Here is a 57,671-nt window from a genome sequence, read left to right as displayed (position 1 = left end):
GACACCGACGCCCTCCTCGTTTCCCAGCCGGATACGGGTGAGCAGGCCCTGGAAATCATGGACATGCTGGTGGGCTCCGGTTCGCTGGACATCATCGTCATCGACTCCGTCGCCGCGTTGGTACCCCGTGCCGAAATCGAAGGCGAAATGGGTGACTCCCACGTTGGCCTCCAGGCGCGCCTTATGAGCCAGGCGCTGCGTAAGATCACTGGTCGTTTGAGCCAGACCAAGACCACTGCCATCTTCATCAACCAGCTGCGTGAGAAGATCGGCGTCTTCTTTGGCTCGCCGGAAACCACCACCGGTGGCAAGGCGCTTAAGTTCTACGCTTCGGTACGCATCGATGTTCGTCGCATCCAGACGCTGAAGGAGGGCGCGGATTCCGTAGGTAACCGCACCAAGGCCAAGATCGTCAAGAACAAGATGGCTCCGCCGTTCAAGATCGCCGAGTTCGACATCATCTATGGTCAGGGCATCTCCCGCGAGGGTGGCATCATCGACATGGGCGTTGAGCACGGCATCATCAAGAAGTCCGGTTCGTGGTTTACCTACGACGGCGACCAGCTCGGCCAGGGCATGGAAAACTCGCGGCGGTTCCTGCGGGACAACCCCGAGTTGGCGCAGGAACTGGAGCGCCTGATCAAGGAAAAGCTTGGCGTTGGCGTCAAGCCGGAGGAAGACTCCCCAAAGCTGAAGGCCGTTGACGGCTAGCACCGGGCCGGACCCGGAGTCTGCCCTGGCTGCAGACTCCGAGCCCGACCCTGAGTCCGTGGCGCGTGCCATCGTCCTGCGACAGTTGACGATGGCGCCACGGAGCCGCCTGCAGTTGTCCCGCAAACTGGCGGAACGCAATGTTCCCAAGGACGTTGCCGAGGCCGTACTGGACCGCTTCGAGGAAGTTCAGCTGATTGATGACGCTGAATTCGCCCGGATGTGGGTGCGGAGCCGTTCACAAAGCAAGAAACTGGCCAAAGGTGCACTTCGTCGCGAACTGGCTGATAAGGGCATCGTCCTCGAGGCCGCCGAGGAAGCACTGTCGCAACTCAGTGACCAGGATGAAGAGTCAGCCGCGAGGGATCTGGTGCAGCGTAAGCTTCGGCCGGGCATGAACCTCTCGGACCGTGCCGAGCGGGACAAGTACACGCGTAGGTTGGCCTCCATGTTGGCGCGCAAGGGCTACGCTCCATCATTGGCCTTCAGGATCGTCGGTGAGGTGCTGGCAGAAGCCGGTACCCTTGAGTAGTGAGTTTGACCATTCCCTCCCCAACACCTGCCACCGCTGCTTCGACTGAGCCCCGGACCTATCAGGTCCGTACTTTCGGTTGCCAGATGAACGTCCATGATTCCGAGCGCATGGCGGGCCTGCTAGAGGACGCCGGCTACGTTCCTGCAGAGGGCGACGTTGCCGATGTCGTTGTCTTCAACACGTGCGCTGTGCGGGAGAATGCGGACAACAAGCTCTACGGAAACCTTGGGCAATTGCGGCAGGTCAAGGAATCCCATCCCGGCATGCAGATTGCCGTTGGCGGGTGCCTGGCGCAGAAGGACCGCGAGACCATTGTCCGGAAAGCGCCGTGGGTGGATGCTGTCTTCGGCACCCACAATGTGGGCGCCCTGCCGGCCCTCCTCAAGCGGGCCCGGCACAACAACGAGGCCCAACTCGAAATCCTCGAATCCCTGGACGTCTTCCCGTCCACGCTTCCTACCAAGCGTGAGTCTGTGTACTCGGGGTGGGTTTCCATTTCAGTCGGTTGCAACAACACCTGCACGTTCTGCATCGTTCCCTCGCTGCGCGGCAAGGAAAAGGACCGCCGTCCAGGCGAGATCCTCGCGGAAATCCAGGCCCTCGTCGATGACGGCGTTGTCGAAGTGACGTTGCTGGGCCAGAACGTGAACTCGTACGGGGTGGAATTCGGCGATCGCCAGGCCTTCTCCAAACTCCTCCGTGCCTGCGGTGACATCGAGGGTCTCGAACGCGTGCGGTTTACCAGCCCCCACCCCGCGGCCTTCACCGACGACGTCATCGATGCCATGGCTGAAACCCCCAATGTGATGCCGCAGCTTCATATGCCGCTGCAGTCGGGATCGGACAAAGTCCTCAAGGACATGCGTCGTTCCTACCGCTCCAGCCGCTTCCTGGGCATCCTGGACAAAGTGCGTGAGCGGATTCCGCACGCTGCCATCACCACTGACATCATTGTTGGATTCCCGGGTGAAACCGAAGAGGATTTCCAGGCGACCTTGGACGTCGTGGAGAAGTCGCGGTTCTCCTCGGCCTTCACGTTCCAGTACTCCAAGCGTCCGGGAACACCGGCAGCGGACTTGCCTGATCAGCTGCCTAAAGCGGTGGTCCAGGAGCGCTTCGAACGGCTCACGGCCCTGCAGGACCGTATCGCCGCCGAGGAAAACGCCGCGCAGCTTGGCCGGCAGGTCGAGGTCCTGGTGACAGCCCAGGCAGGCAGGAAGGCCGAGGAGACCCATCGGCTTTCCGGGCGGTCCAAGGACCAGCGGCTTGTGCACTTTTCCGTACCTGACGGTGCGGAAACCCCCCGTCCCGGGGACTTCGTGACGGTGACCATTACGGAAGCAGCCGCTTTCCACTTGGTAGCCGACCCCGCGACAACCAGTGACTACGTCCTGCGGCGTTCCAGGGCCGGAGATGCCTGGGACCGTTCGCAGGCCGACTCCTGCGGTGTTCCCGCACCAGGCACATCCGGCGGCAAGACCGGGGTGTCCTTGGGCATGCCCGCATTGCCGATCCGCCGCGCGTAGCCGCGTCGTCCATTCCATGTCGGATTCCCAGCAGGCCCGGCCTGTCATCGCCGTGGTCGGGCCCACAGGTTCGGGCAAGTCGGATCTGGGCGTCAACATCGCCCTGGCGCTCGGTGGAGAAGTCATCAATGCTGACGCGCTGCAGTTCTACCGGGGCATGGACATCGGCACAGCCAAGATCAGCATGGAAGAGCGGAAAGGCGTTCCGCATCATCTCCTGGACATCATGGATGTCACGCAAGAGGCAAGCGTGGCGGACTTCCAAAGCGAATGCCGCGCAGTCATCGCGGACATCCACTCCAGGGGGAAGCACGCCATTCTGGTGGGCGGATCCGGACTGTACGTGCGCGCGGCCCTGGACATCCTGGAGTTTCCGGGAACGGATCCCGCTCTGCGCCGAAGCCTCGAGGACGAATACGAAGCCAAAGGACTGGCTCCGCTCAGGGCCCGCCTGGAGGAAGTGGACCCGGTCTCGGCAGCCCGTCTTGGCGACGCCCGAAGGGTAATTCGTGCTTTGGAGGTCCACGGACTGACAGGTCGGGCCTTCAGTTCCTTCATGCCCCAGAGGGAGTACTATCAACCCGCTGTTCAGATCGGCCTTTCCGTTGACCGCGAAGAACTCAGGGAGCGGCTTGCCCGCCGAGTGCACCGCATGGTCGAGACCGGCCTGGAGAACGAGGTCGCGCGACTCGACACCTTGGGATTGCGCCAGGGCAAAACAGCATCAAGGGCTCTGGGGTACGCCCAGTTCCTCAAAGTCCTGGACGGTGAGATGGACGTGCCGGCCGCGGCCGAGGAGACCATCGTCGCCACAAGGCAGTTCGCGCGCCGCCAGCTCACCTGGTTCCGGGCAGACCCACGGATCTCATGGTTGGACTGGAAGGACCCCGGGCTGACATCCCGGGCCGTGTCGGCAATCCTCGCCCAGGAATAACCTTGGGTAATTTCTGGCCGAACACACGTGGAAGGTAGCCTTGGTTCCATGGATGAAACCGCCTCAGTTCCCACCCGCCAGCCCTCGGCTGCCGGGGCTGCCGAACCCACATCGAGCCTTGCCGGATTGGCGTTCTCAAAAGGGCACGGGACAGGCAACGATTTCGTCCTGATCGCCGATCCCGGCGACGCCCACGAGATCACTCCCGAACAGGTGGCACACTTGTGCGATCGCCACACGGGCATCGGTGGCGACGGACTTATCCGTGCAGTTCCCTCGCGGTTCCTCCCGGAAGGGCGGGCACTCCTGGAAGTGGATCCTGCTGCGGAGTGGTTCATGGACTACCGCAACGGCGACGGTTCGCTGTCCGAAATGTGCGGCAACGGCGTGCGCGTCTTCGTTCACTTCCTCAATGAGCAGGGATTGGTGGACTTTGGTCCCGGCGAAACCCTCACCATCGGCACGCGTGGCGGAGTCAAGAAAGTAGTCCGTACCGTGAACGGCTACGCGGTGGACATGGGCCCTTGGGAGTTCATTTTCCCGGACGAGGCAACCAGCAAGGCCATGGATGCCCTGGTCAGCGCGGACGGCCTGGAAGTGGCACGCCCCGGCCTTTCGGTCAGTATGGGCAACCCGCACACAGTCGTTGCCTTGGCCGAACTCAGCGAGCTTTCAGCCACCCAGCTGTTCAAGGCTCCGGTTGTTGATCCCAAGCCGGTCAACGGCACCAATGTTGAATTCGTTGTTCCGGCCGAACCGTTGGTCGAAGACGGCGTCGGAACTATCACCATGCGCGTGCACGAGCGGGGAGTGGGGGAGACCCAGTCCTGCGGTACGGGAGCCTGCGCAGCAGCGGTTGCAATCCGTCACTGGGCCGGCAGTACGGCGCCCAACGACTGGCACGTCAAGGTTCCCGGCGGCGTCGTCGGTGTGAAGTTCTTCCCCGGCGCCGGTGGCCGTGAGCACGTTGAACTCAGCGGCCCCGCCGTCATAGTGGCTAGCGGGACGCTTTCCTGACCCGAATGATCCTGAAGGACTTCGACGTGCTTTCGCGGGAAACGCTGAAGGACGCGTCCAGTTCAGAAGCCAGCCACCGCTGCAAGGAGTCTGAACCCAGGTTCTTCTGAACCACCAGCCATGCGTTTCCTCCCGGCGCCAGCCGCGGCAACCAGGTCAGCAACAACGAGTGGAGTTCATCCTTGCCGATCCGGATGGGCGGATTGGACCAGATGGTGTCGAACTCGACGGCGGGGTCCACCTCATGCGGGAGGCTGGCGGTCACGTTGTCCAGGCCCAGGGCCGCTGCGTTCTCGTTGGTCAGGGTCACGCAGCGTTCGTTGACGTCGACGGCGTACACGCGGGCGTGCGGGGCCATCAAAGCAAGGGTGAGGGCTATCGGACCCCAGCCGCAGCCGATGTCCAGCAGATTGCCTTGGGGAGCGGGCGGTGGAACGTCTGACAGGAGTATTGCCGTTCCCTTGTCCACGCCGTCGGGGCTGAAGATGCCGGATGACGTCTGCAGGTGGCGCGTAGCTCCAGCGAGTTCAACTGTGAGTGGCTTGCGGGTGAACGGCCCAGCGGGCTGGGCGGTGAAATAGTGTGCAGACTCCATAATTTGCCAGATTAGTTGGCTATTGGCGCCTTGGGAAACCGCCACGGTCCCAGGTTCGTTTGACACGGCTGATAGTGTTGAGGTCATGTTCTTGATCTTTGAGTAATCGGCCGAACCACGCCTGCTTTCCAGGCGTTCCCCGGCACCGCCCGCGACGCAGGTCCGGCCTGGCACCATGCCCGGCCCATGGCCTTTCCGCCCGGCAGGTCCCACGGCACATGTCGGCGCCACTTCCTTGTGGCGCCGGACGCTCAGAAGATCAAAGCCCCACCCATGCCTTCACATGACGGTATTCCCGGAACCGGGCCATCGTGCGAACCCTGGTGGGCAGCATAACGACTTCAAGCAGGCCAGGACCTCCCTGCGGATCCACCCGTCAGATCACCGACGCCACGTCCCCGACAGGCCAGTGGCGTTCAGCACACAGGAGGCCACTTTGGCCCAAGCCCGTCAGCCCAGCGCGAAGAGCGCCCCATCGAGCGACAAACAGCACTATTCTGGAATTGCCGAACAGTCTAAGGAGACCATGACCACCCAGAAGCACTCCGGATCCGATTCCGACGCCCAGGATATGAGTCCTGAACAAATCCAGGCCGTCATCGACCGGATTCTTTCCAAGGATGCCCCCGCACAGGCATCCGAAGACAACGACACCAGTGGTGTGTTCGGCAAGGCGCAGGCCATCTCGACCCTGGACCAAGAGCACAGTATCTACGACGGCGACCAGGAAGACCTGGCCGAGCGTCGCGCCTTGCGCCGCACCGCGGGGTTGTCGACTGAACTCGAAGACGTCACAGAGGTCGAATACCGGCAGCTGCGCCTCGAACGCGTTGTGCTGGCTGGCCTATGGACAGAAGGTACCCTGGCCGACGCCGAGAACTCGCTGCGCGAACTGGCGGCCCTTGCCGAGACCGCAGGTTCTGAAGTACTTGATGGCCTGGTCCAACGCCGCTCCAAGCCGGACCCGGGAACGTTCCTTGGATCCGGCAAGGCACAGGAACTCAAGGACATTGTCGCTGCCACAGGCGCGGACACTGTCGTGGTGGACACTGAACTGGCACCGTCACAGCGACGCGGTCTTGAGGACATCGTGAAGGTCAAGGTCGTTGACCGGACCACGCTGATCCTGGATATCTTCGCCCAGCACGCCAAGAGCCGCGAAGGCAAGGCCCAGGTGGAGCTCGCGCAGCTGGAATACCTGCTTCCACGCCTGCGTGGTTGGGGTGACTCCATGTCCCGGCAGGCCGGCGGCCAGGTGGGCGGGGCCGGGGCAGGCATGGGCTCGCGCGGTCCCGGTGAAACCAAGATCGAACTCGACCGCCGCCGAATCCGCACACGCATGGCCAAACTGCGCCGGGAAATCGCCGCGATGAAGCCGGCCCGTGAGACCAAACGTGCCAACCGCCGTCGTAATGCTGTTCCGTCCGTCGCGATTGCCGGGTACACCAACGCCGGTAAGTCGTCGTTGTTGAACCGCCTCACCGACGCAGGTGTCCTTGTGGAGAACGCACTGTTCGCCACTCTGGATCCCACGGTCCGCAAAGCGCAGACTCCTGACGGCATCGGCTACACACTGGCCGACACCGTGGGATTCGTGCGCTCACTGCCGACCCAGCTCGTTGAGGCCTTCCGCTCAACGCTCGAGGAAGTGGCCGATGCGGACCTCATCCTCCATGTCGTGGATGCATCCCACCCGGACCCCGAAGGTCAGATCGCAGCAGTGCGCACTGTCTTCACCGAGGTCGACGCCCGCAAGGTTCCCGAGATCATCGTCCTGAACAAGGTTGATGTGGCCGATCCTTTCGTGGTGGAGCGCCTCAAGCAGAAGGAACCCCGGCACGCAGTGGTTTCCACCCGCACAGGACAGGGAATCGCCGAACTGCTGGAGGACATCAGCCGGTCCATACCGCGCCCGGGGGTGCGGCTTGAAGTGCTCATCCCGTACGACCGCGGCGACATGATCAACAAGCTGCACAATTCCGATTCCGAGATCCTCAGCCTGGAACACGAGGAAAGCGGGACGCGCGTGGTGGCGATGGTCCGTGAAGGTCTGGCAGCTGAGCTGGAGTCATTCGTCAGTAATGGTTGAGAAGGTGGCGGCGGACGCCGTCGAGTCGGTGGGAGAGAAGACCACCCTGGAATTGTTGGACCGGGCTGTCGCCGGAATGGGCGGCCAAAGCCGTGCCGGCCAGCACGAAATGGCCAAGCACGTCACCCGGGCCATTGAGACCGGGGAACATCTGCTGGTCCAAGCGGGAACCGGTACGGGTAAGTCATTGGCGTACCTGATTCCGTTGATCGCCCATTCCATGGACAGCGATAAACCGACGCTCGTGTCCACCGCCACCTTGGCTTTGCAGACCCAGATCGTAGGCAGGGATCTTCCGCGTTTGCTGGAGACCATCAATCCTGCCCTGGACCGTCCGGTCAATGTCGCGCTCGTGAAGGGCAGGGCAAACTACGTCTGCCTGCAAAAGCTCGAGGGCGGCTTCCCGAGTGAGGAGCCCTCCGAAGGACAACTTTTCTCCCTCGGCGAGGACACGAGCGTGCCGCACTTCGCGGCGTCGGTCGGTGGCCCGTCGTCCCAGCTGGGCAAGGAGGTTGTCCGGCTCCGGGAGTGGGCCGAAACGACGGCCACCGGCGACCGGGACGAGCTCATGCCAGGGGTCACGGACCGTGCCTGGCGGCAGGTCTCCGTGACGTCCATGGAGTGCCTTGGGGCCCAGAAATGTCCGGTTGCCGAGGAGTGCTTCAGCGAGCTGGCACGCGCCCGGGCAGCTGAAGCCGATGTCGTGGTCACCAACCACGCCATGTTGGCCGTCAGCGCGTTCGAAGGCCTCGCGGTGCTGCCCGAGTACGACGTCGTGGTGGTGGACGAGGCCCACGAGCTACAGGACCGGGTCACAGGGGCAGTGTCAGGGCAACTCTCTGTAGCCATGGTGCACGCCGCGGCATCAAGCGCCCGCAAGCACACAGCCATCACCGTTGACGCCCTGAATGCGGCCGCGGATAGGCTGGACATGGCTATTGCGGGAGTACCCAACGGGCTCCTTCCCAGCGGACTCAACGACGAACAACTCGATTGCCTGGACCAGCTGCGCGACGCCACACGGGCGGCCCTGTCCGATTCGAAGACTGATTCCTCCAGTGCCGCGGACGGCGGACGGCAGCTGGCACGTTCGCGGCTGATGCTCATCCTTGAGCTGTGCGAACGGATGCTCGCTGCCAAGGAGAACCGCGAAGTAGTGTGGTTCTCCCGTAACAGCACTTTTGATCCCCAGCAGGGATACTCCCAACCTGACGAGACCGCGCCTGCGCTCATCAACATCGCGCCGCTGAGCGTGGCAGGCAGGTTGCGCGAGGGATTGTTCGCCGGACACACGGTGGTGCTGACCTCGGCCACGCTGGCCATCGGCTCGGCTTTTGAACCCGCGGCCGGAGGCCTCGGCCTGATTGGCGACGGCGCGCCCAGCTGGACAGGAATCGACGTCGGATCTCCTTTTGATTACCCCAAACAGGGGGTGCTGTACGTGGCGAAGCACCTTCCGAAACCCGGTCGGGGCACGTCACCGGAGGCCTTGGACGAATTGGAAGACCTCATCCGGGCATCCGGCGGGGGAGCACTGTGTCTTTTCTCCTCACGGCGGGCCGCCGAGGAAGCTGCGGACGCCATGCGGCTGCGCCTGGACGTGGATATCCTCTGTCAAGGCGAATCGACCATGGCTGCGTTGGTGAAGCAATTTGCCGACGAGCCGGATACTTGCCTCTTCGGAACCATGTCGCTGTGGCAAGGGGTGGACGTACCCGGCGGCTCATGCCGCCTGGTGGTTATTGACCGGATTCCCTTCCCGCGTCCTGACGATCCCCTGATGACCGCCCGTTCCCGTGCCGTGGCACAGTCCGGGGGGAACGGGTTCATGGCTGTTTCCGCCACCCACGCAGCCATCCGGCTCGCGCAGGGTGCAGGGCGCCTGATCCGGTCCACCGGTGACAAGGGCGTAGTGGCAGTCCTTGATTCACGCCTGTCGACAGAACGTTACGGCGGGTTCCTGCGGGCCGCCCTGCCGCCGTTCTGGCCGACCACTGACCGCACCGTGGTTCGTGGTGTCCTGGAGCGCTTGGGATCCGCCAGGAAGGCGTAGAGGACAGTCAGCTCCGGGCCCCTTACGGGTCGGAAAAAGCTAGAGGGACCTCAGTACCGAAACGACCTTGCCCATGATGGTTGCCTGGTCGCCGAGAATGGGTTCGTACTGGGTGTTTTGGGGCAGCAGCCAGGTATGGCCATCGCGCTGTCGGAACGTCTTTACAGTGGCTTCGTCGTCCAGCAAAGCGGCCACGATGTCGCCGTTGATGGCGTCGTTCTGGCGGCGGACAACGACCCAGTCGCCGTCGCAGATCGCGGCATCAATCATGGAGTCGCCAGCGACTTTCAACATGAAGAGCTCACCGTGTCCCACCAGTTGCCGGGGCAGGGGGAGCACGTCCTCAACTGTCTGATCGGCCAGGATGGGTCCGCCTGCCGCGATGCGGCCAACCAGCGGAACCATGGCGGTGTCGCTTGCGCTGGTGAGTTCTGTCACAGCCAGGCCGCCGGTGCTCCGAAGCGTTGCCGGTGCCTCCACGCCCGGGATGGGGCCGCCGTCCAGGGTCAAGGGCATCAGCACTTCCATTGCGCGGGGACGCTTGGGGTCCCGGCGAAGGTAGCCGAGTTTTTCCAGCTGGGACAACTGGTGGGTAACGCTGGAAAGGCTGGCCAGTCCAACGGTGTCCCCGATTTCGCGCATGCTGGGCGGATAGCCGTTGTCGTTGACTGACCGCTGGATGGTTTCCAGGATCTTTTTCTGGCGCACGGTCAGGCTCTTGGGAGTCTTGGGAGGCTGTTGGCTCCGCAGGGGTACCCCGCCGCCTGTGGCTTTCGCTGCCATGTTCGCCAATGCCTTTCGTTCCGCCCCGAAACGAACCGGGGATGCAGGGACTGAAAAAATGTCAGACCCTCCTGTTCCAATGAAACAGTGCTGTTCCTTCACTCAAACGTAGGGCAGGCACAGGCGTTTATCAAACATTTGTTCTAGCGAGTCTCGACACCGTTCGTTGATAAGTGCTAAAAATGTCATAGCAAGGTTCGAACATGTGTTCTATAAACCTCGCGCTGAAACTGGATGTTCGAACGAACTGTTCGAATACCGGCCGCAGTCGGGAGGAGCACACAAAGAATTGGCAGCCTTGCTCCGGAAGCTCCGGAGCAAGGCAATAGCTCAGAAGGGCTCAGCTCATGTCCGCAATAACTTCGTTCGCTGATTTCCGCACCACGCAGGCACCCGCCCGCCTGCGCCTGACCCGCCGTGGCCGGGTGGTGTTCTTCTTCATCCCGGCCATGCTGCTGGCGGCTGTTTTGCTCAGCCTTGCCGGGTTCATCACTTCCCCTGCCAAGGCTTCCGATTCCCAGGCCGAGCTGCAGCCGCCGGTTGCAGTCTCTGTGACAGTCCAGCCCGGTCAGTCCCTGTGGGGCATTGCCGGCGCGGCGGCTCCGGAGCGGGACCCGCGTGATGTCATTGCTGAAATCATCCAGTTGAACGACCTCCGCGGCGGGCGCATCCTTCCGGGGCAGCAGCTGTTCGTCCCGGCCCACTAAGGCTGTTAGCCGGTAGCCGGATCCCGCGCCGCGACGTCATAGTTACTCCGCAGTCCCGCCAGCCCCTTAAACTGTTCCAGTGAGTGAGCAGCTTGAGCGACTTGACCGACTACCCCTCCGGACCAACCTGCGTGGACTGAGCCCCTACGGCGCACCGCAGCTTGATGTCCCCGTTTTGCTCAACGTTAACGAAAACACCCATGGCGTCCCCGCCGATGTTCAGGCGGCGATTACTGAGGCCGTGGCAGCAGCCGCCACAGGACTGAACCGCTATCCTGACCGCGAGTTCACCGATCTTCGTGAGGCCCTCGCCGAGTATCTTGGCCACGGCCTTTCAGCGGACAACATCTGGGCCGCCAACGGGTCCAACGAGGTCCTGCAACAGATCCTGCAGGCGTTTGGCGGCCCGGGACGCAAGGCCCTTGGCTTCCCGCCCACGTATTCCATGTACCCGTTGCTGGCCAGCGGAACGGATACCGAATACATCCGGGGAGTCCGCGCCGATGACTACGGGCTGGATGCCCGGTCGGCGGCTGCGCAGGTGCGCGAAACCGGAGCCAACATCGTTTTCCTGTGCTCACCGAACAACCCCACAGGGACGGGCCTGGGCCTGGATGTGGTGGAGGCCGTGTATGAAGCCGGTGAAGCAAGCCAGGCCATCGTGATCGTGGACGAGGCCTACCACGAGTTCGCCCACGACAACACGCCGAGCGCGTTGACGCTCCTGCCCGGCCGTGAGCGCCTGATCGTTTCACGCACCATGAGCAAGGCATTTGCCCTGGCAGGTGCCCGGCTCGGCTACATGGCGGCGGCCCCTGAAGTTACGGACGCCATCAGGTTGGTCCGCCTGCCGTACCACTTGTCTGCCATCACGCAGGCCACCGCCCTCGCAGCGTTGACTCACCGCGAGGCCCTGATGGCCGACGTTGAGGACATCAAGGTCCAGCGCGATCGGATCGTCACCGAACTTCTCCGCATGGGGCTCAAGCCCGCGGCGTCGGACTCGAACTACGTCTTCTTCGGTGGACTCGAGAACCCGCACGAGATCTGGCAAGGGCTGCTCGACGCAGGCGTGCTCATACGTGATGTCGGCATTCCGGGTCACTTGCGGGTTACCGCCGGGACCGAACCGGAAACCACCGCATTCCTTGATGCCCTGGAAGCACTCCTGGAACGCGCAGCGTCACAGCGCGCCTAAACTTGTCAATAGACCCAACCTCCCTCCCTGCATAAGGACGTCCCAATGAGCGAAACCGGCGCCACGCCGTCCGCTGCCCGCACTGCGCGCATGGAGCGCACCACCAGCGAATCTTCCGTATTGGTGGAGATCAACCTGGACGGTTCCGGAATTTCGGACATCAGCACCTCGGTACCGTTCTACGACCACATGCTGACCGCACTGTGCAAGCACTCCCTGATTGACATGACGGTCAAAGCCACAGGTGACACGCACATCGATGCCCACCACACGGTGGAAGACGTTGCCATCACGTTCGGTGAGGTGCTCCGGACGGCCTTGGGCGACAAAGCTGGTATTCGTCGTTTTGGCGAAGCCACGGTGCCTCTGGACGAAGCCCTCGCCCATGCAGTCGTTGATGTTTCCGGACGTCCGTACCTTGTGCACGGTGGTGAACCTGCGGGACAGGAGTACCACCTGATCGGTGGCCACTTCACCGGCTCGTTGACCCGCCACGTTTTCGAGGCAATCACGTTGCACGCCGGAATTTGCCTGCACATGAACGTTCTTGCTGGCCGGGATCCGCACCACATTGTGGAGGCCCAGTTCAAGGCTTTCGCGCGCGCACTGCGTGCCGCCGTAGAGTCCGATCCGCGTGTCGAGGGCATTCCCTCCACCAAGGGGGCACTGTGAGTAGCCAGGTCCTGAAGAACGGCGCAGTGGCTGACGCCACGGCATCCGTTAGGCCTGAGTCGCCGGAGGGCAAGCCGACCGTTACGGTTCTGGACTACGGATCCGGCAACGTCCGGTCCGCCGTCCGCGCGCTTGAGCGGGCGGGTGCCCACGTGGTGCTCAGCGCCAAGCCTGAGGACGTCCTCAACGCCGACGGCCTGGTTGTCCCCGGTGTTGGCGCCTATGAGACCGTGATGAAGGAACTCAAATCCGTAGACGCCATCCGCATGATTGGGCGCCGGGTTGCCGGTGGACGTCCGGTGCTGGCTATCTGCGTGGGCCTGCAGGTTCTTTTCGAGGCCGGCGTCGAGCACGGTACCGAGTCCGAAGGCATGGCCGAATGGCCCGGCAAAGTCGAACTCCTTCCTGCTCCGGTGGTACCGCACATGGGATGGAACACAGTGGACGTACCTGAGGGTTCCAAGCTGTTCGCCGGTGTGGAGCAGGAGCGTTTCTACTTCGTTCACTCCTACGGTGTGCAGGAGTGGAACTTCGACGTCGTGCAGCCCCGCATGGCGCCCCCCATGGTCACGTGGTCCGAGCACGGCGCACGTTTCATCGCTGCCGTGGAAAACGGCCCGCTGTGCGCCACCCAGTTCCACCCCGAGAAGTCGGGCGACGCCGGGGCCCGCCTCCTGCGTAACTGGGTGGATGGCCTTCGGAAGCCCGCACCGGAAGCTTCCGGAAACGGTGCTGCCTAGATGTGGTCTGTGATCCTCATGGGCCTGGCCGGCCTCCTGGTGGGCGGTGGGATTTCCTTCCACCAGCAAAAGAAGCCCCGCTGGGTCTCCATTTCTTTCTTCGTGTTGGCCGGGATGTCCCTGCTGGCTGCGTACCTCCTGACACTTCCCGGTAACTGAACCGCTGGTCCCAAGCCGGCGCTCCCTCAACTCCAAGGACACTCATGACCACCTCCTCCCAGTCCGTACTGGAACTCCTGCCGGCCGTCGATATCGTCGATGGCCAGGCGGTGCGCCTCCTGCAAGGAGAGGCGGGATCTGAAACCAGCTATGGGACGCCCTTGGAGGCAGCCTTGAACTGGCAGAACGACGGTGCGGAATGGGTCCATATGGTTGACCTCGACGCCGCCTTTGGCCGTGGCGACAACGCCGCTCTCATCAGCGAGGTCGTGTCTCAGCTCGACGTCAAGGTGGAGCTTTCGGGCGGCCTGCGGGACGACGAATCACTCGAACGGGCCCTCGGTTTGGGCGTTGCCCGGGTAAACCTTGGGACGGCAGCGCTGGAAAACCCGGAGTGGACGCGCCGGGCGATCGAACGCTTCGGTGACAAGATCGCCGTCGGGCTTGATGTCCGCGGTACTACGCTGGCCGGACGCGGATGGACCAAGGAAGGCGGGGACCTTTGGGAGGTTCTGGCCCGCCTCGAGGACGCCGGGTGCGCCCGCTACGTAGTCACGGACGTTACCAAGGACGGAACGCTGCAGGGCCCCAACGTGGATCTGCTGCGTCAGATGGTGGAGAAGACCGGCAAGCCCGTAGTGGCTTCCGGCGGTATCTCCAGCTTGGAAGATCTTCGCGTGCTGCGTGAACTCGTGCCGCTGGGTGTCGAGGGTGCGATTGTGGGCAAGGCTCTGTATGCCGGTGCCTTCACCCTGCCCGAAGCCCTGGACGTGGCCGGCCGCCGCTGATGGGCCGCCACTCAGCCCACGAGCCGGAGCTTAACCAGCGGGAGAAGCGCGATCTGCCCGGTCACATCGCGGCGGCCTTGGCAGGCGCCGGGGGAGCCACGGACTCGGCGGGCCAACCCTGGGCAGGTAGAAGCCTCACTGGCGACGACGCCAAAATCCACAACTTCGAAGACGATGATGGAACCGCAGACGCCGGTTACCTTGCGGCTATTGCGGCGCTGATCGACGGAACCGGTGGCGAGGCGGAGGTCGTGGCCTCCCTGGCCACGGCACGTGTCTTTGTCCCGGTGGTTGCCCAATTGGCCGAGGAAGCCGAAGGCGTCGACGGCCTGCATGCAGATAAGCAGGCCGATATGGCATTGGTCACACTGAAGGCACCCGACGGCCGCACGGCAATGCCGGTGTTCACCTCGGCGGCAGCCTTGGAAGCGTGGCACCCCCAGGCGCGGCCGGTCGCTGTTTACGCAGCACGCGCAGCACTCTCGGCGGTGTCGGAAGGTGCCCAAATCCTGGTTTTGGACCCTGGCTCCCAGTTCGCCTTCGTCGTGCGGCGACCCGCCATGTGGGCGCTCGCGCAGCAGAAGGACTGGACGCCGTCATACCTTGATGATCAACTGGAGACTGCTCTCGTTTCGACGATTTCAGCCTTCACTGCGGTCCGCCGCCTTGAGACGCACCCCGGCGGTGGCGTTGCGTCCCTCACGGCGGACGGCCGCCAGGTCCTCGGAGGCGGTCCGGGCCCGGAACTGCGTGTGGTGCTTTTCCTCGAGGACGGTTTGGACGCCGGGGCCGTGCAGGCGCTTGTCGCGCAACTGAACGATGYGTGGGCACGGATGGATTCCTTTGCCGAGGGTGTTGATTCCATGGAAGTAAAACTGCAGCGTGCAGCACAGGAGCGCGCGCCGCACTAATGGCAGGTCCGGTTCCCCGGGGCTGCCCGGGGAAATGAGGATTGAGCCAGTGAACTTCGCTCTCTACAAGGAGATGCTGTCCATACGCCCTGTCCGGCGGCTGCTGGTTGTCGGGATGGTTGCGCGTATCCCGCATTCGGCCGCGGGAGTGCTCCTTACCTTGCACATTGTCCTGACGCTTGGCCAGGGATATGCCGCTGCGGGTGCTGCTGCGGCGGTCATGACCATCGGCATTGCCCTGGGCGCACCGTGGCGTGGCCGCAGGGTTGACATGGTGGGGCTGCGTAAAGCGCTGATCCCGTCAGTTGTCTCCGAAACCGTCATCTGGTCGATCGTCCCGCACGTGTCGTACCAATGGCTGCTACCTCTGGTGTTCATCGGAGGCCTGTTCACCCTTCCGATCTTCAGTGTCGTCCGCCAATCGTTGGGCGTCATGGTGGACGGTGAGCAGCGGCGTTCGGCCTTTGCCTTGGATTCCATAGCCACCGAGCTTGTTTTCATGATCGGTCCGGCCGTCGGAGCTGTGGTGGCGACCAGCGGCTACTCGGCTCTTGGCCTGACCGCCGTTGGTATCTCGGTATCTGTGGCTGGACTTTTCCTGATGTGGTTCAACCCGCCCACCAGAAGCGAAGCAGCCTGCACACCGGAGGAATCCGCCGATCGGGAGTCGGCCGATCTTGCGGCAGCGGAGGCGGCCATGGTGGCTTCGGCTCCTGCGCATGTCCAGGAAGCGGCCTCGGAAATGGCGTCCGCAACCTCGCGCACGGCCGGGCTCCGGAGCCGAGTGGCCAGGAATTTCACCTGGTTCACCGTTTCTGTTGCTGCGCTCTTCGCAGTAGCCGCTGGTTCGGGCATGGTGCTCAGCGGCTCGGATGTCAGCATCGTGGGGCTGCTGGAACGTGGCGGCCACCAAAACGAGATCGGTATTGTCTTCTTCTTCTGGTGCGCCGCGTCGGTAGTCGGCGGTCTCATCTACGGTTCGATGAAGCGGTCCATCTCACCCATTCTCCTTCTGCTGGGCATGGCCGCACTGACCATTCCGATGGGATTTGCCCAGGACACCTGGACCCTGGCGTTCCTCTCACTCCTGCCGGGCTTGTTGTGCGCACCGGTGCTGTCGGCTTCCTCCGAGAAGGTTGCGGACCTTGTGGAGGAGGATCGCCGGGGCGAAGCAATGGGTTGGTACGGCTCTGCGCTGACCGCCGGTGTTGCTCTGGGGGCGCCCCTGGCAGGGGTCTTCATCGACACCGTGGGTCCGTCGGGCGGCTTCGCTGCTGTTGGTATCGCCGGCGTCGTGCTGTGCGCCACCGGCCTGGTGCTCATGTCCATCCGTCGGCGGGCTGCCCGGGTCTGAGTCAACCGGCACCAGACGACGACGGCGGGTCGACCACTGATGGTCGGCCCGCCGTCGATGATTATTCAGGCAGTTGGCGTCAGTTCACCGGTCCGGTGAACTTTTCGCCCGGGCCCTTGCCGGGGGCATCCGGAATGATGGATGCCTCGCGGAACGCGAGTTGCAGGGAGCGCAGGCCGTCGCGCAACGGGCCTGCGTGCTGGGAGCCGATTTCGGGTGCGGCTGCGGAGACCAAGCCGGCGAGTGCGGTGATCAGCTTGCGGGCTTCGTCCAGGTCTTTGAGATCCTCGGCGTTGGGGTCGTCGGCAAGCCCAACCTTGACCGCTGCCGCACTCATGAGGTGCACGGCGCCGGTGGTGATGACTTCCACTGCCGGTACCTCTGCGATGTCACGGATCTGCTGGGAGACTCCGGCGTCGGCGGCGGGGGCGTCTCCGCCGAAGGAATTGCGGGAATTGCTGTCTTCAGTGCTCATACTGGTAAGCTTGTCACAGACCGACTGGAAGTCGTTATTCACTATGGACATCTACAGTACTGTGGGCATCGACAGTGAACCATCGCAGTCAACGTCCCGCCGTTCGCAATGTGCGCTTGGCGGGTTGTTTCTGTAGAATTGACTTTCAGTTTGCAAGCGGAGTTCTCTCCCACCCGCGTCAGCCGTTTCCCTTCGGGGACAGGATCCCCTTGATGGGACAAGAGGTTGCCGGGTACCTGGTCGGACATTTCAGGGTTGATCCCGGAAGTGCACGCTTTCCATAGGGGAAGTGGATCCGATCTTCGAGGCCTTCGATTGCGCCAGCAATTGGGGGCCTTCTCTATTTGCCGGTGACACCAACACAACCACAGGAGCTTTAACATTAGCGAGCCAAGAATCAATGAGCGTATCCGCGTCCCCGAGGTGCGGCTGGTCGGCCCTGCCGGCGAACAGGTAGGAATTGTCCGCATCGAGGACGCATTGCGTCTTGCTGCCGAATCCGATCTCGATCTCGTTGAAGTTGCGCCGCAGGCTAAGCCTCCTGTTTGCAAGTTGATGGACTTCGGCAAGTACAAGTACGAAGCCGCCGTCAAGGCCCGCGAAGCCCGCAAGAACCAAACCAATACGGTTCTGAAGGAAATCCGCTTCCGCCTCAAGATCGACAAGCACGACTACGAAACCAAGCGCGGGCACGCTCTGCGCTTCCTCGGAGCCGGTGACAAGGTCAAGGCCATGATCCAGTTCCGTGGTCGTGAGCAGCAGCGGCCTGAAATGGGCATCCGCTTGCTTCAGCGTTTCGCGGAGGATGTAGCCGAGGTTGGCGTCATCGAGTCCAGCCCCCGCATCGATGGCCGCAATATGGTCATGGTGATCGGACCGCTGAAGAACAAGGCCGAAGCGAAGGCTGAAGCCCGTCGTGCCAGCCAGCGTGCAGAAGCCAAGGCCCAGAATGAGGCCAAGGCCGCAGGACGCGTTGACACCACGGGGGAGCAGGCGCCGCTGACGCAGAGCCTCGCCGATCTTCTGCCCGAAGGCTTCAAGGTTTCCGAAGAGGAAAGCACGCAGGAAGCTCCCGCAGCAACCGAGGCGCCCGCAGCTGAAGAAGCACCGGTTGTCGAGGAAGCTGCAGCTGAAGCTCCGGTTGCCGAAGAGGCACCTGAAGCAGCAGAGGAAGCACCCGTTGCTGAGGAAGCTCCGGCTCCCAAGGCGGCTCCGGCACCTAAGGAAGCTCCGGCTCCCAAGGCGGCTCCGGCACCTAAGGCGGCTCCGGCTCCCAAAGCAGCCCCGGTGGAGGCAGCTCCGAAGCCTGTTGTTCCGGCTGCGGCGCCCAAGCCAGCGGTTCCTTCGGCCCCGAAGCCTGTCGCCAAGCCGGCAGCTCCAAAGCCGGCTGCCCGGCCCGCGGCCCCCAAAGCCACGCCGAAGCCAGCAACACGTAAGACCAATTAGTTCAACGCCGCGGAGGCCCTGGCCTCCACCGGCAAGCAACCAGCACGTCGGCCCTGGTGGCCGGCTGCGCGATAGAATCGCGGACTTGTCCGTGGATACGTAAGGAGATCGGTTCCCATGCCGAAGATGAAGACCCACAGCGGTGCTAAGAAGCGCTTCAAGCTGACCGGTACCGGCAAGCTGAAGCGTCAGCAGGCCAACCGCCGTCACTACCTGGAGCACAAGTCCTCCAGGCTGACCCGTCGCCTCGCCGGCGACAAGCTCGTCTTCAAGGGCGATGCCAAGGTCATCAAGAAGATGCTCGGCGTCTAAGTTCCAAGTTCTTTGGTTACTGCCATCCGGCAGGGACCGACTACACCAAAAGCCTTCTCAGGCCGGCCGGGTTTCCGGCAGTAGCAGCTTGGGATAAAGATTTCTGAAGGAGTACGCACGTGGCACGTGTGAAGCGGGCGGTAAACGCCCACAAGAAGCGCCGGGTTGTCCTCGAACGCGCCAAGGGTTACCGCGGTCAGCGTTCGCGCCTGTACCGTAAGGCCAAAGAGCAGCTGCTGCACTCGTTTGTGTACAGCTACGGTGACCGCCGTAAGAAGAAGGGCGACTTCCGTCGCCTCTGGATCCAGCGCATCAACGCTGCATCCCGCGCCAACGGCCTCACCTACAACCGTCTGATCCAGGGCCTCAAGGCCGCTGAGGTCGAGGTTGACCGCCGCATGCTCGCCGAGCTGGCTGTTTCCGACGCCAACGCTTTCGCCGCTCTGGTGAACGTTGCCAAGGCTGCCCTGCCGGCTGACACCTCTGCTCCGGCTGCCAAGGCTGCTCCGAAGGCCAAGGTTGCTCCGGCTGTCGCTACGGCTCCTGCCGTAAAGGCTGTCGTTTCCGAGAAGCCGGCCATCGATGGCGCAGTTGCCGCCGACGGTGACGAGGCTCCGGAAGGCTACGCCATCAAGGGCAACGCCGAGTCCAAGAAGTACCACGTTCCGGGTTCCACCTGGTACAACACCACCGCTGCTGAATACTGGTTCTCCACCGTTGAAGCTGCGAAGGCAGCCGGTTTCGAGCCGGCCGGCGGCGAAGCCCGCCAGCAGATCAAGAACTAGTCGCAACTGCCACTAAAGTTCTTTATATGAACGAAACCGGGCGCCTGCAAGACTTTCCGATGACCAACCCCCGAGCAGATCGGGTGAGGGATGTCGCCAAGCTTGCCGGGCGCCCGGCGCGTTTAAAGCGCGGGCGGTTCCTTGCTGAGGGGCCGCAGGCGGTGCGCGAGGCATTGACCCTGCACCGCGACCGGACAACGGCGGGCGGATCCGCCGTCGTACATGAAGTTTTCGCCAGCGAAGCGTGCCTTGATCGCCTCCCCGAGCTTGCCGACCTGGCGCGGGGGACGCTGCTGCGGCTGGCGAGCGATGAAGTACTTGCCGCAATGGCTGACACCGTTAACCCGCAAGGGATCGTAGCGGTCTGCAGTTTCGTGGACGTCAGCCTGGACTCGGTGCTCGACGCCGGTCCGCAGCTTCTTGCTGTCATGTGCCAGGTGCGTGACCCCGGCAACGCCGGAACCGTGCTCCGCGCCGCCGATGCCGCTGGAGCAGACGCCGTGGTTCTCACCGGCTCCAGCGTAGACATCTATAACCCTAAAGCGGTGCGGTCCACCGCAGGCTCCCTGTTCCACCTCCCGGTTGTCCTGGGGGCGGACGTCGAGGAACTGGTTGCGCGGTGCCGGGAGCGGGGAATAGGCATCCTGGCCGCTGATGGCTATGGAACCCTCAATCTGGACAAGCTCCAGGATGAGAACGCTGCACGGAGGCTCGGCAACGGTTCCGTGGCCTCGGACTATGCCCTGGAGTCGCCTACAGCGTGGCTCTTCGGCAACGAAGCCCAAGGCTTGTCGGAGGACGAACTTGCACTGGCCGATCACCGTGTTGCCGTGCCCGTGTACGGGGCGGCCGAGAGCCTGAACCTGGGTACCGCCGCCACTGTGTGTCTTTACGCCAGCGCACGTTCGCAGCAGGGCGCCCGAGTGGGGAATGCGTAAACAACGCGCCGCCGGGTACGGTATTGCTTGCAAGATCAGACGATGACGACTCTTCTTGGCCCTTTCCATTCTTTCCCAAACCCGAAGAGGTGAAGCTTTCGTGGCTGCTGGTGGCGGTACCAAAGCGATTGTTGCGGCTCTCGCCGCAAATCTAACGATTGCTGTTCTGAAGTTCATTGCATTTTTCCTGACAGCGTCATCGTCCATGCTCGCCGAGGCAATCCACTCAGTTGCCGACTCCGGCAACCAGATCCTGCTGCTGGTGGGCGGGAAGCGGTCCAAACGCGCCGCCAGTCCGGAACATCCGTTCGGCTATGGCCGCGAACGCTACATCTACGCCTTCATCGTGTCCATTGTCCTGTTCAGCGTCGGTGGCCTGTTTGCCCTTTACGAAGCCTGGGAGAAGTTCCAGCACCCGCACGGCATCGAAGGCGGCTTCTGGTGGGTTCCCTTGGCGGTGCTGGTGGGAGCGATCATTGCCGAAAGCTTCTCCTTCCGCACGGCGATCATCGAATCGAACCACATCCGCGGCAAGCAGAGCTGGGTCAAGTTTGTCCGCAATGCCAAGCAGCCCGAGTTGCCGGTCATTCTCTTGGAAGACTTCGGTGCCCTGCTTGGCCTGGTCTTCGCGCTCTTTGGTGTCAGCATGACGCTGGTCACCGGTGATGGCGTCTGGGATGCCCTCGGAACCGCGATGATCGGCCTGCTCCTGGTCGCAATTGCCGTGGTCCTGGCGATGGAAACCAAGTCCCTGCTGCTGGGCGAGTCTGCCACCAAGGAGGACGTCCAGCGTATTGCCGACGCCCTGCAGGCTGACGGGACCCGCATCATCCACCTCAAGACCATGCACCTCGGACCTGAAGAACTGCTGGTCGCCGCCAAGATTTCCATGGGAGCGTCCGAGACGGGCGAGCAGATCGCCCAGGGAATTGACGACGCCGAGCAGCGGATCCGTGCGGCGGTTCCCATCGCCCGGGTCATTTACCTTGAACCCGACATCGAACGGGTCCAGGCCCAGGCTTAGTCCCGACCGTCAGTCCCGTAGAGGCGACTAAAAGGAATGGCTCCGCATTTGCGGAGCCATTCTTTTTTGGGACAGATCGTTTCCCACCAGCCATTCTTCCCTTGGGTCAGGCAGCCAGCGCTTTCCTGCGTTCAAGTGCACCGCTGATGACGGCTACGACCAGTCCGAGGATGGCCAGGACTGCTCCCACCAGGGCCGGGGCTACGTAGCCCCAACCCCACGCGATGACTGTGCCGCCGAGGAAAGCACCCAAGGCGTTGGCAATGTTCAGGGCTGAGTGGTTCAGCGAGGATGCCAGCGAGGCCGCCCCCGGTGCTGCGTCGAGAAGCCTGGTCTGCAAAGCAGGAGTCAGCATGGAACCGATGCCGCCGACGACGAAAGCCATGACGAACGCGGACCACGCCCAATGGGCGGCAATGGCGTAGACCACCAAGGCGGCGGCAATCCCCGGCATGACCCAATAAATGGTGCCCATGACGGACTTGTCCGCCAGCCGCCCACCGATGATGTTGCCAACCACCATGCCGAGCCCATAGAGGGCAACAACGGCCGGAATGAGGTTCTCCGGGATGCCGGCCACAGACGTCATCGTGTGGGCGATGTAGGTGTAAACGGCGAAGAATCCTCCGAAGCCGATAATCCCGATGAGCAACGCCAGCCATACTTGGAGCCTTTTGAGCGCCCCAAGTTCCCGACGGATGCTGGCATCCGGATGCGCGGCTTCGAAGGGGACGAACTTCCACACCATGGCAACAGTAAGCAGGCCGATGGCGCCCACTATGACAAACAGGAGCCGCCACCCGAAGGTTTGTCCCACCCAGGTGGCCAGCGGAACACCAATGACATTGGAGACCGTGAGTCCGGCCATCACCATTGAAATGGCCCAGCCGCGTTTGGTTGGTGCAACGAGGCCGGCTGCGATGACAGCCGCCACCCCGAAGAAGGCCCCGTGGGGGAGCCCGGAGGCAAACCGCGACAACAGCATCAAGCCGTAGTCAGGGGCGATGAAAGACGTGAGATTCGCCAGTGCCAGGAACAGCATGAGGCCCAAGGCCAGGTTCTTCCTGGGTAGTTTGGCCCCCAAGGCGGCAAAGACGGGTGCGCCGATCACGACACCCAGGGCATACGCCGAGATGAGGTTTCCCGCTTCGGGGGTGCTGATGCCGAGTCCCTCTTCGACTTCCTTCAGCAGGCCCATCATGGCGAACTCGGTGGTTCCGATGGCAAATCCGCCCATGGCCAGAGCCAGGATGGCCAGGCCAAGGTGGCGTCGGGATTTTTTGGCGACGACGGGCTGGGACGTGGTGATAGACATAGACCTGCTTCTGGGGGCGTCTTGCGAGCTGGGAAGAATGGAAGAAAATCCGATAACAAGTCTAGGTCGCCGCCGGGGTAGGGCTTTACTTATGTGACTACGCCCATGTGCGCGGTCCGTGGACCTGCCGGCTCCTGAATCGTGCGGCCTCTTGTACGGTCGGGCCCTAGACTGTTGCGGTGACTGCATTGATAAACGTCGTGGGTGCCGCCGTCGTCGACTCTTTGGAGGCCCCCGGCCGTTTGCTGGTTGCCCGTCGCACCGCCCCGCCTCAATTTGCCGGCATGTGGGAGTTCCCGGGTGGCAAGGTTGAATCCGGTGAAGCCCCGGAAGCGGCCCTCCACCGCGAACTCACTGAAGAGTTGGGGATCCAGGTCAAGCTTGGCCGGGAGCTGGAATCGGGCAAGCCGGACGGGTGGACCCTCAACGAACGGGCGTCCATGCGAGTGTGGTTTGCCGAAGTGACCGCTGGGGATCCGCTACCACTTGAAGACCATGACGAGCTTCAGTGGGTTTCGCTTGCCGACCCTGACGAAGCGCTCGGCCTGGCGTGGATACCTGCGGATCTTCCGATTGTCCGTGCGCTCCTGCAACGGGTCTCGATGCCCGCCGAAGGCGTCCGGCCGGTCTAGAACAGAGTCTGTTGGCCCGGAAGGGGAACGGCAATGCCCGCCGTTTGGGCGTCAGTGGCGGCAGATGAATGCCGGGCGTTCCGATGGCTGAATCCGGAGCTTCCCGTGAAGCCGTATTTCGCCTTGAAGTGAGTGATTCTGCCGGTCAACCATGTGCGGTATTCCTTGGAGGCGTACCAGCCGTTGCCGTAGAGGCGCCGGTACTTGCCCACTAATCCGGGGTGCTGGGCGGCAATCCAGTCCATGTACCACTCGCGTGTGCCGGGTTTGAGGTAGAGGGCTCCTGCCGATACTCCTGTGGCGCCGGCCTGGGCCAGTCCGGCGAACAGGGAGTCCAAGGCTTCGTCGGAATCCGTGAGCCACGGCAGGATGGGCATCGCCATGACACCGCATCCCAAGCCGGCGTCGCGGAGCCGGGCAATAAGCTTCAAGCGGGCCCTGGGGGAGGGAGTGCCGGGCTCGATGAGTGCGGCGAGGTCCTCGTTGGTCATGGCCAGGGAAATGCCCAGATCCACGGGAACCTGGGTGGCAGCATGCTTGAGCAAGGGGATGTCCCGCGCCAAGAGTGTGCCTTTGGTCAAGATGGAGAACGGCGTGCCCGAATCCGCAAGGGCCCGGATGATCCCGGGCATCAGGGCGTAGCGGCCCTCCGCCCTCTGATACGGGTCCGTGTTGGTGCCCAGGGCAACCTGATGGTGTCCCCAGGACGGCTTGGCGAGTTCTTTGCGGAGCACCTCGGCAGCATTGATCTTGACGACAACCTGGGAGTCGAAGTCCCGGCCCGCATCGAATTCCAGATACGTGTGGCTTTTGCGTGCGAAGCAATAGACACAGGCATGGCTGCACCCGCGGTAGGGGTTGACCGTCCATTCGAACGGCATGTTCGAACCGGTGGGCACCTTGTTGAGCACTGACTTTGCGGTGACCTCATGAAAGGTGACCCCGGAGAATTCGGGTGTAGAGACGGAACGCACAAGCCCGGCCAAGGGCAGCAAGGCATCCATCGCCGGGGCAGGGCGTGGAACGATGCTGCCATCCGCATCCGGTGCCGGTTCACGCGTCGGTGAAAGTGCTTGTGCGTCCCATCTCATGAACTCCATTCGAATGTATGTTCGAACCAATGTCAAGGCCTCCGAATATTCGTATCCCACGGCCGGGCCCCTCGTTGCTAAGGTAGGCCCATGATTCTGCTCACGGGTTTCGAACCGTTCGGCCGGGATACGGTCAATCCCTCCTGGCTTGCCGTCCAGCTCGCCAGGGAGAGCCTCCAGGCAGAGGGGTTCGCCGTGGAGGCCATCGAATTGCCCTGCGTTTTCGGAGAGTCACTGGAGGTCCTCCACCAGGCCATTTCGCGTCTCACTCCGGAGGTGGTGGTCTGCGTGGGCTTGGCCGGTGGCCGGGACCGGGTATCGCTGGAACGCGTCGCCATCAACTGCGATGATGCCCGGATCCCGGACAACAAGGGCCAGCGCCCCATTGATGAAGAAGTGATCCCCGGAGGACCTGCAGCATACTTCTCCAGCCTGCCGATCAAGGCCGCGCTCAGGAACCTGCAGATCGCGGGGATCAAAGGTGAAATCTCCCAGACAGCCGGTACCTACGTGTGCAACCACGTGTTTTACGGCTTGATGAATGCACTGGCGTCCCGGCCGGGCGTTCGGGGCGGTTTCGTTCACGTTCCCTATCTTCCGGAACAGGTCACGCCGGAAGGGGCAGCTCCATCAATGCCGCTGGAGCTGACGGCCGAGGGGATCGCCGTAGTTGTCCGCACTGCGCTCAACACCCCGGTGGATACCAAACTGCCCGCCGGGGCAATCCACTAGCGAGGGCCATCCACTAGATAAGCTCCCATTCCACCGTGACGCTGGCGGAGATGACAGATTCACCGGCCTCAACCGGCAGGGTCTCTGCGACGTAGGACGCCCGGACCATTCCACCCATGGGAACCGGGCCGCTGTGTACCGGTTGCTGGGAGATGGACACCACGGATCCCAGCCGGGCGGAGGCCAGCGCCGCGTACTGTTCGGCCCGGGCCAAGGCATCCTGCCAGGCGGCTTCCTGGGCTTGTGCCGTGGCGCGGGAGGGGTCGGCCAGTCCTTGCTCCAGGCCGTTGATGCGGATGTCATCGCCGCCGGCCGCGACGGCTGCAGCAATTGCTGCCGGTGCGTCCCCATGCGACCGGATACCGACGTGCAGTGTCGTGGACGCTACGTAAGCCGACACCTTCTGGCCTTGACCTTCAACCCACATCACATCGGCCCGCAGGTTCAGCCCGCTCGTCCGCAGGTCCCCGTCCCCGATACCCGCTGCGCGCAAGCTTGCCGCGACGGCGGCCGCTGACGTGCCGGCGTCGTCGTATGCTTTCGCCGCGGTTTCCCGTCGCGTCTCCACGCCCAAAGTCAGCGTCACCAGGTCCGGAGCAGCCGTTGCGCTCCCTGAACCCGTCACGGTGATGGTTCGCTCCATGGCTAAGCCTCGATTCGATCATGGGCAGGATGGTCCTGCCGGCGGTTGGTGGGTTCGATGTAGCCGCCTGCTTCCAGCCCGGCCTGGCGCTCGAACCAGTTACCCAGTCCCRGATTACCGGTCCGGACCATCGACCAGCAGGCCGCAGCCCCGTAAAGGACCAGGAACGGAAGCCCGAGGCAATACGCATACTGCGTGCTGTGCCGTTCCTCGTGGCCCAGCAGCACAGGGTTGGTTCCGGCAACACCGTACGGAGCCCGGTACACAACCACGTTGCCGACCGTAAAGGCCCCGGCAAGGGGGAGCCTCCACTGGTAACCGGACGCAATCAGCAGGCCGCGCGGCCCGCGCGACAACTTCGACCGTGACGTGACGGCCACCGCCAGTCCGAGCGGAGTGGACAGGTTCAGGACGTTGGCGATCTGCCGGAGGCGTTGCGCGGGAGTCATGAAGCCATGCTAGACCCGCGGCGTGTGGCAGGGCACGGACGGCAGGGATACGCTGTTCGAGCACTCACTCGTGCAGGGGATGAATGGGGAAAGAAACATGAACGTAAAACGCGCCATAGGCGTGCTCGGTGTACTGATTGCCGTCATGGTGGCCTTGACCGGATGCGTCAAGCTCAACATGTCAGTCAAGGTCAATAACGAGAAAAGCGTCGACTACGAGGTTGTATACGCGATCCAAAAGTCGGTTCTGGGGGAGAAGTCCTTCGACGACTTCATGAAGTCCAATGGCGGCGGCAGCCAGGAGATGGACATACCTGAGGGTGCCACCGTGGTGGACTACGAAGACGACAAGTACAAGGGCAAACGGATCACGGCGGTGAACCTTGACCCGGCCAAGCTGGCCGAATCGTCCAGCTCCGAGAACCCTTTTGATCTGAAAAGGGATGGAGACTTCTACGTCATGTCCATGGGAAGTGTTACGGGAGCTGACAGCAGCGATCCCCAGGCATCCGCCATGGCAAAGTCGATGTTCGACGAAGCGTCCGTCAAGTTCACCTTCCCCGGGAAGATCGTTGAAGCCAACGGTGCAGTCGTTGATGGCAACACGGCAACATTCGACATGCTGTCCATCAAGGGGACGGCTGTTCAGGTAAAGGCCGAGGCCAATGCCGGCATCCCGGGGTGGATCATCTGGACCCTCGTGGCCCTGCTGGTGGTTGCTGCGGCGCTGGTGCTGCTGTTCGTGCTGTTGCGCAGGAAGTCAGCCCGGCAGTCGCCGGCGCTCGCAGGCGCCCCAGTGTACGGCCAGGACGTGAACGGCCCGGGACAGCCCGGTTACCCCGCACCGCAGTCACCATCGGGACAGCCCGGGTACCCTGCGCCGCGGCCTGGCCAGCCTGGCCAGCCGGCCCAGTCGCCACAGCAGGACTGGGCCGGTCAGGGCTACACGCCCGGCGCGCAGTCCACGCCGCAGCACGGGAATGGTCACGACGACGGCCAGGTACCTCCGCCGCCGGCCGCACCACCGGCTTCGGGCGCCTAAGCGCCCGGCTGCGTACCGCCGTCGTGATGAAAAGGGGCGGCTGTTTCACATAGCGGGATGCGCGCGGGCGGGTTAAATCCCGCATGGGCGCTTCAACTAGACTGAGGGGTAGTGCCCGCCGTCCGCGGCGAGCACTACCCCTTTGTTTTGCAGGCCTGCATTGCCGGCCGCTCCCAACTCGTAGCTAAGAACAGTAGATGACTGACACTTTGCCAGGCGCCGCCATCCCGAATCCGCTGGATGAAGCCGCCGTCCACGCCGCCGTCGAGGACGCCATCGCCGCAATTGCGGCTGCGTCTTCCCTTGATGAACTCAAGGCTGTCCGCCTCGCCCACACCGGCGAGAAGTCGCCCCTGAGTCTTGCCAACCGCGAAATCGGTGGCTTGGCCAAGGAACACAAGGCAGCTGCGGGCAAGCTCATGGGCTCCTCGCGGGGCCGGGTCAATCAAGCGCTCGCGGCAAGGACCCAGGTTCTTGAGGCTGAGAATGATGCCCGCATCCTGATCGAGGAAACGGTCGATGTTACGGCGGCCCCGCGCCGTCGCCGCGCCGGTGCCCGCCACCCGCTGTCCACCTTGCAGGACAGGGTGTCGGACATCTTCGTTGGCATGGGTTGGGAGATCGCCGAAGGACCCGAGGTGGAGTCCGAGTGGTTCAACTTCGATGCCCTGAACTTCAAGCCGGACCACCCGGCACGCGAAATGCAGGACACGTTCTTCGTGGAGCCTCCCGAGGCGCACCTGCTCATGCGTACGCACACTTCACCGGTACAGGTTCGTTCCATGCTGGAGCGCGAAGTGCCTATCTATGTCCTGTGCCCGGGCAAAGTGTTCCGGACCGACGAGCTCGACGCGACGCACACACCGGTGTTCCACCAGTTCGAGGGTCTCGCAATCGACAAGAACCTCAGCATGGCTGACCTGCGCGGCACGCTGGAGCATTTCGCACGCCAGATGTTCGGCGACGAAGCCTCCATCCGTCTGCGCCCAAACTACTTCCCGTTCACCGAGCCGTCGGCAGAACTCGACATCTGGCACCCGGGCGCCAAGGGCGGCCCGCGCTGGATCGAGTGGGGCGGCTGCGGCATGGTCAACGCCAATGTCCTGCGGGCTGCCGGGATCGATCCGGACATCTATTCAGGTTTTGCTTTCGGTATGGGCATTGAGCGCACGCTCATGTTCCGCAACGAGGTCGGCGACATGCGCGACATGATCGAAGGCGATGTACGTTTCAGCGAGCACTTCGGGATGGAGATCTAACAGTGCGTATCCCACTTTCCTGGTTGCGTGAGTTCGCGCAGGTTCCGGCCGAAGCTACGGCCGAAGATGTCATGGCTGACCTGGTCAAGGTCGGCTTTGAAGAAGAAGATGTCCACCGTCCCACCGATGAGCTGAAGGGCCCTGTGGTTGTCGGGCAGGTGCTGAGCCTGGTCAAGGAACCGCAGACCAACGGCAAGACCATCAACTGGTGCCAGGTCCGGGTTGTCCCAGAGGGCCAGAAGCAGACCCTCACCGGCAAGGGCATCGATCCCTCCGGCGTGCAGGGCATCATCTGCGGCGCCCACAACTTTGTTGAGGGCGACAAGGTTGTTGTTACCTTGCCCGGAGCCGTACTGCCCGGAAACTTCCAGATCTCGGCCCGCAAGACCTATGGCCACCTGTCTGCCGGCATGATCGCATCCGTGCGAGAGCTGGGCATCGGCGATGACCACGATGGCATTTTGGTCCTCTCCCGCATCGGCCTCGACCCCGAGATCGGCACTGACGCCATGGAGCTGCTGGGTCTGTACGACCAGGCAGCCGAAATCAATGTCACTCCGGACCGCGGCTACGCATTCTCCATCCGTGGGGTTGCCCGCGAGTACGCCCACGCCACGGGAACTTCGTTCGTGGATCCGGCGTCCAAGGTCAACGCGCCTGCTTCCCTGCAGGGTGGCTACGGAGTCAAGCTCAACGACGATGCTCCCATTTACGGCAAGCCGGGCTGCGATCGTTTTGTTGCGCGTACGGTCCGGGGCGTGGATGCCTCCCGCCCCACCCCGCCGTGGATGTCCTCACGCCTCCGCCTGGCCGGCGTACGTTCCATCTCGTTGCCCGTGGATATTTCCAACTACGTCATGTTGGAGCTCGGCCAGCCGAACCACTGCTACGACCTCGACAAGCTTTCGGGCGATATCGTTGTCCGCCGCGCGGTCGCGGGGGAGAAGATCACCACGCTCGATGACAAGGAGCGCACACTCGACGCCGAGGACCTGCTGATCACGGATGATTCGGGTGCGATCGGCATCGCAGGCGTGATGGGTGGCGCCTACACCGAGGTTTCCGATTCCACCACGAATATCCTTGTGGAAGCCGCGCACTTCGACGAAGTATCCATTGCCCGCTCACGCCGCCGCCACAAGCTGCCGTCCGAGGCGTCCAAGCGCTTCGAACGCGGTGTGGACTGGCATGTCGCCAACGTCGCCGCCCAGCGCGTGGTGGACCTCCTGGTGGAACTCGCCGGAGGTACCGCGGACGAGACCGGTACCGACGTCGGAACGGCGCCTGACGCCGTCGTGATTGAGCTGCCTGCCGGTTATGCTTCCGCGCGCATCGGCATCGACTTCACCGAAGATCAGATCACCACCTCCCTTGAGGACCTGGGGGCCGTGGTGGAGAAGACCTCCTCCGGTTACCGCGTGACTGCACCAAGCTGGCGCAACGACCTCGAAACCAAGGACGACCTCTCCGAGGAAATCGCCCGTCTTGTGGGCTACGACAACATCCCGGCTACCTTGCCGGTGGCTCCTCCGGGACGCGGATTGAGCCGCACGCAGCAGCAGAAGCGCCGCGTCGTGCAGGCCCTGGCCGATGCCGGGCTGACAGAGGTGCTGTCCTACCCCTTCGTCACGAAGGCAGCCAACGACACCTTCGGAGTGGCGGAGGAAGGCGCTGCCCGTCCGGCGTTGAAGCTCGCCAACCCGATCAGCGAGGAACAGGGGTATCTCCGCACGTCCATCCTGCCGGGCCTGATTGAGGTGGCACGCCGCAACCACTCGCGCGGTTTCCGCGATCTTGCACTCTACGAGGCCGGCTCGGTCTTCCTGCCGGGTGACAAGCTCGGAACGGAGTCCATCCCGCCGTTGGGTGTCAAGCCTTCCGATGAGGTGCTGGATGCACTGTACGACGGCGTCCCTGACCAGCCGCTGCACATCGCCGCGGTCCTGACCGGTCATGATTCTCCGGCTGCCGCCACGCACAAGCCGCGTGCCTGGGACTGGGCCGACGCCCTGGACGTGGCCCGGCTGATCGCTGACGTTTTGGGCGTTGAACTGGTTGTCAGCCAAGGCAGCCACCAGGCATTCCACCCCGGGCGCGCGGCGCAGCTCGCACTGCGCAATGGCGACGTGGTTGGATACGCAGGGGAACTCCACCCCAAGCTCCTTGCTGCGCACGACATGCCTGCGCGTTCAGTAGCGGTTGAGGTGGATGTCGATGCCTTGTTCGAAGCTGCCGCCGACGTGATTGTCGCCAAGCACATCTCCGGGTTCCCGGTGGCGACGCAGGACGTTGCCCTGGTAGTTCCCCTGGACGTGCCGGCCGATCAGGTCCTGTCCGCACTCCGCGAGGGTGCAGGTGAGCTCCTTGAGGACATCTCGTTGTTCGACGTCTACGTGGGCCCGGGCATCGATGACGGTAAGAAGTCGCTCGCCTTCGGCCTGCGGTTCCGCGCAAACGACCGCACCCTGACGGCGGATGAGGCTTCGGAGGCCCGCGCTGCTGCCGTGGCCGTAGCCGCCGACCGCTTTGGAGCTGTCCAGCGCTAGCTCGACTCAAGAAAACCCCGGGACTGCTGTCCCGGGGTTTTCTTTTTAACGAGATTCAACTCCCAACATCTTGACAGGCTGTTCACATCTGTATGACAGTTTTGTCATACACATGTGAAGCATGTGTATCACATCCCTCGAACGGTTCCACGGGAGCCGTCCTTTGAAAGGTACCCATGAAGAAGCAGAACATTGCTGTGCTTGTCGGGGCTGCAGTTGTGGCTTTGACGTCCTCGCTTGGTGGAGCTGCGGTAGCGTCAGAGCCGACGCCCCAGGCCGCCATTTCCGGGGTGCAGCCTGTGTCGCACACGGTGGACAAGACGCAGACGTCAGGGTCCGCGGCATCTCCGCTGGCCGACAAGTACACGCTGGCGATGCCCTCCAAGGGTGGCGGCGCTTCCACGGACTCAGTCATCGGCGCTGATGGCAGGGTACGGATCACGAACACCACGGCCGCGCCCAACCGCTCGATCGTGCAGATCGAATTCAACGGAGGCTACATCTGCTCCGGCGCCCTCATTTCGGATGACACCGTGCTGACCGCGGGCCACTGCGTGCACGAAGGTGGCACGGGTTCCACGGCGGATTACTCCTGGGGTGTGAAAGTGGCTCCCGGCCGGAACGGATCAACTGATCCTTACGGTACCTGTGGAGCTACCCAGCTCCTGACGGATCAGCGCTGGATTGATTCAGCCAACACCAATGCCGACTGGGGAGTCATCAAGCTCGACTGCACCATCGGCAACACCACCGGCTGGCTGAACTACACCGGAACGACCACCAGCCTGAACGGAACCACCGCGACGGTCCGGGGCTATCCCGGTGACAAGGCCTTCGGCACCATGTGGTCCATGACCGGTTCCATTGACAGCACCCAGGCCGAGAAGGTCTTTTACAAGATGGACACCTACGGCGGCCAGAGTGGCGCACCCGTCTACAACAGCTCCAACACCATCGTGGCCATCCACACCAACGGAGGCAGCTCGAACTCAGGCACGCGCATCACGCCCACCCTGGCGAGCTACCTGAACTCGGTGAAGTAGCGCCGGTGGGTTAACTCAGCAACAGTGTTCCCCGCAGCAATCCTGGCTGCGGGGAACACTGTTGTTTGCCCGGTAAACATCACCACCACGCTACAGTTTGCTGGGGACAAAGCCGCGAAAGGGGGGAGTGATGGACGAGCCTGTACTTGAGTTGCGCAGGCTGGACGAAGTTCCAGCTGCCGAGCGCTTCACACGACTCGGCAAACCCGCCCAGCAACGTGCGCTCCATTTAGCCAACCCCAAGGACCGTGAAGAATTCGTCGCTGGCCGGCTGGCCCTGCTGAATTTTGCCGCCTCGCTTCTCGACGTCGATCCCGTACACCTCGGGCCTGATTATCATTGCCCGCAGTGCGGTCCCGGCCAGGATCACGGCCGCCCCGGCTTCCTTCTCGACGGCGGTCCGGCGCCTCTGCTGCTGAGCGCATCCCGGGCGTCGGGCTGGGTGCTGCTGGCCGGCGTCGTGCATCCAACAGATGGCTCCCGGCTGGGAGTTGATCTGGAAGCGATAGAGGGGGTTGGCTTCGACGGATTCGATGACGTGGCCCTGACTGAAAGCGAGAAGCGTTTCCTGGTGTCCTTCCCGGAACAGGACCAAGCCACGCAGCGGGCCCGGCTCTGGGCACGCAAGGAAGCCTGGCTGAAGATGACAGGCGAGGGCCTGAGGCATAACCCTGCGGAGCTGGATGTGCTGGGCCTGCCCGGTCTGCACGACATCACCCACATGCAACTACCTGACGGACTGGTGGCCGCCCTGGCCCTGGGCTAACGTGCTGCAGGCAGCGGCGGAAGCGCGGCTTCGTACAGCCAGGGCCGGAGAATTCCAGCAGCACCGATCCCCGGAATGAAGGCGTCTGCAGCTGCAATGAACGATTCCGTGGATACTGACCCGTGCCGGTTCGAGGCGGTCCACTCCTGCAGGAAGCCAAAGAACGCTTCATCCCCGGCAGCCATCCGCAGAGCGTGGACGGCCAGCGCCCCGCGCTTGTAGACACGGTCATCGAACATCAGCTCCGGGCCGGGGTCGCCCACCAGCAGGTCCTGCGGCCCGGCATCGAGCCTCTTCCATGCAGCCGATGCCCGCGCCGCAACAGTCATGGTGCCGGATTCCTCGGACCACAACCATTCGGCGTAGCAGGCAAATCCCTCATGAAGCCAAATGTCCTTCCAGTTGCTGACCGTCAGCGAATTCCCAAACCATTGGTGGGAGAGCTCGTGGGCGATCAGCCGCTGGGAATCCCAGGCATCCTTCATGTGGTTTCGGCCGAAAATGGAGACCGTCTGGGCTTCCAACGGAATTTCCAGCTCGTCTTCAGTGACCACCGAGGTGTAGTCCGCGAACGGGTACGGGCCGAAGCAGTCCTCGAATGTCCGCATCATGTCCGGTTGGCGACGCAGGCCCTGAAGGGCGTCCCCGGTCATTTCAGGAGTCACGGCAACGTACTGGGGGACCCGGTGGTGTGCGCCGTCCAACTGCAGCGGCACTTTGGCGTAACGGCCTATTTGAACGGTGGCCAGGTAGGTCGCCATCGGCTCAACCTGCTCGTAGACCCACGTTTCCCGGCTGGATTTGCGGGAATGGGACACGAGCCTGCCGTTGCACACCGGGCGGTAGTTCTCGTCAGTGGTCACGGAAATCAGGAAGCTGGACTTGTATCGGGGGTGGTCATTGCAGGGGAACCATGAGGCCGCGCCGTTGGGCTGGCCGGCCACCAGTACGCCGTCGTTCAGTTCTTCCCAACCCACGTCGCCCCACAACCCGCGCCGTGGTTGCGGATTGCCGTCATAGCGGATCTCCAGGGAAAACTGCTGCCCGGTTTTGAGGGCCGAGGCCGGATTGAGGACCAGGTGCTCGGCACGGTGGCTGAATTTCTGCACCTTCTTGCCGTCCATATGCACCTTCGACGCCCGCAAGCCCACCAGGTCCAGGACAATCTGTGTGCTTGCTTCCAAAGCTGTGCACTTCAGGACCGCTCTGCCCATCAGCTTGTTGCTGCCCAGCCTGACATCGAGCTCCAGCTCGTATCGGTCCACCCGGTAGCGCGTGCTTCCGTGGTCCAGGGTGTAGGGGTCGGGACTGGGGGTGCTGATGGGTGCGGTCATTAGCTCCCAATCTACTTGAGACGGGGAGCTTGTGCTGACGGACCCACCCACGGGCTCACCGGGTTACCCATCCAGTACGTCCCCGCGGGGACGGTTTCGCCGCGCATGACCAACGACGCCGGACCAACAGTCCCGCCGTCACCGATACTGGCCGCGGGGAGGATGACGCCGTGCGGCCCCATCGTGGCCCCATTGCCCAGTGTCACGGTGTCCAGGCTCATGACGCGATCATGGAACAGGTGCGTTTGGACGACGCAACCCCGGTTGACGGTGGAGTTCTCGCCCAAGGTTACGAGGTCGGCTTCGGGCAGCCAATAGCTTTCGCACCACGTGCCGCGGCCAATCTTCGCGCCGAGGCCGCGGAGCCACCACACCAGGGCCGGAGTGCCCGCCGCCGACCTGGCAAACCACGGCGCGCTGACCATTTCGATGAAGGTGTCCACCACCTCGTTGCGCCAAATGAACGAACTCCACAGGGGGTGTTCGCCGGCCCGGATGGTTCCCACCAGAACCCACTTGGCAACAATGGAGCTGAGTGCTGCCACCGCTCCAGCGGCCAGCATCACGATGCCGCACAGCAGGGCGGCAATCCAGTAGCCCCATCCGCGCGCAATCCAGTCCAGGAACACCATGACGGCCACGGCGATGGAAACAGTGAGGATGACGGGCACCAGCCGGCACAGTTCCCACAACGCCCGTGCCAGCTTGAGTTTGAACGGCGGCTTGAAGGTTCGGCTCTGGTCAGCGTCGACGGCGGTGCGGCGCAACCTCACAGGCGGGCTGCCCAGCCACGATGTTCCGGACTTCGCTTTGGCCGGGGTGGCTGACAATACCGCGACGAGGGAATTCTTGGGCACATTGCGTCCGGCAGCGGTCATGCCCGAGTTGCCGAGGAAGGAACGTTTCCCGATCTTGGCCGGGGCAATCTTCATCCAGCCGCCACCGAGTTCGTAGGAAGCCACCATGGTGTCGTCGGCGAGGAACGCGCCGTCGCCGATGGTGGTCATCCTGGGGACCAGCAGCACCGTCGAGGCTTCCACGTTCTTGCCCACTTTGGCTCCCAGCAAGCGCAACCAGACAGGTGTGAACAGGCTGGCGTAGATGGGGAAGAGAAGGTCCCGTGCCATGTCCAGGAGGCGTTCAGTTGCCCACACCTGCCAGCCGATGCGGCTGCGGACGCGGTAATGCGCCTCTTTGAGTCCCACACCCAGGAGCCTGGCCATCAAAAGAATCAGAAGGAGGTTGCCGAGGAACCACACCAGCGCTGCCAACGGTGCGGAGAGGGCGATCCCGGGGAGCGCGGTTTCCAAGGAATCGTGTCCTTGGATGAAGGCGAGGATGACCATGGCACCGGCGAAGGCAGAGATGTAGGGGATCAGGGCGAGCAGGGCCGACGCGCCAGCAAAAGCAAGGAGCCACAGCCGGTCGACCGCCGAACGACGGATCATCGCTTCGGGCCAATCGTGTTTGGCCTTGCCGCGCCGTTCCGCCGGTGAGCCCGCCACCAGGTGGCCGGCCTTGACCTTGCCGAAAACTGCGGAGCCAGGCTCTACGTGGGCCCCGGCGCCGATGCTGGCTCCAGGCATGAGCGTGCTGCGGGAACCCACAACGGCGCCCGCTCCAACATGGACCTGGCCAATGTGGACCGAATCGCCATCCACCCACCAGCCGGACAGGTCCACCTCGGGCTCAATATTGACTCCGCTGCCCAGTGACAGGAGGCCAGTGACGGGCGGAAGCGAGTGAAGGTGCACGTCCCGGCCGATTTTGGCCCCGAGGGCACGCGCATAGTAGGGAACGAATGGGGCGCTGGCCAGCCCGATGGCGCCGGACAGGTCCTGGATCTGTTCGGCCAGCCACAGCCGCAAGTGGGTCTTGCCGGACCTGGGGTAGGTACCGGGCTCGACCCTTCCCAGCAGCAATCGTGCCGCCACCACGGAGATGGCCATGCGTCCCAGTGGGCTGACGAAGATCAGCCAGGACAAGCCGATCCACCACCAGGAAACGACCGGAGCGGCAGAAAAACCGGCGAAGTCAGCCAGCAACTTGTTGGCAGCCATGAGATAGGTCAGCCAACGCATTCCCACCAGGATGTGCAACGGAACGCCCATCAGGACTTGGAAGATCTGCGACTTCAAGGCGGTGGGGCGGACGGTTCGCTCGGCAGCGGGACCCGGGGCGCCGCCGTCGGGAAGTGACTGGCGGGCGGCGTCGATCAGTGCGCCGACGCGCGGTGTCGCGTAAATATCGGCGACGGTAATGGTGGGGTACCTGACGCGAAGGGCTGAGACGAGCTGGGCCGCTGCCAGGGACCCGCCACCATAGGCGAAGAAATCGGCGTCGAGCGAACTCACGGGACTGCCGAGGACCGCTTCCCATTGCTCCACCACCCAGCGGGCGTCATCGGGCAGGTTCAACGGGGCGTTGCTCGCCTCCGTAGCGCCGGCGCCGGCCAGCGGCCAGGGGAGCGCGTGGCGATCCACCTTGCCGCTGGTCTTGGTGGGCAACGAATCCACCACGGTCAGCAAGGGGATCAACGCAGCCGGAAGGCTTTCGCCAAGCAACCTGCGGGCTTCGTCCATGCTCAGCTCGTAACCGTCAACGGGGGCCAGATAGCCCACCAGGATCTGGTTGCCGGCGGCGGTCGTCTGCACGGCAGCAGCCGCACCGGCGACGCCGGGCAAGGACTGCAGCGCTGCATCGACCTCGCCCAGTTCAATCCTGCGGCCGCCGAGTTTGACCTGTTCATCGGCCCGGCCCATGAAGATCAGGCCCTCGGCTTCGAACCGCACCAAGTCACCCGAGCGGTAGGCCCGGTCCCAGCCCAGCGTGGGCATGGGTGCGTACTTCTCGGCGTCCTTGGCGGGATCGAGGTAGCGCGCAAGGCCGACGCCGCCGATGATGAGTTCGCCGATGTCACCTTCGGCGACCGGAACGCCACTGGAATCGACGACGGCGAGGTCCCACCCGTCCAGCGGAAGCCCGATCCGCACGGGGCCGGGTCCGCCCAAGGGAGCGGCGCACGCAACGACGGTGGCTTCCGTGGGGCCGTAGGTGTTCCAGACTTCGCGACCGTCCACAGCGAGCCGCTCGGCGAGCTCCGGAGGGCAGGCTTCGCCACCGAAAATGAGAAGACGTACGTTTTCCAGTGCCTCGGCCKGCCACAGGGCGGCGAGCGTCGGCACTGTGGACACCACGGTGATGCCGTGGTTGATCAGCCAGGGACCGAGGTCCATTCCGGTGCGAACCAGAGCGCGGGGCGCAGGCACCAGACACGCTCCATGGCGCCAGGCCAGCCACATCTCTTCGCACGAGGCGTCGAAGGCCACCGAGAGGCCGGCAAGCACCCGGTCCTGGGGGCCGATGGGTTCGGCCTGGAGGAAGAGCCTGGCTTCGGCGTCCACGAAGGCGGCGGACGAACGGTGCTTGACGGCCACACCCTTGGGAGTGCCGGTGGAGCCCGAAGTGAAAATGATCCACGAATCATCGTCCAGCCCAGGTCTTGCCGGACTGGAGAGAGGTTCGCGCGAAGCATCGGAAAGCCGGACGTCCAGCCCCGCACCGATGACTGCCGCCACTTTGGCCTCCCCGAACACCAAGCGTGCCCGTTCCTCGGGATCGTCGGCGTCGACGGGCACGTAGGCGGCCCCGGCCATCAGGATGCCGAGGATAGCCACGTAGAGCTCATTGGTTCCGGAAGGGATGCGGACACCGATTTTCGCACCAGGGCCCAGACCCGCTGCGTTCAGGGTCCGGGCAAAAGAGCTGACGGCGGCGAGAAGTTCGGTGTAGCTAAGTGACTTGTGGCCGTCGTCCAGCGCTGAGGACTCCGGAAAGGAAGCCGCGGTGGCCTCCAGGATGTCAACGAGGGTACGTTCGGCAGGTGCTGCGGTGCCGCCCGGCAGCTGGGGGCGGTACGTGGTCAGGGCAGGCATCTGCCCGGCCCCCACGGAATGTTCTGTGCTCACGGGGTCAGCTTTTCGCAGGAAGGTGAACAAAAGATGTCGGTGGCTTCTTGCCCGTCACAGTCCGTTGCTGCGATGTTCGCCGGAACGTCACCGGGAGTTTGGGGCCGGGCGCTGCCCCTACGGGACAAGCCGGTCGTCATGGGACAAGCCGGCCGTCACGGGACCAGAAGGACCTTGCCGGTGGTCCGGCGTCCCTCCAGGTCCCTGTGGGCCTGGGCCGCTTCGGCCAGGGGGTACGTGGCGCCGACCCTGACAGCAAGAGTGCCGTTGGCTGCGGCGTCGAAAATTTCGGCCGAGCGCCACCGGCGTTCCTGGGCATTCTGTACAAAGTGCGCCATGGTGGGCCTGGTGAGTGTCAACGAGCCTGCCGCGTTCAACCGCTGTGGATCAAACGGCGGCACCGGTCCCGAGGCTGCGCCGAACAGCACCATGGCCCCACGGATCCGCAGGCTTCTCAGAGAGTCATCGAAGGTGTCCTTGCCAACGCCGTCGTAGACGACGTTGACGCCCTCGCCGTCGGTGAGTTCACGGACCTTGTCGGCGAAGCCCTCATAGCGAAGGACGTCATCAGCCCCGGCGAGAGTGGACAGATCGGCCTTCTCGTCGGAGGACACGGTGGTGATGACCCGGGCCCCGCGGGCCTTCAGCAGTTGGGTCAACAGCAGACCTACTCCGCCGGCTCCGGCGTGCAGAAGCACCGTGTGGCCGGGCTCAACCCGGAAAGAGGAGTTCATCAGGTAGTGGGCCGTTATTCCCTGCAGCGGCAGGGCGGCGGCGGTGTGGTCATCGACGCCGGCAGGAACCGGGAGCGCCCTGGCGGCGTCCACCAGGGCGTACTCCGCGTAGGTCCTGGTTCCCTCGGCCGTGGCAATGCGGTCGCCGATGGCAAACTCTTCAACGCCCTCGCCTACCGCCTCCACCACGCCTGCTGCTTCAGCGCCGGGGGTGAAAGGGTAGTCCACCTTGTAGGTGCCATTGCGCTGGTAGGTCTCGATGAAGTTGACCCCGGCAGCTGCGACTTTGATCAGCAGCTGCCCGGGGCCCGGTGCCGGTACTTCGACGGAAGCGAACTCGAGGACCTCCGGTCCTCCGGGCTGCTGTGCAACGATTGCGTGCGTCATGGTGGCTCCTTACTCCGGGGCGGACCTTCCGGTGCCCGGTTCCAGAACCCATCCTAGGGAGGTTGGGGCCTCCCGTGTCGAACGCCTAGAAGCGTCCGTGCGTCGATGCCACGGGGCAATCGAATCCGCGGCCCGCTGCCAGGCCGACTTCGTTCAGGTACCGGACCACGATGCCGTAGGACTGCATCAGCGTGGTTTCGGTGTAGGAGATCGAATGCTTGGCGCAGAATTCGCGGACGATCTTTGTGGCCTTGTACAAGTGGGGGCGGGCCATGTCCGGGAACAAGTGGTGCTCCACCTGCCGGTTGAGTCCGCCCAGGAGGAAGTCCATGAAGATGCCGCCGGAGATGTTGCGCGAGGTCAGGATCTGACGGTTGAGGAAGTCCACGCGGCTGTCCTTGGGGAGGACGGGCATGCCCTTGTGGTTCGGCGCAAACGAAGCTCCCATGTAGAAGCCGTAGACCATGATCTGGACACCGAGGAAGGCAAAAGCCATCCCGATGGGCAGGAAGGTGAAAGCCAGTACGGGAAGGGCCGTGAGCCTTGCCAGCAGGATGGGTGCCTCTACCCAGCGGTGACGTACGTTCTGCTTGCCGAGCACGAAACGAAGCGAGTCGAACTGAAGGCTCAGGCCAAGCAACGTCAGGAGGGGGAAGAAGAACCACCCCTGCTTCTTGGTGAGGAACGCCAGGCGGCCCTTGCGTTCTGCCGCTGCATCCTCGTAGAAGACCAAGGCGTTGTTCCGGATGTCGGGGTCCTTGGAAATGACGTTGGGGTGGTTGTGGTGGGCGCCGTGTTTCTGTTCCCACCAGGAGTAGCTGATGCCGGCAATGCCTGTGGCCAGGAGACGGGCTGACCAATCGTTGGCGCGGCGTGAAGCGAAGATCTGCTTATGTCCGGCCTCATGGGCCAGGAAGCTGAGCTGCGTGCAGAGAATACCGACTGCGGCGGCGATGAGGAGTTGGTACCAGGACTCGCCCAAGAGGGCGAAGCCGAGCCAGGTGCCGGCCATGAGCAGTATCAGGGCTACGAAAACCCAGATATAGAAGCCGCTGCGGCGCTCAAGGAGCCCTGCGGACTTGACGGTCTTGAGGAGCTCTGAGTAGCTCTGAACGACGGGATTTGGCTGAATTGCGCGTGCTTTGGGGCGCTCAGCGGTGGACGTGGGTGCCATATATGTGCCCCGTATCGCTAACGGGCAACGCTGCAGCCGACGTTCGGACTGCACGGTCTGGATCACCCTCCACTAAGCATACGCGCAATGTCCTAACAAATGTGACAGCTCACATTGGGCATGCATAAATATCGGACAGCATGAATATTCTTGCTGTATAGTGGAGTTATGACTATTTCTGTTGCCGTCTCCGGTGCCAGCGGCTACGCCGGGGGAGAAGTGCTGCGCTTGCTTGCGGGCCATCCGAACGTCACCATCGGTGCCATTACCGCACACAGCAACGCCGGTTCCAGACTAGGGGAGTTGCAGCCACATCTCCACGGTTTGGCCAGCCGGATACTGGAAGACACCACGGTGGAGAACCTCTCCGGCCATGACGTTGTGTTCCTGGCCCTGCCGCACGGCACCTCTGCCGGGATCGCGGCACAGTTGCCGGAAGGCACTGTAGTCATCGACGCCGGCGCGGACCACCGCTTGCAGGACGCCTCAGCGTGGGAGAAGTTTTACGGCTCCGAACATGCGGGCACCTGGCCGTACGGCCTGCCCGAACTGCCGGGCCAGCGCGAGGTTCTCAAGGGCGCAACCAGGATCGCCGTGCCTGGCTGCTATCCGACGTCGGCCCTGCTGGCCTTGACGCCAGGGTTCGCCAACAATCTCCTCCAGCCGGACGACGTCGTGATTGTTTCCGCCTCAGGTACCTCGGGTGCCGGCAAAGCGGCCAAGGTCAACCTGATCGGCTCGGAGGTCATGGGTTCCATGAGCCCCTACGGCGTGGGTGGCGGTCATCGCCACACGCCTGAGATCGAACAGGGACTGTCCAATGCAGCAGGGGAATCCGTGACAGTGTCGTTCACCCCTACGCTCGCTCCGATGAGCCGCGGCATCCTCACCACTGCTACAGCGAAAGTGCGGCTGCAGGATGGTCGCAGTGTTACTGAAGCCGAGCTTCGCCAGGCGTGGGCGGATGCCTACGACGACGAACCGTTCGTGCACCTGCTGCCCGAGGGCCAGTGGCCAACCACCAAGTCGGTGCAGGGTTCCAACCACGCCGTCATGCAGCTGGCGTTCGACCAGCACACCGGCCGTGTCATCGTCACCTGCGCCATCGACAACCTCACCAAGGGGACAGCCGGCGGAGCCGTGCAGTCCATGAACATTGCCCTCGGCCTGGACGAAACAGCCGGCCTGAACCTGCAGGGAGTTGCACCGTGACCATTACCGCACCCAAGGGATTCCGGGCCGCCGGCATCACAGCAGGCATCAAAGCCTCAGGCAAGCCGGATCTGGCACTCGTCGTCAACGATGGTCCGTCCAAGGCGGCCGCCGCGGTTTTCACCTCCAACCGGGTGGCAGCTGCCCCTGTTCACTGGTCCCGCCAAGTTGTCAGCGATGGCCGCGTGGATGCCGTAGTGCTGAACTCCGGCGGTGCCAACGCCTGCACCGGTCCGCAGGGCTTCCAGAACACCCACGCAACCGCTGAGAAAGTGGCGGCGGTGCTGGGAATCTCAGCTTCCGACGTCGTGGTGTGCTCCACCGGGCTGATCGGCGAGCAGCTGCCCATGGACAAAATCATCCCGGGTGTCGAAGCCGCCGCCAAGGAGCTCTCCGAGGACGGTGGCGCAGCCGCGGCAACCGCCATCATGACCACGGACAGCGTCTCCAAGGAAGCTGTCTTCGCGGGTAAGGATGCAGAAGGCAAGCCGTTCACCGTCGGCGGTATCGCCAAGGGTGCGGGGATGCTGGCTCCAGGCCTGGCCACCATGCTGGTGGTCCTTACCACCGACGCTGAAGTACCTGCGAACGAGCTCGACGTAGTGCTCCGGGACGCCACGCGCGTCACGTTCGACCGTGCAGACTCGGATGGCTGCATGTCCACGAACGACACCGTGGTGCTGCTCGCTTCAGGTGCTTCCGAGGCCCTGCCGTCGGCAGAGCAACTCAGCGAAGCGGTAACCGCCGTCTGCGCTGAGCTTGCCCGCAAGCTGATCGGCGACGCCGAAGGTGCCAGCCACGACATCGCCATCCGCACCTTCAATGCCGCCAGCGAACGTGACGCTGAAACCGTCAGCCGCTCCGTGGCCCGCTCCAACCTCTTCAAAGCGGCCATCTTCGGCAAAGACCCCAACTGGGGACGCGTGCTGTCCGCCGTAGGAACCACCGACGCTGTGTTCGAAGCGGACCAGCTCAACGTCGCCATGAACGGCATCCAGATCTGCCGCAACGGTGCGATCGGTGATGACCGGAACCTGGTGGACCTCGAACCGCGCGAAGTGCTCGTGGAAATTGATCTCCAGGCCGGCGACGCCGAAGCGACTATTTGGACCAATGACCTCACGCACGACTACGTGCACGAGAACAGCGCCTACTCGAGCTGAGCGGAATGACGATGACTGCGCACACCCGCGAGAAGACTGCACCGGGCTACGTCTCGGCCGAATCAGCACAGGACAAGGCTGGCACGCTGATCGAGGCACTGCCTTGGATCCAGCGTTTCGCCGGCACCACCATGGTGATCAAGTACGGCGGAAACGCCATGGTCAACGATGACCTTCGGCGTGCCTTCGCCGAGGACATCGTGTTCCTCCACCACGTAGGTATCCACCCGGTGGTGGTCCACGGCGGAGGTCCCCAGATCAACTCCATGCTGGGCCGGCTCGGCATCGAGTCCGAGTTCAAAGGCGGCCTGCGCGTCACCACCCCCGAAGCCATGGACGTTGTCCGCATGGTCCTCACGGGCCAGGTAGGACGCGAACTCGTTGGCCTCATCAACTCCCACGGCCCGTACGCGGTGGGCATGTCCGGCGAAGACGGTGGACTGCTGCGCGCCGTCCGGACCGGCACCGTGGTGGACGGCGAGGAAGTCGACCTCGGCCTGGTGGGCGAAGTCGTCGGCGTGGACCCCGCCGGTATCAAGGACATCCTCGACGCCGGCCGCATCCCCGTGATTTCTACGGTCGCCCCCGAGATCACTGAGGAAGGCAACGGTTTCCAGACCACAGGCCAGGTCCTCAACGTCAACGCGGACACCGCCGCAGCCGCGGTAGCGTCAGCCTTGGGCGCCACCAAGCTGGTCATCCTCACCGACGTCGAAGGCCTCTACGCCAACTGGCCGGACAAGTCCTCGCTGATCTCCTCCCTGACGGCCTCCGAACTCCGTGAAATGCTGCCCCGCCTCGAGTCCGGAATGATCCCGAAGATGGCCGCGTGCCTGAAGGCCATCGACGAAGGCGTGGAACGCGCACACATCGTCGACGGCCGCCTGCCGCACTCGATGCTGCTGGAAACCTTTACGACGGCGGGCATCGGCACCCAAGTTGTCCCCGACGAGGAAGTGAACGCATGAGCGAAACTGTTGGCCTCAGCCCGACCGGCGATGGACCCCCCGCCCGCTTCGCGGTGCCCGACCACACCCGGGGGTCCATCGCCGGATCGGACGCCAAAGCTTCCGTCATTACTGGAGTGAGTAATGGCGCGGACTGGCTTGCCCGGTACTCGTCGTCGCTCATGGGTGTCTTCGGGACCCCGCAGCGGGTTCTTGTCCGTGGCGCCGGCTGCCTTGTGTGGGACGCCGACGGCAAGGAATACCTGGACCTCCTGGGCGGTATCGCCGTGAACGCGCTGGGCCACGCCCACCCGTTCGTCACCTCGGTGATTTCCAGCCAGTTGGCCACGCTGGGCCATGTCTCCAACTTCTTCACCAGCCCCACCCAGATTGCCCTTGCCGAGAAGCTGCTGTCCCTGAGCAAGGCACCGGCCGGGTCCAAGGTGTTCTTCGCGAACTCCGGCACGGAAGCGAACGAGGCGGCCTTCAAGCTCGCGCGGCGGAACAACGCCGACGGCAAGCGCACCAAGATCATTGCCCTTGAAGGCGCCTTCCACGGCCGCACCATGGGTGCTTTGGCGCTCACTGCCAAAGAGGCCTACCGTGCGCCCTTCGAGCCACTGCCCGGTGGCGTGGTCCACATTCCGTTCAACGACATCGACGCCTTGCGCGCCGCCGTCGACGATTCCACCGCGGCCGTATTCCTGGAACCGATCCAGGGCGAAGCGGGCGTCCGGCCCCTCAGTACCGAATACCTGCGGGCTGCCCGTGAGGCCACCAGCGCCGCGGGCGCGCTGCTGATCCTGGACGAAGTCCAAACAGGCATCGGCCGCACCGGCAAATGGTTGGCAAGCGAAGACGCGGGCATCGTGCCCGACGCCGTGACCCTCGCCAAGGGACTCGGTGGCGGCTTCCCCGTAGGAGCTCTGGTCACGTTCGGCAGTACGACGTCGGCTCTGCTCACCGCCGGGCAGCACGGCACCACTTTCGGCGGAAACCCCGTGGCCACCGCCGCCGCGCTTGCCACGCTTCACGCGATCGAAAGCCAGGGTGTCCTGCAGAATGTGCTCGCTGTTGGAGCGCACCTGCGCGACGGCCTCGCCGCACATGAGGCTGTGACCGAAGTCCGCGGAGAAGGCCTTCTCATCGGCTTTGACGTGGACGCCGACGTAGCACCGGCCATGGTGACAGCGGCCCTGGATGCCGGATTCATTATCAACAGCCCCGGCCCGCGGACCATCCGCCTGGCGCCCCCGCTGATCCTGACCATCGAACAGGCAGACCGGTTCCTGACCGCCCTGCCGGCATTGATCTCCACGGCCAAGGCCACGACTTCCAAGGACAACAAGTGAGCATTTCCACCCGTCACTTCCTCAAAGACACCGACCTGAGCCCGGCTGAGCAGGCCGAGGTTCTGGAACTCGCAGCCCGGATGAAGGCCGCGCCGTACAGCGTGCAGCCCTTCGCCGGGGAAGGCAACGGCCGGAAGACGGTCGCGGTGATCTTCGACAAGACGTCCACCCGGACACGTGTCTCCTTCGCCACGGGCATCGCCGACATGGGTGGCAACGCCTTGATCATCAATCCCGGTGAAGCGCAGATCGGTCACAAGGAATCCGTGGAGGACACCGCGAAGGTCCTGGAGCGCATGGTCTCCACCATTGTGTGGCGCACCGGAGCCCACTCGGGCCTGGTGGCCATGGCGGAAAACTCCAAGGTCCCCGTCATCAACGCCCTGTGCGACGACTACCACCCGTGCCAGCTCCTTGCCGACCTCCTGGCCGTCAAGGAACACAAGGGGGAGCTCGCAGGATTGACCATGGCCTACTTGGGTGATGCTGCGAACAACATGGCCAACTCCTACCTCCTGGCGGGAGTTACCGCGGGAATGCACGTCCGCATCTCCGGTCCCGAAGGCTACCTCCCGGCACCGGAAATCGTCGCGGCCGCGGAAGAGCGCGCCGCTGAAACCGGTGGTTCCGTCCTGATCACCAGCGATGCCGCCGAAGCCCTCAAAGGTGCAGATGTCGTGGCAACGGACACCTGGGTGTCCATGGGCCAGGAAGCGGAGAAGGAAGCACGCCTGCAACTGTTCCGCGACTACTCCGTGGACGAGGCTGCCATGGCGCAGGCCGCGCCGGACGCCGTCGTCCTCCACTGCCTCCCGGCATACCGCGGTTACGAGATTTCGGCCGGCGTCATTGACGGACCGCAGTCCATCGTCTGGGATGAGGCAGAGAACCGGCTCCACGCCCAGAAGGCCCTCATGGCCTGGCTGATGCACCGCTCCGGACTTGCGTTCGTTGAGGGCCTTTCTCCCGTCGAAGGCACCTCTGCCCTGGAGAGCACTGGGGAGAGCACGTTCTAGTGTCCGCCAACCCGTCCGTGCCGGGCGCAAGCCCGGCCACCAAGACCGCCCGGCAGGCCCGCATCACTGCGATCCTGACGGGTGAGTCCGTGCGCTCCCAAGCAGAGCTTGCAGCCCTGCTCGCGGACGACGGCGTGCAGGTCACCCAGGCCACACTGTCCCGCGACCTCGTGGAACTGGGCGCGGTGCGCGTCCGCGGCAAGGATGGAGCATTGGTCTACGCCGTGCCGGGGGAGGGCGGCGACCGCAACGCCAAGAGCGGGGTCACCCAGGAAATTCTCGACGCGCGGCTGACCCGGCTCTGCGGCGAACTCCTGGTAACCGCCGAGGCATCGGGCAACATCGTGGTGCTCCGCACCCCGCCGGGGGCAGCGAACTTCCTGGCACTGGCCGTTGACCACTCCGTGATGCCGTCGGTATTGGGTACGATCGCAGGCGACGATACTTTGCTGCTGGTCGCACGGGATCCCGATGGCGGGGCAGAGCTAGCGGCCAGATTCCTGCGGATGGCCGAGGAAGCCGGCCCCGGCAACTAACTGCTTTACACCGCACTGATTCACACAGCATTTGATTCGAATGAACCAAGCAACAACAAAGGAGCACTCTCGTGACTGAGCGCATTGTTCTGGCCTACTCCGGTGGCCTTGATACGTCCGTAGCCATCGGCTGGATCGGTGAAGCCACCGGTGCCGAGGTCATCGCCGTGGCCGTTGACGTCGGACAGGGTGGCGAGTCCCTGGAGACCATCCGCCAGCGCGCCCTCGGCTGCGGCGCCGTCGAGGCCTACGTCGCGGACGCCCGCGACGAGTTCGCCAACGAGTACGCCATGCCGACGCTGAAGGCCAACGCGCTCTACCAGGGACACTACCCGCTGGTTTCGGCGATCTCCCGTCCGGTCATCGTGAAGCACCTGGTGAAGGCTGCCCGCGAATTCGGCGCCACCACCGTTGCCCACGGCTGCACCGGCAAGGGCAACGACCAGGTCCGCTTCGAAGTCGGCATCCAGACCCTCGGCCCGGACCTGAAGTGCATCGCACCCGTCCGCGACCTCGCACTGACCCGCGACAAGGCCATCGCCTTCGCTGAGGAAAAGGGCCTGCCGATCGAGACCACCAAGAAGAACCCGTACTCGATCGACCAGAACGTCTGGGGACGCGCCGTCGAAACCGGTTACCTCGAGGACATCTGGAACGCTCCCACCAAGGACATCTACGACTACACCGCCACCCCGGAATTCCCGCCGGCACCGGACGAGGTCACCATTTCCTTCCAGGCCGGCGTGCCGGTAGCCATCGACGGCGTCAAGGTCACCCCGCTGCAGGCCATCCAGGAACTCAACCGCCGTGCGGGCGCGCAGGGCGTTGGCCGCATCGACGTCGTCGAGGACCGCCTTGTGGGCATCAAGTCCCGCGAAATCTACGAAGCCCCGGGTGCCATGGCGCTGATCACCGCGCACAAGCACCTCGAGGACATCACCATCGAGCGCGAGCAGGCCCGCTTCAAGGCCACCGTTGGCCAGCGCTGGGCAGAACTCGTGTACGACGGACAGTGGTTCTCCCCGCTCAAGCGCTCCCTGGACGCCTTCATCGAGGACACCCAGAAGTACGTCTCCGGTGACATCCGCATGGTCCTCCACGGCGGCCAGGCAGTCGTCAACGGACGTCGCTCCGAGACCTCGCTTTACGACTTCGACCTCGCCACCTACGACACCGGCGACACCTTCGACCAGTCCATGGCACGCGGCTTCATCGAGCTGTGGGGCATGTCCTCGAAGGTAGCATCCGGCCGCGACCTCCGCGTCGCAGGCGAGTGACGCCGCAGCAGGGCCCCGGGACGCAGGGGTCCCCGGCCGAGCGTAGCGAGGTAGGGGAGCGTTCAGGGACAAATGAAGGTGCACTGTGGGGCGGCCGGTTCGCCGGCGGCCCCGCGGATGCGCTGGCCGCACTGAGCAAGTCCACCCACTTTGATTGGCGGCTTGCCCGTTACGACATCGCCGGTTCCAAGGCCCACGCCCGCGTGCTGGCCAAGGCCGGACTGTTGGACGACGCCGAGCTCGAAGGCATGCTCGCAGCCCTCACGCAGTTGGACGAAGACGTCGCGAGCGGCGCCTATCTCCCGGCCGAGAGCGACGAGGACGTGCACGGGTCACTGGAACGCGGGCTGATTGAGCGTGCCGGGACCCAGTTGGGCGGCAAGCTCCGCGCCGGCCGTTCACGCAACGACCAAGTGGCCACCCTTGGCCGCATGTTCCTGCGGGACCACGCCCGGATCATCGCCCAGGGTGTCCTTGCCACCATCGATGCCCTCGTTGAGCAGGCAAAGGCACACCATGGTGTCGCCATGCCTGGCCGTACCCACTTGCAGCATGCCCAGCCGGTTCTCCTGAGCCACCACCTGCTGGCCCATGCCTGGGCTTTGCTGCGTGATGTGCAGCGGCTCCAGGACTGGGACAAGCGCGCCGGTGTTTCGCCATATGGTTCCGGTGCCTTGGCTGGTTCGTCCCTTGGGTTGGATCCTGAGGCTGTTGCCGCGGACCTCGGTTTCTTCTCGGCCGTGCACAACTCGATCGACGGCACTGCTTCACGTGATGTCTTTGCCGAGTTCGCCTGGGTTTGCTCCATGATTGGCGTTGACCTGTCCCGGATTTCCGAGGAAGTCATTTTCTGGGCCACCAAGGAGTTCTCCTTCGTCACGCTGCATGACTCGTACTCCACGGGGTCCTCGATCATGCCGCAGAAGAAGAACCCGGATGTTGCCGAGCTCGCGCGCGGCAAGGCGGGACGCCTCATCGGCAACCTGACCGGCCTCCTCGCGACGCTCAAGGGCCTGCCGCTCGCGTACAACCGCGATCTGCAGGAAGACAAGGAGCCGGTCTTCGACGCCGCAGACACCCTGGAGCTCTTGCTCCCGGCCGTGTCCGGCATGATCGCCACGCTCACGTTCAACACCGAGCGGATGGAATCACTGGCACCCCAGGGCTTTGCGCTGGCGACCGATATCGCCGAATGGCTGGTCCGCCAGGGCGTTCCGTTCCGCGAGGCGCACGAGCTCTCCGGGGCAGCGGTGAAGCAGGCCGAAGGCCGGGGCGTGGAACTGTGGGATCTCACGGACGAAGAGTACGCAGCCATTTCGGAGCACCTGACGCCCGAGGTCCGCTCTGTGCTGAGCACCGAAGGTTCCCTCAACAGCCGCAACTCGCAAGGCGGAACCGCGCCGGCCGCCGTCGAACGCCAACTGGCTGCTTTGGAAGCTGAACTGGACGCAGCGCGCTCCTACGCGTTGTAACCCTCGTCCGCCGGGAGCGGGACGGTGCCTGAAGGCGCCGTCCCGCTCTTCGTTTACCTCTGCGTTAGCATGGCGATATGACCCGGATCACCCCAGAGACGCTGCCCGCAGAGCTTCACAAAGCCGCCGGCACCGTCACCCGACTCCTTGCCAAAATGGACGACGCGTCCGTAGCCGAACCCTCGGAACTTCCCGGTTGGACCCGCGGACACGTCCTTGCCCATATCAGGGGCATTGCCGACGCGATGGCACGCCAGCTCGAATATGCACGCCGTGGAGAAACCATCGAACTGTACGACGGCGGCATGGAGGGACGCACCAAGGCAATCGAGCTTGCCGCCGGTCACAGCCTTGCGCAGCACACGGAGTCCGTCACCGCTGCGCTGGATTCCGCCCTCGCCGCATTCGACGCCTTGGGTCCTGACGACTGGCAAGCCCGGATTGCCTATCGGGACGGAACAGTCCTCGACGGCGGCCTGGCGCTGTGGCGCGAACTCACCATCCATGCCGCGGACCTGCGTCTCGGATTCGGACCGGAGACCTGGAGCCGCCCGTTCTGCGAACACCTTGTGGGTTTCCTGGCCGCGCGCGTGCCCGGGAAATACAAGCTGGTCCTGCAGCCTACCGGCCTTCCGCAGCTGAGCATCGGCAGCGGTGGCACGTCGATTGCGATCACCGGCATGCTGACGGACATCGCAGCCTGGTTGGCGGGTCGCGAACCGAGCCTCGGCAGCCTCCGGGCAACTGCGGCCGCCGACGGCGTCGAACTGCCCGAACTTCTGCCCTGGCCGGCCGCCCAACCCGCTGCCCGCTAGTCCACCGACGCTTCTTCACGTTCCGTGTGTTTGGTCCAGACGCTTCCTCACGTTCCGTGTGTTTGGTGCGGTCGCTTCCTCACGTTCCGTGTGTTTGGTGCGGTCGCTTGCTCACGTTCCGTGTGTTTGGTGTGGTCGCTTGCTCACGTTCCGCGTGTTTGGTCCAGACGCTTCCTCACGTTCCGCGTGTTTGGTGCGGACGCTTACTCACGCCCAGTCGACTCAACAGCGCGACGCCGGCACTAGGCGTGGGTGCCGACGCCGGCTGCCGTGCGGGAGGGATGGACCGCAACGGGCTTTGCCGCCGCACGCCACAAATGCATGGTGGCGTAGGAGCGCCAAGGGCTGACTTCCCGGAAGTCGGCACTGAGTCCCGCCCCTGACGGAAGGACCTTCAAGCCGTTCCGGACCGCAGCATCGTTGGCCAGCAGAATGTCCGGAGCGCCGAGCACGCGCATCGCGACGTATCCCACGGTCCACGGCCCCACCCCGGGCAAGGGGAGCAGCTTGCGTCCAAGGCTTTCGACGTCGTCGCCGTAGTCGAAATCAAGTGTCCCGGTAGCCATGGCCTCCGCAGCTGACACGATGGAGTCGATGCGACGCCGGGGTCCCCGGAGCAGGGCCCGGCCGTGCTCGGCGAGTTCTGCCGCCGTCGGAAACAGTCGATCCAAACCCGGTCCGCCCACACCGGCGGGGGAGCCGGCGTCCGACAACTGCGTGAGGGCCGTACGGGCGGCGGCGACGGTGATCTGTTGGCCGATCATCGCCCGGATCAGTAGTTCCTGGGGATCCACCGCGCCGGGAACCCGGATACCGGGAATGGCCGGGATTCTGCCGGACAGACGGGGGTCTATGGCAAGGGCGTCATCGATCGCCTGCGGATCGGCGTCGAGGTCGAACAGTCTCCGGACCCGGCTCAACAGTGCGGGGAGGTCGTGGAGATCCAGGGCGTTGACCGTCAATTGCAGGGGCTTTCCACGGGATTCGGGGTTGAAGGAGACAGAGAAGGATGCGTTGCCTCGAGGCAGGCGCAGGGTGCGTGCGTAGCTCCGGGTTCCGTCCGCCGAGGTGTCCGCAGACTCGATGCCGGGAACTGCGCGTACTGCCAGGAAGTCGAAGATTCCGGGGTCGAACGGTTCCCTATAGGGCAGGATCAGTGTCAGCGCCGAGGGCGTGGCCTCCGAAACCCCGGCACCACGGCGCAGGCCGGTCTTCGCCCCGGTTGCGCGTAACGCCGTCGGGGTCATGGCGAACACTTCACCGATGGTGTCGTTGAATTGGCGCACGCTGTTGAACCCGGAAGCGAATGCGACATCTGCCAGAAGCATGTCCGTAGAGACCAACAGGGCCCTGGCCGTCTGCGCTCGGCTTGCCCGTGCAAGGGAGAGCGGGCTCGCGCCCAATTCATGGCTGAGGATGCGGTTGAGATGGCGGGCTGAGTACCCCAATCGGTGCGCCAGGCCATCGACGCCTTCGCGGGTTATGACGCCGTCGTTGATCAATCGCATGGCGCGGCCGGCGATATCGGACCGGAGGTTCCACGCGGGCGTCCCGGGAACCGCTTCGGGCAGGCATCGCTTGCAGGCCCGGTAGCCGGCCTCGTGCGCTGCCGCTGATGTTTCATAGAACGTGACGTTCTCGGCCTTGGGTGTCCGGGCGGGACAGGATGGCCGGCAATAGATGCCGGTGGACCTGACGGCTGTGAAGAATTGACCGTCGAACCGGGTGTCGCGGGCGTCGATTGCCCGATAGCGCTGCCAGAAGTCCATGGCTTCATCCTGCCAGCCGCCCCGGGTCGGTGCTAGCGGAAATCGGACATGTCCGTTACGGGGGTTGTTGCTAGGGTCTGGTCATGAGTTCGTCCATGGAGAATGGTGTCACCGACCCGGCGGAAGTGCGTAGCTTCCTTGAGGGCGACCCCCGTGTGATCGCCCCGCTGATCCTTGGCGCTGTACTGACCCACAACTCGGAAGCGGGCCCGGTTTCCGTCCGCCTGACGGAAGTCGAGGCCTATATGGGTCCCAAGGATTCCGAACACCCCGACCCCGGTTCGCACACCTTCGGCGGCCCCACGGCCCGGAACGCGCCCATGTTTGGACCGCCGGGATTTCTCTACGTCTACTTCACCTATGGCATGCACTATTGCGCCAACATCGTCTGCGGACCCGACGGCTCACCCTCGGCTTTGCTCCTGCGGGCGGGAGAAATCGTCGACGGCGAAGGCCTCGCCGCCGTCCGACGACCGGCCTCGAAAGCACATAAGGACCTGGCCAGCGGACCAGCCAGGCTCGCCTCCGCACTGGGACTGACGACGTCGGACACCGGCCGTGACGCGCTCGCGGAACCCTTCAGCTTGTGGTTGCCTGCGGTTCCGGCGGCGGCAGTGGCGAGCGGTCCCCGCGTTGGAGTGGCGGGACCGGGCGGCACCACCGAATACCCATGGCGTTTCTGGATTGAGGATGACCCGACTGTGTCCAGGTACAAGGCGGCGCGGCCCAGAAAAAGGCCTGCATCCGGGTAACTTTCCCCTCCGGCAGTACGACTTTCCTGTGACGCAGTCCGAGGTATGACTTGTACCCCACGCGTTTACCAAAATCGCTGTAGAATGGTAGGTCTGTCTTTTGCGATAGGGGTTACGGTTCGATGCACGACGCTGATTTGGTCCACGAGCAGGAATACGTTGCCGGGCTTTACGCCCGGCTCGATGAGCTGCGCGCTGAAAAGCGCGCCCAGCTGGCGCAGGTGCGCAAGGCAGGCGCGGTGGGAACCATGCAGAACGTCTCAGAGCGTGACGCGTTCGCTGCCCTGTACGAGGACCGCCTTGCCCAGCTCGACGCCGTCGACGACCGCTTGGTCTTCGGCCGCCTCGACCTGGATTCCGGAGAGGCGCAGTACATCGGTCGCATCGGCCTGTCCACGGCCGACCTCCAGCGGCTCATGGTCGACTGGCGTGCGCCCGAAGCCGGCCACTTCTATCAGGCGACCGCGTTCGACCGCCAAGGTGTGCGCCGCCGTCGTCACCTGATCCTTCAGGGACGCGACGTCAAGGCGATCGAAGATGACGTCCTGGACGCGGGGATGCTGGCCGACAACGACTCCCTCCAAGGCGAAGGCGCGCTGCTGGCCGCGCTGAATTCGAAGCGTACGGGCCGGATGTCGGACATCGTGGGCACCATCCAGTCCGAACAGGACAGGATCATCCGTTCCTCCATTTCAGGGGCGCTTGTTGTTCAAGGTGGTCCCGGTACGGGTAAGACCGCTGTTGCCCTGCACCGCGCGGCCTACCTGCTCTACACGCACCGCGACCGGCTCAAGAGCGCCGGCGTCCTGCTGGTGGGACCGTCGTCGTCGTTCATGCACTACATCGAACGCGTGCTCCCGTCCCTCGGTGAAACAGGGGTGGTCATGGCCAGCCTCGGCCGCCTGATGCCCGGCATCAACGCCGTCCCCGAGGAAAACGCCGACGTCGCTGCCCTCAAGGGCAAGCTCGACATGGCCAAGGTGGTGGCCAACGCTGTGGCGAACCGGCAACGGACACCTGCCGAGGACCGCATCCTGGAAGTCGATTCACGGAAGCTGACGCTCACCGTGCGCCAAGTGCGCCGTGCCCGCGAAAAGGCTCGCGCCACCGGCAAGCCCCACAACGAAGCACGCCTGACGTTCGTCAAGATTCTCCTGCGCGAGCTCACCGAACAGCTGACGGACCTCGTCGAGGAATCGAACATCGGCAACAACGCCGATCGCGCCTACCTTGCCGAGGACGTTCGCTCTGCCAGGGACGTCCGGATCGCGTTGAACTTGTGCTGGATGCCGATGACGCCGGAGAAGCTCATCTCGGAACTCTTCAGCAAGCCCGCCATCCTCGAAGCGTGCACGCCGCACCTGACGCCCGAACAGCGTTCCTTGCTCCAGCGGCCTGTCGACGCGCCGTGGACCGAAGCAGACGTTCCGCTCCTGGATGAGGCCGCCGAACTTCTGGGCGAGCTGGATCCGGCAGCCGGCAGGGGATTGGCCCAGCAGGAAGCGGACCGCGCTCGTGACCTTGCCAATGCCAAGCAGACCCTGGCCAACATGGAAGCCATGGGCGTCGACGTCCTGGTCACGGCCGAAGAGCTCGCGGAGCAAAACCAAGAGCGCGAAGGCCGGTTGACCGCTGCCGAGCGCGCCACGAGCGACAGGTCGTGGGCCTTCGGCCACATCGTAGTTGACGAGGCCCAGGAGCTCTCACCCATGCAGTGGCGCCTGTTGGTGCGCCGCTGCCCGTTGAAGTCCTTCACCATCGTGGGCGACATCGCCCAGACGAGTGCCGCAGCCGGTGCCAATTCATGGCAGAGCGCATTGGCGCCGTCGTTCGGTGACCGCTGGACGCTGGAGGAATTGACGGTCAACTACCGCACGCCGTCACAGATCGCAGAAGCTGCCGTCCGCATGGCCAACCGGGCCGGGCTGGTGGTCTCAGCCCCGAAGGCGGTGCGCGAGGGCAAGTGGTCACCCATCGTTGACCGCGTGGAGCCGGACGGTATTGTGCAGCGACTGGTGGACGTCCTGCCGGAGGAAGTGGAAGCGATCGACGGCGGCCTGCTGGCCGTCATTGCCGACGGTCCCTTGCTGCCGCAGGCAACCGCGGCCTTGAAAGAGGTCTACGGACGCCGTATCGGTGCCGGAGCAGGCAGCTACGAACAGGACATCGTGGTCATCAGCCCCAAGGAAGCGAAGGGGCTGGAATTCGACGGCGTTGTGGTCCTTGAGCCGGCCGCGATGCTCAACCACGAGCACGGCAAGGTAGGCGACCTCTACGTTGCCATGACCCGGGCCACGCAGCGTCTGCGCCTCATCGCGGCCGCGCCGGTGCCTGCCGGTATCGAGCGCTAGGCAAAACCGTCCCCGCAACCCTGCTAACTTAGATCTCGTGTCACACGTAAACAACCTCGAGTCCCAGCACAACGATCCCGCCTTTGCCAACATCTGGCAGGAACTTACTTGGCGCGGCCTGGTCCACGTTTCCACTGATGAAACGGAACTGGAAAAACTGCTCGCCGGGGACCCGATCACGTATTACTGTGGCTTCGATCCCACGGCGCCGTCACTGCACTTGGGCAACTTGGTGCAGTTGCTGCTGATGCGTCGCCTGCAGTTGGCCGGCCACAAACCCCTCGGTTTGGTGGGCGGTTCCACCGGCCTGATCGGCGACCCGCGTCCGACGGCGGAGCGTACCTTGAACACCAAGGACACCGTGGCCGAGTGGGTGGGTTACCTGCAGGGCCAGGTTCGCCGCTTCCTCAGCTTTGAGGGTGACAACGCTGCCCGCATGGTCAACAACCTTGACTGGACTGCGCCCCTGAGTGCCATCGACTTCCTCCGGGAAATCGGCAAGCACTTCCGCGTGGGCACCATGCTCCGCAAGGACGCTGTTGCCTCGCGCCTGAATTCCGACGAGGGCATCAGCTACACCGAGTTCAGCTACCAGATCCTGCAGGGCATGGACTACCTCCAGCTCTTCCGCGACTACAACTGCGTCCTGCAGACCGGCGGTTCGGACCAGTGGGGCAACCTCACCAGCGGAACCGAGCTCATCCGCAAGGTGGAGGGCAAGAGCGTGCACGCCCTGGGTACGCCGTTGATCACCAACTCCGACGGCACCAAGTTCGGCAAGAGCGAAGGCAATGCTGTCTGGCTTGACCCGGACATGTGCAGCCCGTACACCTTCTACCAGTTCTGGCTGAACACGGCGGACGCTGATGTCGTGGATCGCCTCAAGGTGTTCACCTTCCTCTCGCGTGCCGAGATCGAAGCGTTGGGCGAAGCCGTGGCGGAACGCCCGTTTGCCCGCGAAGGCCAGAAGAAGCTTGCCTACGAAGTGACGTCGTTGGTCCACGGAGTCGACGCCACGGAGAAGGTCATCGCTGCCTCCGCTGCCCTTTTCGGGAACGGCGACCTCACGGTTCTGGACGAGCGCACCCTGGAGGCGGCCACTGCGGAACTTCCTTCAGCGACGATCAACGCTGACGGCCTCGGCATCATCGATCTCCTGGTTGCGTCCGGACTTTCCGAGAGCAAGTCGGCTGCCCGACGGACAGTTGGCGAAGGTGGTGCGTACGTGAACAACACCAAGGTGTCCGATCCCGACGCCGTCATTACCCAGGACGAACTCCTTCACGGCCGTTACTTGCTGCTCCGCCGGGGCAAGAAGAACCTGGCCACGATCGAGGTCTCGGCCTAGGTTCCTTGGCAACCCAGCTCTGAAAGGGCCGGCGACCGTTATGGTTGCCGGCCCTTTTTGTGGTTAAGCGCGGGTTGTTCAGTTCCTCAGGCCGGTGGGGCCTGTCGGGGAGAGGTGGCTGTCGCGGAGACGTGGCTGTCGGGGAGGGGTGGCTGTCGCGGAGGGGGCGGTCATCCTCTGCGCGCTCGGTCGTTCCTCCCTTGGACGCGCGCTGCCGGATAACCGCCCCCTCTTTCCGACGCTCGCTCACGTTCCACGGGTTTGGTTGTGACGCTTGCTCACATCCCTAGGGTTTGACCCTGACGCTCGCTCACTTCCCGAGGGTTTGGTTGCGACGCTTGCTCACGTTCCGAGGGTTTCAGGCCGACGCTTGCTCACATCCCTAGGGTTTGGGCCGGTCGCTTGCTCACGTTCCGAGGGTTTCAGGCCGACGCTTGCTCACATCCCTAGGGTTTGGGCCGGTCGCTTGCTCACGTTCCGTGGGTTTGGTTGTGATCCTTGCTCACGTTCCGCGGGTTTGGGTCGGTCGCTTGCTCATTTTCTTCGATGCTCTCTCACTTTGGTGGGGGAGCGTTGTTGTTTTGGTGTCGGGTGTCGTCTTTGGGGGTTCGACGGCGGTTGTTGGGTTGGGTGCGTGGGTTTCCGGGGTTGTGATGGGGTTCACGGTGGTTGTTTTGGTGGGTTTGGGGGTGGTTTGTTGGGTTGGTGGGGTTGTTTGGGTTGTGTTTGCGGGGTTTTTGGGTGGTGTTGGGGTGGATTTGGTGTGGGGGTGGGGCGCGTGTAAAGTTATTCGA

General features: G+C 63.8%; 52 protein-coding genes (1 of these 52 running past the window's edge). 40 read left to right on the top strand and 12 right to left on the bottom strand.

The annotated features are described in order from the left end of the window. The 5 genes in view from recA to dapF are tightly spaced (at most 48 nt apart) and all read left to right on the top strand, a layout consistent with a single transcriptional unit that may run on beyond the window. Positions 1-711 carry the 3' portion of a recombinase RecA gene (recA, locus tag AB4Y81_RS14555; RefSeq protein ID WP_018779075.1) on the top strand. 330 nt of this gene lie to the left of the window's left edge, so only the last 711 of its 1,041 coding nucleotides appear in the window; its start codon lies off the left edge, out of view; the stop codon is at positions 709-711. Further along, entirely contained in the window at positions 701-1,243 is a 543-nt protein-coding gene (locus AB4Y81_RS14550; RefSeq protein ID WP_018779076.1) for a regulatory protein RecX, read from the top strand. The genes recA and AB4Y81_RS14550 overlap by 11 nt, the downstream gene beginning before the upstream one ends. Next, positions 1,243-2,772, top strand: coding sequence for a tRNA (N6-isopentenyl adenosine(37)-C2)-methylthiotransferase MiaB (gene miaB, locus AB4Y81_RS14545; RefSeq protein WP_441996146.1), 1,530 nt, complete (start codon positions 1,243-1,245; stop codon positions 2,770-2,772). The genes AB4Y81_RS14550 and miaB overlap by 1 nt, the downstream gene beginning before the upstream one ends. Before the next feature lie 16 nt (positions 2,773-2,788). Beyond that, a complete protein-coding gene (miaA, locus tag AB4Y81_RS14540; protein WP_189075791.1) occupies positions 2,789-3,706 on the top strand; it encodes a tRNA (adenosine(37)-N6)-dimethylallyltransferase MiaA in 918 nt (305 codons plus the stop codon). 48 nt (positions 3,707-3,754) lie between these two features. Further along, the gene (gene dapF, locus AB4Y81_RS14535; RefSeq protein WP_441996145.1) at positions 3,755-4,723 is read left to right on the top strand and encodes a diaminopimelate epimerase; all 969 of its coding nucleotides are present in this window, start codon (positions 3,755-3,757) and stop codon (positions 4,721-4,723) included. On the opposite strand, the gene AB4Y81_RS14530 is transcribed toward dapF, so the two are convergent. Continuing rightward, positions 4,704-5,318, bottom strand: coding sequence for a class I SAM-dependent methyltransferase (locus tag AB4Y81_RS14530; RefSeq protein ID WP_306879092.1), 615 nt, complete (start codon positions 5,316-5,318; stop codon positions 4,704-4,706). The two genes, dapF and AB4Y81_RS14530, sit on opposite strands and share 20 nt — an antisense overlap. A 526-nt stretch (positions 5,319-5,844) precedes the next feature. Between AB4Y81_RS14530 and hflX the strand changes: the two genes are divergently transcribed. After that, complete coding sequence (gene hflX, locus AB4Y81_RS14525; RefSeq protein ID WP_018779081.1) at positions 5,845-7,407, top strand: GTPase HflX; 1,563 nt, start codon at positions 5,845-5,847, stop codon at positions 7,405-7,407. After that, complete coding sequence (locus AB4Y81_RS14520; protein WP_189075789.1) at positions 7,400-9,460, top strand: ATP-dependent DNA helicase; 2,061 nt, start codon at positions 7,400-7,402, stop codon at positions 9,458-9,460. Before hflX ends, AB4Y81_RS14520 begins: the two co-directional genes overlap by 8 nt. Before the next feature lie 39 nt (positions 9,461-9,499). Here AB4Y81_RS14520 and lexA read toward each other — a convergent pair whose 3' ends face one another. Further along, entirely contained in the window at positions 9,500-10,243 is a 744-nt protein-coding gene (gene lexA, locus AB4Y81_RS14515; RefSeq protein WP_018779083.1) for a transcriptional repressor LexA, read from the bottom strand. Positions 10,244-10,590: 347 nt separating this feature from the next. On the opposite strand from lexA, the gene AB4Y81_RS14510 reads away from it, so the two are divergent. The 8 genes from AB4Y81_RS14510 to AB4Y81_RS14475 all read left to right on the top strand — a co-directional run bounded on the left by AB4Y81_RS14510 (position 10,591) and on the right by AB4Y81_RS14475 (position 16,772). Further along, positions 10,591-10,950 (top strand): LysM peptidoglycan-binding domain-containing protein, encoded by a 360-nt coding sequence (locus tag AB4Y81_RS14510; protein WP_039240619.1) that lies wholly within the window; start codon positions 10,591-10,593, stop codon positions 10,948-10,950. 79 nt (positions 10,951-11,029) lie between these two features. Continuing rightward, positions 11,030-12,148: a histidinol-phosphate transaminase gene (locus tag AB4Y81_RS14505; RefSeq protein ID WP_079582222.1), complete on the top strand. Its 1,119-nt coding sequence runs from the start codon at positions 11,030-11,032 to the stop codon at positions 12,146-12,148. A 45-nt stretch (positions 12,149-12,193) separates the two neighbouring features. Beyond that, positions 12,194-12,820, top strand: coding sequence for an imidazoleglycerol-phosphate dehydratase HisB (gene hisB / locus AB4Y81_RS14500; protein ID WP_018779086.1), 627 nt, complete (start codon positions 12,194-12,196; stop codon positions 12,818-12,820). Beyond that, complete coding sequence (gene hisH, locus AB4Y81_RS14495; protein WP_422758395.1) at positions 12,817-13,560, top strand: imidazole glycerol phosphate synthase subunit HisH; 744 nt, start codon at positions 12,817-12,819, stop codon at positions 13,558-13,560. The genes hisB and hisH overlap by 4 nt, the downstream gene beginning before the upstream one ends. Continuing rightward, entirely contained in the window at positions 13,561-13,719 is a 159-nt protein-coding gene (locus tag AB4Y81_RS14490) for a hypothetical protein (protein ID WP_441996144.1), read from the top strand. A 44-nt stretch (positions 13,720-13,763) separates the two neighbouring features. Continuing rightward, positions 13,764-14,507, top strand: a complete 744-nt coding sequence (gene priA, locus AB4Y81_RS14485; RefSeq protein ID WP_039240621.1) for a bifunctional 1-(5-phosphoribosyl)-5-((5-phosphoribosylamino)methylideneamino)imidazole-4-carboxamide isomerase/phosphoribosylanthranilate isomerase PriA — start codon at positions 13,764-13,766, stop codon at positions 14,505-14,507. Next, positions 14,507-15,418, top strand: coding sequence for an SseB family protein (locus AB4Y81_RS14480; protein ID WP_441996143.1), 912 nt, complete (start codon positions 14,507-14,509; stop codon positions 15,416-15,418). The genes priA and AB4Y81_RS14480 overlap by 1 nt, the downstream gene beginning before the upstream one ends. A 49-nt stretch (positions 15,419-15,467) precedes the next feature. Next, complete coding sequence (locus tag AB4Y81_RS14475) at positions 15,468-16,772, top strand: MFS transporter (protein WP_441996142.1); 1,305 nt, start codon at positions 15,468-15,470, stop codon at positions 16,770-16,772. Positions 16,773-16,851: 79 nt separating this feature from the next. Here the strand turns inward: AB4Y81_RS14475 and AB4Y81_RS14470 are convergent, their stop codons facing one another. Continuing rightward, positions 16,852-17,247 carry a DUF1844 domain-containing protein gene (locus AB4Y81_RS14470; RefSeq protein WP_026267346.1) on the bottom strand — a complete coding sequence of 132 codons (396 nt, stop codon included), beginning with the start codon at positions 17,245-17,247 and terminating at the stop codon, positions 16,852-16,854. Between the two features lie 423 nt (positions 17,248-17,670). Between AB4Y81_RS14470 and infC the strand changes: the two genes are divergently transcribed. From infC to AB4Y81_RS14445, 5 genes are all read left to right on the top strand, one after another. Then, positions 17,671-18,693: a translation initiation factor IF-3 gene (infC, locus tag AB4Y81_RS14465; RefSeq protein WP_441996141.1), complete on the top strand. Its 1,023-nt coding sequence runs from the start codon at positions 17,671-17,673 to the stop codon at positions 18,691-18,693. Between the two features lie 117 nt (positions 18,694-18,810). After that, positions 18,811-19,005, top strand: a complete 195-nt coding sequence (rpmI, locus tag AB4Y81_RS14460; protein ID WP_011774324.1) for a 50S ribosomal protein L35 — start codon at positions 18,811-18,813, stop codon at positions 19,003-19,005. A gap of 119 nt (positions 19,006-19,124) precedes the next feature. Continuing rightward, the gene (gene rplT / locus AB4Y81_RS14455) at positions 19,125-19,790 is read left to right on the top strand and encodes a 50S ribosomal protein L20, sunset domain variant (RefSeq protein WP_018779094.1); all 666 of its coding nucleotides are present in this window, start codon (positions 19,125-19,127) and stop codon (positions 19,788-19,790) included. A 26-nt stretch (positions 19,791-19,816) separates the two neighbouring features. After that, positions 19,817-20,728: a TrmH family RNA methyltransferase gene (locus AB4Y81_RS14450; protein WP_441996140.1), complete on the top strand. Its 912-nt coding sequence runs from the start codon at positions 19,817-19,819 to the stop codon at positions 20,726-20,728. A 100-nt stretch (positions 20,729-20,828) separates the two neighbouring features. Next, on the top strand, positions 20,829-21,752 hold the full coding sequence (locus tag AB4Y81_RS14445) for a cation diffusion facilitator family transporter (protein ID WP_281445035.1): 924 nt from the start codon (positions 20,829-20,831) through the stop codon (positions 21,750-21,752). A gap of 106 nt (positions 21,753-21,858) precedes the next feature. On the opposite strand, the gene AB4Y81_RS14440 is transcribed toward AB4Y81_RS14445, so the two are convergent. Continuing rightward, a complete protein-coding gene (locus AB4Y81_RS14440; protein ID WP_018779097.1) occupies positions 21,859-23,067 on the bottom strand; it encodes an MFS transporter in 1,209 nt (402 codons plus the stop codon). Positions 23,068-23,246: 179 nt separating this feature from the next. Between AB4Y81_RS14440 and AB4Y81_RS14435 the strand changes: the two genes are divergently transcribed. Then, positions 23,247-23,699: a (deoxy)nucleoside triphosphate pyrophosphohydrolase gene (locus tag AB4Y81_RS14435; protein ID WP_441996139.1), complete on the top strand. Its 453-nt coding sequence runs from the start codon at positions 23,247-23,249 to the stop codon at positions 23,697-23,699. On the opposite strand, the gene AB4Y81_RS14430 is transcribed toward AB4Y81_RS14435, so the two are convergent. Continuing rightward, positions 23,696-24,790 (bottom strand): Rv2578c family radical SAM protein, encoded by a 1,095-nt coding sequence (locus AB4Y81_RS14430; protein ID WP_306879109.1) that lies wholly within the window; start codon positions 24,788-24,790, stop codon positions 23,696-23,698. The genes AB4Y81_RS14435 and AB4Y81_RS14430 overlap by 4 nt on opposite strands. A 90-nt stretch (positions 24,791-24,880) precedes the next feature. On the opposite strand from AB4Y81_RS14430, the gene pcp reads away from it, so the two are divergent. Then, the gene (gene pcp, locus AB4Y81_RS14425) at positions 24,881-25,522 is read left to right on the top strand and encodes a pyroglutamyl-peptidase I (protein WP_055977893.1); all 642 of its coding nucleotides are present in this window, start codon (positions 24,881-24,883) and stop codon (positions 25,520-25,522) included. A gap of 13 nt (positions 25,523-25,535) precedes the next feature. Here the strand turns inward: pcp and AB4Y81_RS14420 are convergent, their stop codons facing one another. Together AB4Y81_RS14420 and AB4Y81_RS14415 are read right to left on the bottom strand one after the other, a co-directional pair. Further along, entirely contained in the window at positions 25,536-26,165 is a 630-nt protein-coding gene (locus AB4Y81_RS14420; protein WP_441996138.1) for an SIMPL domain-containing protein, read from the bottom strand. A gap of 2 nt (positions 26,166-26,167) precedes the next feature. Beyond that, a complete protein-coding gene (locus AB4Y81_RS14415; RefSeq protein ID WP_441996137.1) occupies positions 26,168-26,614 on the bottom strand; it encodes a hypothetical protein in 447 nt (148 codons plus the stop codon). A gap of 97 nt (positions 26,615-26,711) precedes the next feature. Here AB4Y81_RS14415 and AB4Y81_RS14410 point away from each other — a divergent pair, with 97 nt between their 5' ends. From AB4Y81_RS14410 to AB4Y81_RS14390, 5 genes are all read left to right on the top strand, one after another. Further along, complete coding sequence (locus tag AB4Y81_RS14410; protein ID WP_441996136.1) at positions 26,712-27,656, top strand: LppM family (lipo)protein; 945 nt, start codon at positions 26,712-26,714, stop codon at positions 27,654-27,656. 197 nt (positions 27,657-27,853) lie between these two features. Next, positions 27,854-28,915, top strand: a complete 1,062-nt coding sequence (gene pheS / locus AB4Y81_RS14405; protein WP_441996135.1) for a phenylalanine--tRNA ligase subunit alpha — start codon at positions 27,854-27,856, stop codon at positions 28,913-28,915. Between the two features lie 2 nt (positions 28,916-28,917). Next, entirely contained in the window at positions 28,918-31,461 is a 2,544-nt protein-coding gene (gene pheT / locus AB4Y81_RS14400) for a phenylalanine--tRNA ligase subunit beta (RefSeq protein WP_441996134.1), read from the top strand. Positions 31,462-31,637: 176 nt separating this feature from the next. After that, positions 31,638-32,504, top strand: a complete 867-nt coding sequence (locus tag AB4Y81_RS14395; protein WP_039240648.1) for a trypsin-like serine peptidase — start codon at positions 31,638-31,640, stop codon at positions 32,502-32,504. Positions 32,505-32,634: 130 nt separating this feature from the next. Next, positions 32,635-33,270 carry a 4'-phosphopantetheinyl transferase family protein gene (locus tag AB4Y81_RS14390; RefSeq protein WP_079582215.1) on the top strand — a complete coding sequence of 212 codons (636 nt, stop codon included), beginning with the start codon at positions 32,635-32,637 and terminating at the stop codon, positions 33,268-33,270. Here AB4Y81_RS14390 and AB4Y81_RS14385 read toward each other — a convergent pair. The 4 genes from AB4Y81_RS14385 to AB4Y81_RS14370 form a co-directional block, all read right to left on the bottom strand. After that, positions 33,267-34,604: a M1 family metallopeptidase gene (locus AB4Y81_RS14385; RefSeq protein ID WP_189075781.1), complete on the bottom strand. Its 1,338-nt coding sequence runs from the start codon at positions 34,602-34,604 to the stop codon at positions 33,267-33,269. The two genes, AB4Y81_RS14390 and AB4Y81_RS14385, sit on opposite strands and share 4 nt — an antisense overlap. A gap of 11 nt (positions 34,605-34,615) precedes the next feature. Further along, the gene (locus AB4Y81_RS14380) at positions 34,616-38,539 is read right to left on the bottom strand and encodes a Pls/PosA family non-ribosomal peptide synthetase (protein ID WP_441996168.1); all 3,924 of its coding nucleotides are present in this window, start codon (positions 38,537-38,539) and stop codon (positions 34,616-34,618) included. Between the two features lie 188 nt (positions 38,540-38,727). Beyond that, positions 38,728-39,693 (bottom strand): quinone oxidoreductase family protein, encoded by a 966-nt coding sequence (locus tag AB4Y81_RS14375; protein WP_018779110.1) that lies wholly within the window; start codon positions 39,691-39,693, stop codon positions 38,728-38,730. Positions 39,694-39,778: 85 nt separating this feature from the next. Then, a complete protein-coding gene (locus tag AB4Y81_RS14370; protein WP_018779111.1) occupies positions 39,779-40,867 on the bottom strand; it encodes a fatty acid desaturase family protein in 1,089 nt (362 codons plus the stop codon). Positions 40,868-41,035: 168 nt separating this feature from the next. Between AB4Y81_RS14370 and argC the strand changes: the two genes are divergently transcribed. The 9 genes from argC (at position 41,036) to AB4Y81_RS14325 (ending at position 50,657) form a co-directional block, all read left to right on the top strand. Continuing rightward, positions 41,036-42,079: an N-acetyl-gamma-glutamyl-phosphate reductase gene (gene argC / locus AB4Y81_RS14365; RefSeq protein WP_055977881.1), complete on the top strand. Its 1,044-nt coding sequence runs from the start codon at positions 41,036-41,038 to the stop codon at positions 42,077-42,079. Continuing rightward, on the top strand, positions 42,076-43,242 hold the full coding sequence (gene argJ, locus AB4Y81_RS14360; protein WP_039240658.1) for a bifunctional glutamate N-acetyltransferase/amino-acid acetyltransferase ArgJ: 1,167 nt from the start codon (positions 42,076-42,078) through the stop codon (positions 43,240-43,242). Before argC ends, argJ begins: the two co-directional genes overlap by 4 nt. An 11-nt stretch (positions 43,243-43,253) precedes the next feature. Beyond that, positions 43,254-44,210, top strand: coding sequence for an acetylglutamate kinase (gene argB, locus AB4Y81_RS14355; RefSeq protein WP_441996133.1), 957 nt, complete (start codon positions 43,254-43,256; stop codon positions 44,208-44,210). Then, positions 44,207-45,541, top strand: a complete 1,335-nt coding sequence (locus AB4Y81_RS14350) for an acetylornithine transaminase (RefSeq protein WP_018779115.1) — start codon at positions 44,207-44,209, stop codon at positions 45,539-45,541. The genes argB and AB4Y81_RS14350 overlap by 4 nt, the downstream gene beginning before the upstream one ends. Further along, the gene (argF, locus tag AB4Y81_RS14345) at positions 45,538-46,557 is read left to right on the top strand and encodes an ornithine carbamoyltransferase (RefSeq protein WP_193589711.1); all 1,020 of its coding nucleotides are present in this window, start codon (positions 45,538-45,540) and stop codon (positions 46,555-46,557) included. The genes AB4Y81_RS14350 and argF overlap by 4 nt, the downstream gene beginning before the upstream one ends. Continuing rightward, positions 46,557-47,093, top strand: a complete 537-nt coding sequence (locus tag AB4Y81_RS14340) for an arginine repressor (RefSeq protein WP_039240660.1) — start codon at positions 46,557-46,559, stop codon at positions 47,091-47,093. The genes argF and AB4Y81_RS14340 overlap by 1 nt, the downstream gene beginning before the upstream one ends. Before the next feature lie 71 nt (positions 47,094-47,164). Further along, positions 47,165-48,370, top strand: coding sequence for an argininosuccinate synthase (locus AB4Y81_RS14335; protein WP_018779118.1), 1,206 nt, complete (start codon positions 47,165-47,167; stop codon positions 48,368-48,370). Continuing rightward, on the top strand, positions 48,367-49,842 hold the full coding sequence (gene argH / locus AB4Y81_RS14330) for an argininosuccinate lyase (protein ID WP_189075777.1): 1,476 nt from the start codon (positions 48,367-48,369) through the stop codon (positions 49,840-49,842). The genes AB4Y81_RS14335 and argH overlap by 4 nt, the downstream gene beginning before the upstream one ends. Before the next feature lie 77 nt (positions 49,843-49,919). After that, entirely contained in the window at positions 49,920-50,657 is a 738-nt protein-coding gene (locus tag AB4Y81_RS14325; protein WP_039240664.1) for a maleylpyruvate isomerase family mycothiol-dependent enzyme, read from the top strand. Between the two features lie 242 nt (positions 50,658-50,899). Here the strand turns inward: AB4Y81_RS14325 and AB4Y81_RS14320 are convergent, their stop codons facing one another. Next, positions 50,900-52,426 carry a DNA-3-methyladenine glycosylase 2 family protein gene (locus AB4Y81_RS14320; RefSeq protein WP_441996132.1) on the bottom strand — a complete coding sequence of 509 codons (1,527 nt, stop codon included), beginning with the start codon at positions 52,424-52,426 and terminating at the stop codon, positions 50,900-50,902. A 95-nt stretch (positions 52,427-52,521) separates the two neighbouring features. On the opposite strand from AB4Y81_RS14320, the gene AB4Y81_RS14315 reads away from it, so the two are divergent. The 4 genes from AB4Y81_RS14315 to AB4Y81_RS14300 form a co-directional block, all read left to right on the top strand. Continuing rightward, on the top strand, positions 52,522-53,178 hold the full coding sequence (locus AB4Y81_RS14315; protein ID WP_441996167.1) for a DNA-3-methyladenine glycosylase: 657 nt from the start codon (positions 52,522-52,524) through the stop codon (positions 53,176-53,178). 122 nt (positions 53,179-53,300) lie between these two features. Beyond that, positions 53,301-55,529 carry an ATP-binding domain-containing protein gene (locus AB4Y81_RS14310; protein ID WP_275778930.1) on the top strand — a complete coding sequence of 743 codons (2,229 nt, stop codon included), beginning with the start codon at positions 53,301-53,303 and terminating at the stop codon, positions 55,527-55,529. Between the two features lie 37 nt (positions 55,530-55,566). Further along, on the top strand, positions 55,567-56,877 hold the full coding sequence (gene tyrS, locus AB4Y81_RS14305) for a tyrosine--tRNA ligase (RefSeq protein WP_431230420.1): 1,311 nt from the start codon (positions 55,567-55,569) through the stop codon (positions 56,875-56,877). Between the two features lie 530 nt (positions 56,878-57,407). After that, on the top strand, positions 57,408-57,671 hold a 264-nt coding region (locus AB4Y81_RS14300; protein WP_441996131.1), incomplete at its 3' end, for a hypothetical protein.

The organism is Paenarthrobacter sp. TAF1 (assembly GCF_052113825.1).
Classification (GTDB): Bacteria; Actinomycetota; Actinomycetes; order Actinomycetales; family Micrococcaceae; genus Arthrobacter; species Arthrobacter nicotinovorans.
The sequence above is the reverse complement of the archived record's forward strand: the minus strand, read 5'-3'. Positions and strand labels throughout refer to the sequence as shown.

What these genes read in the sequence shown, in the direction of transcription:
- pheS (WP_441996135.1), top strand. Translation starts at nt 27,854, where the DNA reads ATGACTGACACTTTGCCAGGCGCCGCCATCCCGAATCCGCTGGATGAA.
- AB4Y81_RS14320 (WP_441996132.1), bottom strand. Translation starts at nt 52,426, where the DNA reads ATGGACTTCTGGCAGCGCTATCGGGCAATCGACGCCCGCGACACCCGG.
- AB4Y81_RS14510 (WP_039240619.1), top strand. Translation starts at nt 10,591, where the DNA reads ATGTCCGCAATAACTTCGTTCGCTGATTTCCGCACCACGCAGGCACCC.
- AB4Y81_RS14370 (WP_018779111.1), bottom strand. Translation starts at nt 40,867, where the DNA reads ATGGCACCCACGTCCACCGCTGAGCGCCCCAAAGCACGCGCAATTCAG.
- AB4Y81_RS14385 (WP_189075781.1), bottom strand. Translation starts at nt 34,604, where the DNA reads ATGACCGCACCCATCAGCACCCCCAGTCCCGACCCCTACACCCTGGAC.
- AB4Y81_RS14375 (WP_018779110.1), bottom strand. Translation starts at nt 39,693, where the DNA reads ATGACGCACGCAATCGTTGCACAGCAGCCCGGAGGACCGGAGGTCCTC.
- hflX (WP_018779081.1), top strand. Translation starts at nt 5,845, where the DNA reads ATGACCACCCAGAAGCACTCCGGATCCGATTCCGACGCCCAGGATATG.
- AB4Y81_RS14520 (WP_189075789.1), top strand. Translation starts at nt 7,400, where the DNA reads ATGGTTGAGAAGGTGGCGGCGGACGCCGTCGAGTCGGTGGGAGAGAAG.
- AB4Y81_RS14315 (WP_441996167.1), top strand. Translation starts at nt 52,522, where the DNA reads ATGGAGAATGGTGTCACCGACCCGGCGGAAGTGCGTAGCTTCCTTGAG.
- AB4Y81_RS14310 (WP_275778930.1), top strand. Translation starts at nt 53,301, where the DNA reads ATGCACGACGCTGATTTGGTCCACGAGCAGGAATACGTTGCCGGGCTT.
- AB4Y81_RS14420 (WP_441996138.1), bottom strand. Translation starts at nt 26,165, where the DNA reads ATGGAGCGAACCATCACCGTGACGGGTTCAGGGAGCGCAACGGCTGCT.
- AB4Y81_RS14390 (WP_079582215.1), top strand. Translation starts at nt 32,635, where the DNA reads ATGGACGAGCCTGTACTTGAGTTGCGCAGGCTGGACGAAGTTCCAGCT.
- dapF (WP_441996145.1), top strand. Translation starts at nt 3,755, where the DNA reads ATGGATGAAACCGCCTCAGTTCCCACCCGCCAGCCCTCGGCTGCCGGG.
- AB4Y81_RS14470 (WP_026267346.1), bottom strand. Translation starts at nt 17,247, where the DNA reads ATGAGCACTGAAGACAGCAATTCCCGCAATTCCTTCGGCGGAGACGCC.
- AB4Y81_RS14440 (WP_018779097.1), bottom strand. Translation starts at nt 23,067, where the DNA reads ATGTCTATCACCACGTCCCAGCCCGTCGTCGCCAAAAAATCCCGACGC.
- argC (WP_055977881.1), top strand. Translation starts at nt 41,036, where the DNA reads ATGACTATTTCTGTTGCCGTCTCCGGTGCCAGCGGCTACGCCGGGGGA.
- AB4Y81_RS14350 (WP_018779115.1), top strand. Translation starts at nt 44,207, where the DNA reads ATGAGCGAAACTGTTGGCCTCAGCCCGACCGGCGATGGACCCCCCGCC.
- lexA (WP_018779083.1), bottom strand. Translation starts at nt 10,243, where the DNA reads ATGGCAGCGAAAGCCACAGGCGGCGGGGTACCCCTGCGGAGCCAACAG.
- rpmI (WP_011774324.1), top strand. Translation starts at nt 18,811, where the DNA reads ATGCCGAAGATGAAGACCCACAGCGGTGCTAAGAAGCGCTTCAAGCTG.
- pcp (WP_055977893.1), top strand. Translation starts at nt 24,881, where the DNA reads ATGATTCTGCTCACGGGTTTCGAACCGTTCGGCCGGGATACGGTCAAT.
- AB4Y81_RS14530 (WP_306879092.1), bottom strand. Translation starts at nt 5,318, where the DNA reads ATGGAGTCTGCACACTATTTCACCGCCCAGCCCGCTGGGCCGTTCACC.
- AB4Y81_RS14490 (WP_441996144.1), top strand. Translation starts at nt 13,561, where the DNA reads ATGTGGTCTGTGATCCTCATGGGCCTGGCCGGCCTCCTGGTGGGCGGT.
- AB4Y81_RS14395 (WP_039240648.1), top strand. Translation starts at nt 31,638, where the DNA reads ATGAAGAAGCAGAACATTGCTGTGCTTGTCGGGGCTGCAGTTGTGGCT.
- AB4Y81_RS14410 (WP_441996136.1), top strand. Translation starts at nt 26,712, where the DNA reads ATGAACGTAAAACGCGCCATAGGCGTGCTCGGTGTACTGATTGCCGTC.
- AB4Y81_RS14430 (WP_306879109.1), bottom strand. Translation starts at nt 24,790, where the DNA reads ATGAGATGGGACGCACAAGCACTTTCACCGACGCGTGAACCGGCACCG.
- AB4Y81_RS14450 (WP_441996140.1), top strand. Translation starts at nt 19,817, where the DNA reads ATGAACGAAACCGGGCGCCTGCAAGACTTTCCGATGACCAACCCCCGA.
- miaA (WP_189075791.1), top strand. Translation starts at nt 2,789, where the DNA reads ATGTCGGATTCCCAGCAGGCCCGGCCTGTCATCGCCGTGGTCGGGCCC.
- argB (WP_441996133.1), top strand. Translation starts at nt 43,254, where the DNA reads ATGACTGCGCACACCCGCGAGAAGACTGCACCGGGCTACGTCTCGGCC.
- priA (WP_039240621.1), top strand. Translation starts at nt 13,764, where the DNA reads ATGACCACCTCCTCCCAGTCCGTACTGGAACTCCTGCCGGCCGTCGAT.
- hisB (WP_018779086.1), top strand. Translation starts at nt 12,194, where the DNA reads ATGAGCGAAACCGGCGCCACGCCGTCCGCTGCCCGCACTGCGCGCATG.
- AB4Y81_RS14325 (WP_039240664.1), top strand. Translation starts at nt 49,920, where the DNA reads ATGACCCGGATCACCCCAGAGACGCTGCCCGCAGAGCTTCACAAAGCC.